Origin of the sequence: Terasakiispira papahanaumokuakeensis (assembly GCF_001709345.1) — a bacterium.
Classification (GTDB): Bacteria; Pseudomonadota; Gammaproteobacteria; order Pseudomonadales; family Halomonadaceae; genus Terasakiispira; species Terasakiispira papahanaumokuakeensis.
In genome coordinates, this window is record NZ_MDTQ01000001.1 from 3,299,307 (window position 1) to 3,356,977 (window position 57,671).

Consider the following 57,671-nt stretch of genomic DNA (forward strand, 5'->3'; position numbering starts at 1 on the left):
CCTCCCCCGACAACGAGGGCGCATTCTACACCCTTCTTCCACAAGCGCAACCCCTGTGAATAAAAAATGTCGGTTTATTTTAGACTCGATTCACAAAAGCCCCGCATGCGGGGCTTTTGAAATAGAGAGCGTCTTTAATAATAAGGGCGCTTTTGAACAAGGTTAACAGCAGAGCACTTCTTTAACGTCGCAGTAAGGCACGTAATGGGCCCGACACGCCATATCCTAAGAAGAACACTAATAGGATAGTCGCAGGATCAATCGACACAATGGCAAAAACTAAGACTAAGACCAGTAGCATAACAAAAGGCACGCGACCTTTAAGGTCCAGATCCTTAAAACTGTAATAACGAACGTTACTGACCATCAAGAGACCTGCTGCTGCGACAATAGCGCCAGCCAATACCTGGTATGCCCAGTGAGTCAGTTCATAGTCGTGTAACGTCCACACCATTCCTGCCACGATGGCCGCTGCCGACGGGCTAGGCAACCCGATAAACCACCGCTTATCGACGCTACCGATCTGGACATTAAAACGTGCCAACCGTAAAGCAGCACCGGCGACATAAATAAAGGCGGCGATCCAGCCAAATTTACCCAAGTCTTTGAGCAGCCAGCTGAACGAGACTAAAGCAGGCGCAACCCCAAAGGAGACCATATCAGCGAGACTGTCGTACTCGGCCCCAAACGCACTCTGCGTATTGGTCATCCGCGCAACACGACCATCTAGGCCGTCGAGTATCATTGAGACAAAAATCGCAATGGCTGCAACGTCGAAAGTACCGTTCATGGCGGAGACAATCGCATAAAAACCCGAGAACAGGGCGCCCGTTGTAAACAAGTTAGGCAATAAATAGATGCCACGGCGCTTCACACGCTGACCATCTTCGACGGTTTCTTCTACCACTTCATCCACCAAGTCAATATCAGATAAAGGCTCGAACCCTGATGGCTTTTTATCCTGCTCAGAAGATTTCTGGGCTCCAGAGACCTGTTCTTCATCACGTGAAGATTCTGGAAACTGTTCCTGACTCATGCACGACACCTTAGTGTAAGCAAATTGAAATCGGCATAACCGAATCCATCTATTGTACACCCAGAGTCTTCAGGACACCCAATCCAACCATCATCAGCACTTAAGCCTAACGCTATAGTGTCACTATAGCTGATGGACACAAAAGTAGGCGGAGATAAACGTTGCGATTAGTCATAATAAAAAGCGCGGCCCTTAGGCCGCGCGGTGTCCAACGTGACAGCTTTTGCTGCTCTTTTTGGCTAGCTGCGCACAAGGCGCTTTTCACCAGAAGGTGAAATCGGGTATCTGCGAATCAGTTCTTGTCTTTATCGACGAGCTTGTTCGCAGTGATCCAGGGCATCATACCGCGCAACTTCTCACCCACTTGCTCAATCGGGTGGTTCGCATTATTGCGGCGACGAGCGGTCATGGACGGATAGTTAGCATCGCCTTCGGCGATAAACATTTTGGCATATTCGCCATCTTGAATACGCTTCAGCGCGTTGCGCATGGCCTGACGCGATTCATCGTTAATCACTTCCGGCCCGGTCACGTACTCACCATACTCCGCATTATTAGAGATGGAGTAGTTCATGTTGGCGATGCCGCCTTCATACATCAGGTCGACGATCAGCTTCAGCTCGTGCAAGCACTCGAAATAGGCCATTTCAGGGGCGTAACCTGCCTCAACTAGGGTTTCGAAGCCCGCTTTAACCAGCTCAACAGTACCACCACACAGTACCGCCTGTTCGCCAAAGAGGTCTGTTTCAGTTTCGTCTTTAAAGGTGGTTTCAATAATCCCAGTACGCCCACCCCCAATAGCAGAGGCATAGGACAGCGCGAGATCTTTAGCAACACCTGAAGCATTCTGATAGATCGCGATCAAATCAGGAATACCGCCGCCACGAACAAACTCAGAGCGTACAGTATGACCCGGTGCTTTCGGGGCGATCATGATCACGTCCAGATCTTTACGCGGCTCAATCTGGTTATAGTGAATCGCAAAGCCGTGAGCAAAGGCTAACGTAGCGCCTTGCTTGATATTCGGCATGATTTCATTTTGATAAAGCGTTTTCTGGTACTCATCCGGCGTCAGCACCATAACAACATCAGCACTGGCCACGGCTTCTGCAATATTGGCAACTTTCAGACCGGCATTTTCAGCCTTGGCACGAGAAGAAGAGCCTTCACGCAGACCGACCGTGACATCAACACCTGAGTCTTTCAGGTTGCAGGCGTGAGCATGGCCTTGAGAACCATAGCCCAGCACAGAAACTTTCTTGCCCTGGATAATGGAAAGATCGCAATCCTTATCGTAAAAAACCTGCATGGGTGGCCTCCTGAAGCTCACTCAAAGTCAACGCCAAATCGGGCGCTGGATCATATTCGGTTTGCGCCGCCCTATGGCAGCGCACTGGAATCACCTTAGGCGATGACGCTCATTGCGTAAACTGATATATTTGCAACACAACATTTCATTTTTCGCAACACGCTGGTTAACTCATGGATACTCGCCATCTCAGACATTTCTTAAACTTAGCCGATACGCTTCATTTTGGGCGCGCCAGCGAAGCCAGCCATGTAAGCCCATCGACTTTAAGCCGGTTAATTCGACAGCTCGAAGATCAGTTAGGCGTCACCTTATTTGAGCGGGATAACCGGAGTGTTCGTCTGACGCGACAGGGGCAAGTTTTTCAGCAATACGCCAAGGAGGCATTAACGCGCTGGGAACACTGCCGTCATTTAATGATGGAAGAAAGTGAGCAGCTGTATGGCGAGTTGAGCCTCTACTCTTCTGTGACCGCCAGCTATAGCTTTCTCTATGCCTTGCTCAGCGAGCTTCGGCAGAAACATCCTGGAATCGGCATCAAACTGCACACAGGAGACCCGGCCCACGCCATTCGGCGAGTCATGAATGAAAATGACGACCTGACCATTGCCGCGCGCCCAGATGTGATTCCCGATGGGCTGGCATTCACTTCTCTGGGTCACTCGCCCCTAGTCTTTATTGCGCCTAATGAAATGCCCGATGGCCGAGCCGCGTTCAAGCCCCCAAGACGCCATGAAGACTGGGCTGACGTGCCTATGATTTTGTCTGAAACAGGCTTATCCCGCACGCGGACAGAAGATTGGTTCAGGCAGTGGGGCATCAAACCCACAGTGAAGGCACAAGCGGCCGGGAACGAGGCCATTGTGGCGATGGTGGGGCTCGGCATGGGCATCGGTGTTGTCCCTCGTATTGTCGTAGACAACAGCCCACTCGCTGACCGCGTACAAGTACTCAGCGTCCAACCCGAATTAACCGCTTACGATGTCGGGCTATGTGTATTACGCAAACGCTTGGATAACCCTTTAATCCGCGCCCTGTGGTCCTTGGTTGGCCAACATCGCCATAGCCAGCAAAGCACGGGGATTTAGAGCCTAAGGCGTTGCTGGCCGATGATCATGACACCAATCTGACACGAAAAAGCCGCTCCGAAGAGCGGCTCTAGGGACTCGCAAGTATTCACCCAAATCAAGTATTCTTGACTTAGTGCAGGCTCAACACCTTCTCCCCACGTGCAACCCCGGAGACCCCGGTGCGCACAACTTCGAGAATCGTGTTGTTGCCTAATGCCTGAATAAAGGCGTCCAACTTATCAGAGTCTCCGGTCAGCTGAATGGTATAAACGCTGGGCGTCACATCCACAATCTGGCCACGAAAGATGTCAGTGGTCCGCTTCACTTCATCACGTTGCGCACCGACCGCCTTCACTTTAATCAACATCAACTCACGCTCGATGTGATTACCTTCAGTGAGGTCAACCAGCTTGACCACATCAATGAGCTTATTCAGATGCTTGGTGATTTGCTCAATAATCCGATCATCGCCCACCGTGGTCACGGTCAATCGTGACAGTGTTGGGTCATCAGTTGGCGCCACATTGAGGCTTTCAATGTTGAAGTTACGCTGCGAGAAGAGCCCGACCACCCGCGACAGGGCGCCCGCCTCGTTTTCCATGAGGATCGAGATGATATGTCGCATGATCAGGTTCGCTCCGTCTTAGACAACAACATGTCACGCATAGCCCCCTGAGGCACCTGCATGGGATAAACGTGCTCGAAAGGATCGACATAAATGTCGAGGAAGACCACTCGATCCTTGATCGCAAACGCTTTATCCAGCGTTGGCTGCAAGTCTTCTGGCTTTTTCACTTCCATCGCCACATGCCCATAGGCTTCCAGCAGCTTTTTAAAATCAGGCAGAGACTTCATATAAGACTGTGCATGACGAGACTTATAGTTTAAATCCTGCCATTGGCGCACCATACCCAGAGACTGATTGTTCAAATTGACAATTTTGACCGGGATATCGTACTGCTGGCAGGTCGAAAGCTCCTGCAACATCATTTGAAAACTACCTTCCCCGGTGAACAGTACCACCTCATCCTCCGGGTAATTCAGCTTAACGCCCATGGCCGCTGGCAAACCAAACCCCATAGTGCCCAGCCCGCCGGATGTGATCCAACGATTGGGGCGGTCAAACTTATAGTACTGCGCCGCGAACATCTGGTGTTGGCCGACATCAGTCACGACATAAGCTTGGCCTTTTGTGATTTCCCAAACCGCTTCAACAACCTGCTGTGGCTTGAGTGTCGCCTCCACCTCTGCTGGCTCATACAGTTTGCCAACACGGCTGCCACGCCAATCATCAATCTGCTTCCACCAGTCATTCAGGGAATGATCAGGGTCTGCTTTATGCTGTTCCAGCAGGTGCAACATTTCGTCAATGACACTTTCTGCGGGTCCAACAATCGGAACATCAACACGCACCGTTTTACCAATCGATGACGGATCAATATCCACATGCACTATTTTCGCAGTGGGGCAGAACTTAGAGGTATTGTTGGTCGCACGGTCATCAAAGCGCGCTCCGATACAGACCACGAGGTCACTGCTGTGCATTGCCATATTGGCTTCGTAGCTGCCGTGCATCCCCAACCAGCCTAATGATTGGCGATCCGTCTGGGGATAAGCGCCAATCCCCATCAATGAGGTGGTGACGGGAAAGTCCAGCGCTTGAGCTAGCTGGGTAAACTTCTCAGCCGCTTTGCCCAGTACCAAGCCGCCGCCACCAAACAAAATCGGCCGCCGCGCTTTACGCATCAACTCCACAGCTTTGCGGATTTGCCCAGTATGGCCACGCATGACAGGCGAATATGAGCGTAGTTTGACCTTCTTCGGATAAACGTACTCGAATCGCTCGGTGGGCGAGGTCATATCTTTGGGAATATCCACGACAACCGGCCCAGGACGACCTGTCGAGGCAATATAAAAAGCCTTTTTCAGTACTTCAGGAATCTCGGAAGGATGCCGAACCGTAAAACTATGTTTTACGATCGGGCGTGTCACCCCGACAATATCAGTTTCTTGAAAGGCATCCTCGCCAATCAGATGACTCATCACCTGGCCACACAGCACCACCATCGGCACTGAGTCCATATACGCGGTCGCAATACCCGTTACAGCATTGGTCGCACCAGGCCCTGATGTCACCAGCACGACACCCGGCTTACCGGAGGCCCGGGCATAGCCGTCCGCCATATGGGTCGCGCCTTGCTCGTGGCGCACCAGCACATGTTTGACGGCGTCTTGACGGAAGAGCGCATCATAAATGTGCAGTGCTGCACCACCGGGATAACCATAAATGTACTCGACACCTTCGTCCGCCAAAAAGCGGGCGATCATGTCGGCACCGGAGAGTAATTCCACCTTGGTGAACCCCCTGAAAACATTCGAGTGCAAGTGGCTGCCACCGTTGGCAGTCACCTTCCTGTTGATGTGCCTAAACGCACATCCGGCCACGACGAACGTCGCGGCACCTGACAAGCCTTGCCTTGCCCTGGCAAACATGACCCTTGAATAGGATCGGCACTCTTCGCGCACCGGTAGGTACGTTATGGGGCGTAAGCCAGGCCAGAGGATAGGTCTTGGCCCGGAAGATCCTTGACTGGCGGGTAATTTTTCTTCTTACCCATCACACGAGTGCCGAGGGGTGGCCCCAGCCGTTTCGCGCCCGCTATCAGGATATTTAAAGCCTCCAATAATGCAGCGAGCATGTCAATACGAAATCCAATTGAAATCGCAGCTTGCAGGCATTTTTCACCTCATAAAAAAGCAGTGGCGACATCTTGTGCCAAGATGTCGCCACTTTTAAGCGTATCAGCCTTTTGTTATCGCATCAGACTAAGCGTCTTCAGACCATAGCGTGTTCGGCTCGCTCAAAAACGGGCTGCCCATTCTGTAGGCGCACCTGAATCGTATCACCTGGGCTAAAGCGGCCCGCCAGAATCGCTTGCGCCAACGGGTTTTCCAACAATTGCTGAATAGCCCGTTTGAGCGGACGAGCACCGAAGACTGGATCATATCCCTGCTCAACCAGTGCATCGTTGAACTCGCCAGACAAGGTGAGCGATAACTCGCGTTCTGCCAAACGTTGACACAGTCGGGCAAGCTGAATCTCAGCAATGCCACGAATCTGATCTTTTTGCAGCGGATGGAAGACAACCACCTCATCAATACGATTCAGCAGTTCAGGACGGAAGTGGGTGCCCACCACCTCCATCACCTGCGCCTTCATGGCCTCATAGCTCGATTCCGCTGTCAGCGTTTGGATCAGATCTGACCCTAAGTTGGACGTCATGACAATCACGGTATTACGAAAATCAACTGTGCGCCCCTGACCGTCAGTCAAACGGCCATCTTCTAACACCTGCAATAAGATGTTGAAAACATCTGGATGCGCTTTCTCCACCTCATCAAGCAGAATCACAGAATAGGGTTTGCGACGCACTGCCTCGGTCAGGTAGCCCCCTTCCTCATAACCCACATACCCCGGAGGCGCCCCGATCAAACGACTGACGGCATGTTTTTCCATGAATTCGGACATATCGATCCGCACCATGGCTTCTTCAGTATCGAAGAGAAACTTGGCCAGGGATTTACAAAGCTCAGTTTTACCGACCCCGGTCGGCCCCAAAAAGAGGAAAGACCCATTAGGACGGAAAGGATCGGATAAACCCGCTCGCGAACGGCGTACCGCATTCGCCACCGCAGTCACCGCTTCATCTTGGCCAATCACACGCTCATGGAGCGCTTCTTCCATACGTAACAACTTATCGCGCTCAGATTCCAGCATGCGATTCACTGGAATCCCCGTCCACCGTGAGACCACTTCAGCAATTTCTTCATCAGTGACACGGTTACGCAACAGGCGGTGTGAATGGGCAACGGGTTCATGCTGATCAGCCATTTGCAGGCTGCGCTCCAAGTCTGGAATAACGCCATACTGGATCTCAGACATCCGGCCCAAATCGCCTTTACGTTTTGCCGCCTCAAGCTCTATACGTGCTTGCTCCAGCTGTTGCTTAATTTGCTGGGCCCCTTGCAGATTCGATTTTTCACTTTTCCAGATCTCTTCCAGGTCGGCATACTGATGCTCATAGTCCGCGATCAGTTCATCCAAGCTATCGAGCCTTTTTTTCGAGCCGTCATCGGTTTCTTTTTTCAGGGCTTCACGTTCAATCTTTAACTGGATCATCCGACGTTCCAGCTTATCCATCTCTTCCGGCTTGGAGTCAATTTCCATGCGGATTCGGCTCGCCGCCTCATCCATTAGATCGATGGCTTTATCCGGCAACTGGCGGTCTGGAATATAACGACTGGATAAGTTCGCCGCCGCGATCACCGCACTATCAGTAATCTCCACACCATGGTGAACTTCGTAACGCTCTTTCAGCCCCCTCAAAATAGCGATCGTATCTTCTTCTGAAGGCTCATCCACGATGACTTTTTGGAAACGACGTTCAAGTGCCGCATCTTTCTCGATGTACTGGCGATACTCATCTAGCGTGGTGGCCCCGACACAGTGCAGTTCCCCCCGCGCCAGCGCAGGCTTGAGCATGTTCCCCGCATCCATAGAGCCTTCGCCTTTACCGGCGCCGACCATGGTATGCAGCTCATCGATAAAGAGGATCACCTGCCCTTCTTCTTTGGACAGATCGCTAAGCACCGCTTTGAGACGCTCCTCAAACTCACCCCGGAATTTAGCCCCAGCAATCAGAGAGCCCATATCCAGCGACAGCACTTTCTTATCTTTCAGGCCTTCGGGAACTTCACCATTTACAATCCGCTGCGCAAGCCCTTCAACAATGGCGGTTTTCCCGACGCCGGGCTCACCAATCAACACGGGGTTATTTTTGGTACGGCGCTGTAACACCTGGATGGTGCGGCGGATCTCATCATCACGCCCAATCACCGGATCAAGCTTGCCCGATAAAGCGCGCTCAGTCAGATCAATCGTATATTTACTTAGCGCCTGACGTTGATCTTCCGCATTAGGGTCATCAACTTTCTCCCCGCCGCGGACCTGTTCAATCGCTTTCTCCAATTTAGGCTGGGTCAAACCCGCCTGCTCAATGGCTTTGCTGGTGTCATCCTTTAATTCCAGGGCACACAACAACACCAGTTCGCTGGCAATATATTGATCACCCCGTTTTTGAGATTCACGGTCAGCCAGATTCAATAAACGGCCTAAAGCCTGTGACAACTGAACGTTGCCATCATATTGACCCGAAACCGTCGGTAACCGGTTCAGAACTTCATCCAAGCTTCCGCGTAGACGACCTGCATCACCGCCAGCCTGACGAATGAGGGGTTTAAGTGGACTATCCTCTTGTTCGAGCAACGCCAACAACAAGTGTGCGGGCGCTAATTCATTATGACTACGGCCAACCGCCATAGACTGGGCGTCGGCAAAGGCATTTTGCAATTTGCTGGTCAGACGGTCGATTCGCATGACACGGTCCTCATATTTCAATCCCGAAAATGCCCGGTCTCGGGCATCCAATTAATTCGATAAATGGGGGAGCTCATGACCGTCTTCAAGGGCTCAACGGAAAAAAATGACTAAAAAAATGATTTTAGTCACAAAGTATTTGACTAGACTCGAGACTGCCCATCAAGATGCGCTTGAACATGACACTTGACTCAGTGCTCAAGCCAAATCACGCTCGCCATTCGCCCGGTATTCGCCCCATCGCGCCTAAAAGAATAGAAGCGCGTCTCATCACTTGCCGTACAAAAGCCGCCTCCAAACACCTGCACGACGCCAATCGATTCCAAGCGCAGCTGAGCCAACCGATAAAGATCGATCATATAGTGCTTCAAGCGATAAGGACTCGGCACAATGGCACTTGCTGCAGCGGGATCATAGTGAACAAAAGCATCCCGCACTTCACATCCCACTTCATAGACCCGAGGGCCAATGGCAGGCCCCAACCAAGCAATCACTTCAGCCGGCTCACACTCCAGAGCCGCCACGGTGTTTTCCAGTACACCCGACGCGAGTCCGCGCCAACCGGCATGAGCAACGCCGACACGAGAGCCTTCTTGATCAGCGAAAAACACGGGTAAACAGTCTGCGGTCATGACCACACACGCATAAGCACTGTCAAAAGCGACGGCGGCATCAGCCTCCTGGCCAGGCTCAAAGGTGTGCGCTACCCGCGTACCATGCACCTGATTTAACCAGTTCAAAGGCCGCTCGTTGGTCTCCCCCATCAACCGCTGTCGACAAGCGTTCACATAGTTGGGGTCATCGCCGACATGATCTGCTGGATTAAAATGGGCGTACCCCCCCTGGCTGGGCCCTTGCTCCCGAGTCGTCACAAAGGCTTTCACATGAGGCGGTACAGGCCAGTGGGGACGAATCATATCCAGAAACTGTTCACTCATTGCGTATTGCCCCTTCGTAATGAAACAAGGATGCCAGCCCTTCACTGCGCTTTAGTTTGAGCCTTCCAATCAAGAGAAGGCAGCGGTATCTTCAGCCAGAATGCGCAGCAGTGTCTGCATATCTTCAGGGCTATCACGTCGCCAAGTCATCGTCTCGCCTGTCAGTGGATGCTGTAACGTGAGCTGACGTGCATGTAAAGCCTGGCGAGGAAAGACACGCACGATTTCTTTCAAAGCGTCACTTGAGCCGGGTGGAATGCGCATACGTCCAGCGTAAACAGGATCCCCCACTAGGGCGTGATGCAGGTGTGCCATATGGACTCGAATCTGATGGGTTCGGCCCGTTTCAAGTTTACAGCGAATATGCGAGTGACCACGAAAACGCTCCACCACGCGATAATGGGTCACGGCCGGTTTGCCACCGTGACTGACCACCGCCTGCCGCTTGCGATCCTTAGGATGACGTCCAATCGGTGCATCCACAGTGCCCCCGCTGATTAAAGCCCCCACAACCACCGCATCATACTCTCGCCCCATACTCCGATCTTGTAACTGAGTCACGAGTGAGTTCTGAGCCTCAAGTGAGCGCGCCACGACCATCAATCCGGAGGTGTCTTTGTCCAAACGATGCACAATTCCAGCACGGGGCACTTTATCCAACATCGGTTCATGATGAAGCAACGCATTCAATAAGGTACCATCCTGATGGCCAGCAGCCGGATGGACCACAAGCCCAGCCGGCTTGTTCAGCACAATGATTGCCTCATCTTCATAGACGATATCGAGGGCAATCGCTTGTGCTTGATGGTCAGTTTGAACCTCCAGTTCGACCTCCAGTACCAATTGATCTCCCAGTGCGACCTTGTCTTTCGGTTTCGCGGTGTGGCCATTGAGTGTCAGGCCGCCATCACGTACCCACTGCTGTAGTCGCGCTCGTGAAAAATCCGGGAACAGTTCGGCCGCAGCCTGATCTAATCGAAGACCAGTCAGCTTTTCTGTCACTTCGACACTTTGTTGAAGACGTTGAGGCATGTAGACTCTTGACTCGGTTATGGATCCTTAGGGATCGGTTGAATAGACCGACAATTTTAACACTGTCACTCAAATGCCGGATCATTGATATCCGGTTCAGATGGATTCCAGCATGACATCTCGATTGCTTGCTCGCACCTTAGGAGGTGCACTGCTTATCTTCAACGGCTTATGGCTGGCGGGTTGTGCCAGCGCGCCAGCTCCGGAAGACCAAAGCGAGGCCCAGCTCTATCAAGCGGCTGAAGAAGCGTTGGACGATGAGCGCTATCAAACCGCACTGCAAAACTTACAAGACTTGGAATCCCGCTTTCCTTTTGGGGACTATGCTGAACAGGTGCAGCTTGAGCTGATCTACGTGAACTACCAGAACGAGAATTACGAAGCCGCACGCGCTACAGCCAGCCGCTTCATTCGTTTACATCCGGATCACTCCAAATTGGACTATGCCTACTACGTGAAAGGCTTAGCGGCTTGGCGAGCAGGTCGCTATGCGCTAGAAAGTCTCGACTTAGTCGACTTATCCCAGCGTGACCCAGGCGCCACGAGGGAAGCCTATGATGATTTTCTGAAGCTCGTTCAACGCTTTCCCAATAGTGATTATGCCTCAGATGCCAGACAGCGCATGCGTTACTTGAAAAATCTGTTGGCTCGCCAGGAAGTCTATATCGGTCAGTTTTATTTACGCCGAGGCGCGCCGGAAGCCGCTATTGGCCGTGGCCGCACCGTCTTGCAAGGTTATCAGGATACCCCCGCCCTGCCGGACGCGATTGCGGTCATGGCAGAAGGCTATGAGCATTTAAAACTACAAGATCAAGCGGACAAAATGATCAAGTTGCTGCGACAGGTCGATCCGCAGCACCCGCAGCTTACCGCACAGGGTTTTCAAATGCGCTATCCGCCCAATCAACCGGATAAGACCTTCTGGCAGATCATCACATTTGACTTAATCGACTAGCCTGATCGGTTCACTTGTTGGGCTTACTTGAGAGTAAACCCGACAGCAAATCCGATAGTAAAGCTGATAGTAAAAAAGGCCCCAAGTGGGCCTTTTTTATATGCACCTATTCATGAATGATACGACCCATCCATGACACCGGCCATTAATGGCCCGGCTGCCAATGATTCACAATAGGATAGCGGCGGTCACGGCCAAACCCTCGCACACTGGCCCTGACGCCAGGCGCGGCCTGACGGCGCTTATACTCATTACGATCCACTAACCGAACAACTTGATAAACATCGTCCGCATGGAAACCGGATTGAATAATGGCTTCTGCTGACTGATCACCTTCGATATAGCGTTCCAAAATGGCATCGAGTACCGGATAAGCGGGCAATGAGTCTTCATCTTTCTGATCTGGCGCCAACTCGGCTGATGGCGGACGCGTGATCACACGTTCAGGAATAGCAGGACTGATCTGATTGCGATACCGGGCAAGCTCAAAGACCATCGTTTTATACACATCCTTCAGTGCATTAAAACCACCCACCATATCGCCATAGAGCGTGGCATAACCAACCGCGATCTCACTCTTATTGCCCGTGGTCTGGACCATCAATCCTTTTTTATTAGAAATCGCCATCAGCATAACACCACGACAGCGGGCCTGCAGATTCTCTTCCGTCGTGTCCCGATCAGTCCCCGCAAAGGTTTCACTCAACGTCGACATAAAGGCTTCCACCATCGGCGCAATCGGTAGCACTTCATAATCCACGCCTAGTAACTTGGCTTGAGCCTCAGCATCTTCCACACTCATAGAAGAGGTATAGTGATACGGCATCATAACGGCATGAACACGATCAGCCCCTAGCGCATCGACGGCAATGGCCAAAGATAATCCTGAATCAATACCGCCGGACAGCCCCATGACAACGCCTTTAAAGCCGCTCTTATTGACGTAATCACGCAGCCCCAACACCAGCGCTTGATAGAGGTAGGTCAAAGGTTCAGGAATCGGGGCTTGGGCCCCCGGCAGTAACACGACGCGACCTTCATAACGACTCAGATCAGCCGCCACCAACGCTTCCTTCAACACCGGGCCCTGAACCAGTACTTGGCCATCATCGGCAATCGCATAAGAGCCGCCATCAAAAACCAATTCATCCTGACCGCCGACACAATTGCAATACAGAATGGGTAGCCCAAGATGAGCAGCCCGATCGCGGGTGATCGCCCGTCGAACAGGCATTTTATTTTGATGGTAAGGAGAGGCATTCAATACCAATAGCGCTTCGGCACCGGCATTACGGGCCTGCTCTGCCGGACCGTTGACCCACACATCTTCACACACCAAAATACCCAAGCGCATGCCGTGCAAATCAAGGACTAACGGATGCTGCCCCGCTTCGAAATAGCGCTTTTCATCAAAAACCTGATAGTTTGGCAACACCTGCTTATAATATTCTGCAATCCATTGCCCATTGGACAGGATTCCGGCTGCATTATATAAATACCCCTCACGCCAAGCAGGGTAGCCCACAATCAGCGTCATATCGGGAACAGCACTCGCGAGCTGCGCACAGGCCTGATCAACTCGCTCATGAAGAGAGGGGCGCAGCAACAGATCTTCAGGAGGGTACCCGGTAATGGCCAGCTCAGGGAACATGACAATGTCTGCACCAAACCGTTGCCTCGCATCCTTGGCGGCTTCAATAATGCGGTGTGTATTTCCCTCGATATCGCCTACAACGAGGTCAAGCTGAGCCATGGTGATCTGAACGGTCATGACGGTGTCTCTTGGTAATGAGCAACAAGTAATCTGTAGTCTAATGCGCGCATAGCCGCATTAATAACGAACCTGTATTTTCAATGCCTGCTAAAATGTGCTTATTCTGGGCAATCATGGGGCAAATGGCAAAGGCTATGTCAGCAGACACAAAGGAGAAACAATGGGCTTTTTGATTATCCGCCTCATCATTTTTATTCTGGTCTTCTGGGCGGGCTATCGCATCTGGAAGATGGTTCAGCAGGCGAAGCAGCCAGCGAGTCCTCCTGCTCGACAAGAAAAAACGAACCAAGCAGGCGCTCCGATGGTGAAATGTGACTATTGCGGCCTTCACTTACCGGCCAATGAAAGCCTAACACACGGCGCTCATCTACATTTCTGCTGTCCGGAACATCGCCAACACTTTCTGGATGGCGGTCCACTTAATGATAAGCCCCAGCGCCAAGCGCCTCGCAAAGATGATCCCGATCATCATTAAGCGCCACATCACCACGAAATAACAAATCACTGCAAAACCCAAAATCACCCTGCCTGAGACGGGCCCAATGCATTGGGCTCAATCAGTGATGACTGCCACCAGTTTCAGCAAGCGCGCGCTGACGCACTGCAGGCTGATAAGGCGCCGGATCAATCTGTGTCGCCTGTCCCAAAAGCTGATCGCTCAACAACTGGGTTGCCGCAGGGGCCAATACGAGCCCATTCCGGAAATGCCCAGCGTTAATATAGAGATTCTCATATCCCGGCACAGCCCCGATCCAAGGCACACCGTCCACTGATCCAGGACGAAGTCCTGCCCAATGATGCGCCACGGGACAATCCCGCAGTTTAGGCATCAGCCGATAAGCACTTTCTTTTAACGAATCTAGCGCATCTTCACTAGTACGATCATCAAACCCCGTATATTCAAGCGTCGAGCCTGCCAAGATATGGCCATCGCTACGTGGAATTAAGTAGCGGCCATCCATGAGCACCACCCTGCCTAGCAAGCCAGGCTCAGCCTTAAAGGCAATCATTTGGCCACGCACAGGCTTAATACCACTAGCCACACCTAAATCATTCAGTAGCTCACCCGCCCAGGCGCCATTGCATAGCACTGTACGTCTAGCCGCGAACATCATCTGTCGTCCACGCACGCCCAACACTTCGCGTGAATTTTCATCCACTTCAAGCCCTGTCACTTCACTCTCTTCCAACAGCCTCACATTGCTTCGAGCGATAAGGGAAGCACGCAAAGCTTGGCACAAGCGCGGATTACGCACGCTAGCGAGGTCTGGCATCCACAATGCACGATCATGACCAGGCGCTACTTCAGGCTCTTTGTCATACAAAAAGGCCCCATCAACGACTTCAAGCGGGCGCTGCGTCTGTTCAGCCCAAGCCAAAGCATCTGCTTCATCGGCCACGCGTAAGTACAAGAGGCCTTTAGACCGTAACTCCGGATCAATTCCGGTTTCGTCCAATAAGGCTTGCGTCAGAGGTTGATAACTGGACTGAGACTGAGCGGCCAACGCAGTCACTTCTTCAGAGTAGCGCCAGGGGTACAAAGGCGAGACAATCCCACCCCCGGCCCAGGAGGCCTTCTGACCACAGTGACCCCGCTCCAACAGAGTGACATCGGCACCCGCATCGGCCAGTTGACGTGCCATCATCATGCCAATGACACCGCCACCTACAATCAGAAAATCGTTCATGATGACGCCCCTCCAGAGCGGTGACGACGAGCTATAAAGACTCTGTCGGAATACGCAATGCCTTCGGCATAGTGAACGTAATATTCTCTTCTCTTCCCGGCAATTCAGCCGGAGGCTTGCCGCCCCAAGCCACCAACTGATCAATCACCTGGCGCACTAACACCTCAGGTGCCGAAGCCCCTGCGGTAATCCCCACCGAAGCGACTTCTTTAACCCACTCAGGATTCAGGTCACTGGCGGTATCAATCAGATAAGCGGGGGTGGCCATTCGCTCAGCCAGCTCACGCAAACGATTCGAGTTCGAACTATTAGGGCTCCCTACCACCAGGACGACATCAGCACAATCAGCCAACTCACGCACGGCATCTTGTCGGTTTTGGGTGGCATAACAGATATCGTTTTTACGCGGCCCCTGAATACCAGGAAAACGGTGGCGTAATGCATCAATAACTTTGGCCGTATCATCCATGGATAGCGTCGTTTGCGTCACATACGCCAAGCGAGCAGGATCCTTAACCTCAAGCTGAGCGACATCAGCCTCACTTTCCACCAGGTAGATATCCCCGCCAGCAGAACGATCATAACGGCCCATAGTGCCTTCAACTTCCGGATGCCCATGGTGGCCGATCAGAATGCACTCCTCACCTTTTTGGCTGTAGCGCAAAACTTCCATATGCACCTTGGTGACCAGCGGACAAGTGGCATCAAACACTCTTAACCCACGACGCTCGGCTTCCAGCTGCACCGCCTGAGAGACCCCATGAGCAGAAAAAATGACGATAACATTATCGGGGACTTCATCAAGTTCATCGACAAAGACCGCCCCGCGCTCACGCAGTGATTCCACAACGAAGCGGTTATGCACGACTTCATGACGTACATAGATCGGAGCGCCAAAGACATCAAGCGCTCGGTTCACAATCTCAATAGCGCGATCCACCCCGGCACAAAAACCGCGAGGATTGGCTAACTGAATGCTGAATGACATGTTGTCTCCCATCACTGAACAGTGATCGGTTTCACCTCAAGAATATCCACCTCAAAGACCAGGGTACGCCCAGCAAGAGGATGGTTGAAATCGATATCGACCTGATCGCCTTCAATCCCTTTCACAACACCAGGCAATTCTCCACCCGCTTTATCCGCAAACGACAGCACCATCCCCGGCACCAACTCATCAACTTCAGCAAAAGCGGAACGCTTCATCCGTTGTACGTTATTCGGATTCGGCTGGCCAAACGCCTGCTCCGGCGCTACATGGAAGGTTTCATGTTGGCCAGCTTTCAGACCCAATAAATGCTGTTCGAAGCCTTCAGGCAGATTGCCATCACCAATGGTCAGCGTGGCGGGCTGCTGATTAAAAGTACTGTCGACTTCAGCGCCATCTTCCAAACGCAGGGCAAAATGCAGTGTTACCTGCATGCCCGCTTCGATCGTCAATGTTGTCTCGCTCATCATAGCGCCTCACTTATGGCCTGACTTACGGGTTGGTGATGTTGATTGTGATGATGTCGGCGAAGATTTGGCCTCAGCCGTTTTATGTCGAACATTCTGTCCCCCAAACATCAAATCCCAACCAATCAATATTGCCCCTAAGGTAATCGCTGAATCGGCCAGATTAAACGCGGGGAAGTAACGATACTGCCAATGGAAGGCCAGAAAATCGACGACATAACCCAACATGAGTCGGTCATGTAAGTTGCCAATCGCCCCGCCCAGAATCAGCGTTAACCCTAAGGCCAAGATCGTCTCATGACGTTTAAGGCGGCCTAACCAGATCAAAATACCCACTACCGCAACAACCCCAATCAAGGCAAACAGCCAGCGCTGCCAGCCATCATGGTCTGCCAAGAAACTGAATGCAGCCCCGGTATTATGCAGCAACGTTAATTGAAACACCGGTAGAACATCCCAGCGCTCACCATACTGGAAAACACTCGATACCCAGGCCTTAGACGCTAGATCAAACACCACCACCAGCACCGCTAACCATAGCCAGCGCCACTGGGGATGCCGTTGCAGGAGACCGGCCGCAGCCGGTTCTCGCTCGCTCATAACCACCTCGAATCAGGCATAACGGCGAATTTCGCCGGCCCCATCGGGCAAGTTGGACACACAACGACCACACAGATCCGGATGTTCCACATGCTGCCCGACATCTTCACGATGATGCCAGCAGCGCTCACACTTAGGTGCCTGGCTGGCTGCAACCACCACCTTCATGCCGTCGAGTTCAGTCTCACGCGCATCTGCAGGGGCTTCGTTGAGAGGCCTCAGAGTGGCGCCCGAAGTCAATAACACAAAGCGCAGCTCATCATCCAGTCGGGCCAAATCAGCCTTCAGCACATCATCGACATAGAGCGTCACTTCTGCCGACAAAGACGCTTTGATGAGCTTTTCATTACGCGCATCTTCAAGGCATTTATTCACAGCCGCTTTCGCCGCCAGCAGCCGAGGCCAGAACTCACGATTCAGAGCCGCATCATCAGCCAGCGGGAAGAGGCCGTTATACCACTGGCCAAGGAAAATACTGGGTGACCGTTGGCCCGGCAAATGCTCATTAATCTCTTCAGCGGTGAAGGATAGAATCGGAGCAATCCAATGGACCAGCGCTTCAGCCACATGATAGAGCGCAGTCTGACAGGAGCGACGAGCCTGAGAGTTGGTCTGAGTGGTGTATTGGCGGTCTTTGATGATGTCCAGATAAAAACCACCCAACTCACTGACGCAGAAATGATGCACCTGCTGGTAAACATCAAGGAAACGATATTGATCGTAGGCGCTGACCACTTTCTGCTGTAACTGCAAAGCGGCATCCACAATCCAACGATCCAACGGCAGCATCGCTTCAGGTGCCAGAGCATCCTGTGCCGGATCGAAACCATTCAAATTCGACAATAAAAAGCGTGAGGTATTACGGATGCGTCGATAAACATCAGCCGTACGTTGCAGAATCTGCTGTGAGACTGCCATTTCCCCAGAGAAATCGGTCGAGGCGACCCACAGGCGCAAAATATCAGCCCCTAACTTATCGGTCACTTCCTGAGGCACAATGGTATTGCCCAAGGATTTGGACATCTTGAAGCCTTTCTCATCGACCGTAAAACCATGGGTCAATAGGCTTCGATAAGGCGCATGGCCATCAATAGCACAGCCAGTCAACAAGGATGAGTGGAACCAACCCCGGTGTTGATCAGAGCCTTCCAGGTACAAGTCAGCGCGGGGACCATTGTCATGCCCCATCGGATGAGAGCCACGCATCACATGCCAATGCGTGGTGCCGGAATCAAACCACACATCCAGCGTATCCGTCACTTTGTCGTAATCCTTGGCTTCGTCCCCGAGCAGATCTTCGGCGCTGAGCTTGAACCAGACATCAATACCTGATTGCTCAACGTTCTGTGCCACCTGCTCCAGCAACCCCAGCGTATTCGGGTGCAGTTCGCCAGTGGCTTTATGCAGGAAGAAGGGAATCGGTACGCCCCAGTTACGTTGACGCGAGATACACCAGTCCGGACGATTCTCGATCATGCCGCGCAAACGGGCTTTACCCCAGTCAGGATAAAACTGTGTTTGCTCGATCGCATCCAAGGCACGCTGACGTAACGTCAGGCCTTCGCCATCCGGGATATCCATCCCCACAAACCACTGCGCAGTGGCGCGATAGATCACCGGCGTTTTATGGCGCCAGCAATGCATATAACTGTGAGAAATATTTTCACTGACCAACAGCTGACCGGCTTCGCTCAAAGCCTCAATGATTTTGGGATTGGCTTTCCAAATCATTAGCCCGCCGAATAGCGGCAAATCGTCAGCATAGACGCCATTAGACTGAACCGGGTTGCGGATATCATCAAACGCCATGCCATAGTGACGGCAAGTGACAAAGTCATCCTCACCATAAGCGGGTGCCGAATGGACAATGCCTGTCCCCGCACCTAACTCAACATAGTCCGCCAAATAAACGGGTGACACGCGGTCATAGCCCGGGTCGACATCCGCCAAAGGATGACGGAAGGCTAAATGCTCCAAAGCCGCCCCTTGCGCCGTCGCTAAGAGATGACCTTCACGGCCATAACGTTGCAAACAGCTTTCAACCAGCTCTTCGGCCAAAATCAAGACACGATCATCGGTCTCAACTAGCGCATACGTAAACTCAGGATGGACATTCAGTGCTTGGTTGGCCGGGATAGTCCAAGCCGTTGTCGTCCAGATCACGATCTGAATGGGCTTATCCAATGCCGCGAGACCAAAAGCGGCCGCCACTTTATCCGGATCAGCCGCTGTAAATGCGACATCGAGTGTCGCCGACTGTTTATCCTTATACTCGACCTCAGCTTCGGCCAGCGCAGAACCACAATCAAAACACCAGTTAACAGGCTTCAACCCTTTAAACACATAGCCGGCTTCAACCATCTTGCCCAATGCCCGAATTTCGTTGGCTTCATTGGCAAAATTCATGGTTAAGTAAGGGTTATCCCAGTCAGCCAGCACGCCCAAGCGAACGAACTCGCCCTTCTGGCCTTCGACTTGCTCTTGGGCATACTCACGGCATAAGCCACGCGCTTTATCCGCATCTAGAGATTTGCCGTGCAGCGTTTCAATTTTATGCTCGATCGGTAAACCATGGCAGTCCCACCCGGGGACATAAGGCGCATCGTAGCCCGACAGCGTTTTAGACTTCACGATGATGTCTTTGAGGATTTTATTCAACGCATGGCCCAGATGCAGATTGCCATTGGCATAGGGAGGGCCATCGTGAAGAATAAAGCGCTCACGCCCTTTTCCAGCCTGTCTCAGCTGGCCATAAAGATCCATTTGCGCCCATTGTTTAAGACGTTCTGGCTCGCGTTTAGGCAAGTTCCCCCGCATGGGGAAATCCGTCTCGGGAAGATTCAGCGTATGCTTATAGTCAGTCATGAGCCTGGTTCACTGTCCTGAATTCACTAATCGAACTTTGTTAATCAAACCTTGTTTATCAAACTTTGTTAATCAAAGACGAGGCTAATTAAAAACGGGATTAATCAAAACGCGGTTAATCAAAAACGGTATTGACTCAAAGCGCTCTCTCAGCGGCGACAAGGCGCACTGGCCAGAAGCGCATCCAAGGCGACATCATCAGGCCAAGCCTGCCCAGGTGACCAGCCCGTACCGGCCTGATCCTGAAACATCGATCGTGCCTGCTGGATATCCAGCGCAATCTGCGCTTTTAAGGCATCAATACTGTCAAATTTATGCTCTTCACGCAGCCGAGCGAGAAACGTCACCGGTAAACGTGTCGCATAGAGGTCGCCAGAAAAATTCAACAAATGGACTTCTAGCGCAGGAGCCACACCATCCACAGTGGGCCTGACCCCAATATTCGCCACACCGGGCCAGCGTCGACCGTCAGGGAGTGTCACCATGACCGAAAAGACGCCATTCAAAGCCGGACGGTGGACTTTCAATAGCAGGTTAGCAGTGGGAGCACCAATCGTACGCCCCAATTTTCGGCCATGTACCACTCGGCTGGCAATGGTATAAGGCCGCCCTAACAACCGCGCGGCATCGCGCAAATTGCCACTGGCCAACGTCGTTCGCACTCGCGTGCTAGAAATGCGCTCACCATCCAAACAGTAGGTATGCGTATTCTCCACTTCAAAGCCATCGTCTTGCCCCATCTGCTTGAGCAATCGGAAATCACCTCGTCGGTCGCAGCCAAACCGAAAATCATCACCCACAACCAAATGACATACACCAAGCCCATTCATCAGGACTTGTCTCACGAACGCTTCCCCCGTCAATTCACGTAAAACAGGATTGAATTGCAAGCATACAACCCGGTCTGCGCCATACTCTCTCAATGCCACAACTTTCTCACGAAACCGGTTCAAACGCGGGGGTGCCTGGTTACCAGCAAAAAACTCACGGGGCTGCGGCTCAAAAACAATCACCGTAGCAGGCAGACCATGGACGTCTGCCACTGACTTGACCTGACGCAAAATGGCCTGATGACCAAGATGCACGCCATCAAAATTGCCAATGGTCGCAACACAGCCACGATGCTGCGGACGCAGATTATGAATGCCTCGAATCAGTTGCATGTGCCCAAAACCAAAAGATGCCAGGGACAATAAGGCCTAATAGCCAATTGAGTGGACAAATGATTATATAGAAGTCAAGCCGGTGGGGATACCTGCCAAGGTATGGCTCGGTTTTGAACCTATAACAATAGGGCCAAGCAAGCATAAACAGAGAAAAAGAGAACCCGGTAATAAGAACCGAGCAAACAAGGTTTATTCACCACAACTTAAATTGCTTGGGTTAGCCGCGCGGCGAACCCGGCCATTCGCGGACACCACCAAAGCAATTGGCGGGCGGGCTGAAAACCCGGTGCAGACCAAAACAGACGCCCCCAAATTCTGCCCCCAAGGTGGTGGCATTTGGATGCGCGAGCGGGTCATGCGAACGGGATAATGGCCCTGACCAAAACGCGCCAACACCTGATCGCGCTCATCCAACAGCAACCACTGATCGACCCCCTGATTACGCGGTGCACACTGCTGATCACCAGGTGATACCACGGGACATAAACTCAAACGCAGATTACGCAAAAGTGCCTGCTGACGCGCCTGTTGCAACATGGCTTCGACCGCGGGCAATGAGGCCGACTGACGCCAACGCGCTGACACTTGCTGCCAACCGGGCATGGCCACACTCAGCAAAACCCCAACAATGAACAAAGCCACCCACAACTCTAACAGCGTCCAGCCCGCCTGAAACCGTCTCGTCTGACCTCTCATCAAGGCCACCCAGCACAACGCACGGCCACAGAAGAACAAGCCGCTTGATAGTGATAACGCATACGTGCAAAGCTCGACGACGCATCGGATGACGCTTGCAAGGGGTCAGCTAAAGGCTCCGCATAGGCAATGCGCTGCCAGTAGCGAGTTAACCCCGTCGCTTGATCTTCCAAACGTAATGACACCAGGACCCACGGTTGGGTCTCATGGGTCAACAACAGCATCTGCAAACAACCGGTCACGGCCTCATCAACACCTGACCACGTCTGAGCCGTCAAGCGCTGACCATCACAAGGGGGCATCACGCCTTCAAGCCCAGGCACCACCCCAAGCCCAGTGGCATCGCCTGCTGCCAGCCAACGCATCGCCGGGTGCTGGCGATGCTCATAAGCCTTTTGATCATAAGGCCACACAATGTCATGTAGCCCCTGGGTCAGCACCACTTGAGCAGCACTTTCTAGTTGCTGGTAACGTCCTTGCAAAACGGTCACGGGGGTGGCCTGAATGATCTGAGACCACAAAGGCAGCAACATCCATAACATCAGCAGACTCGCCACCATCACCAAGGGCATAGCCCAACCCTGCTGAGATCTTGAGCAGCTTTTCATGACTCATCTCCGGCTTCCTGCCTATCGCGCCCTCCTCGGTGGCGCGACTTCATCCCTGCCATTCTTGGGCAGATCATTATGGCCCAGATCATATCAATCTCAACGAGCCTCAATCCACACAAAACAGACCGCATCAAACGCCGCCGATGAGGCTGATACCACCGTCATCCCGAGCATGCTAAGGTAGCCGCTGAATTTTCCCTACGCAGCGGAATATCAAGCACAGAGAGATCCGGGATTCAGGATCGTTCCGCTATATCAACGCAAGGATACAATGTGGACCATCGACAACTTCGTTTTCTTGTTGCCCTGGCCCAAGAACGCCATTTCGGCCGCGCCGCCACACGGGTGCACGTCACCCAGCCCACACTATCCGCGCGTCTCAAGCAACTTGAGGAAGAATTAGGGACCCCCCTTATTCGACGGGGACGGCGCTTCGAAGGATTCACACCAGAAGGCCAACGCGTTTTACGTCACGCCCGACGTATTCTGGCAGAGTTCGATGAGCTCTACGCCGAACTGGACCCCACCTCTGGACCCAGTGGCTGGCTGCAAATTGGCCTGGTGCCTTCAGCACTGGGCGAAGTGTCATCATGGGTGCCCAAGTTACGACAAGACTATCCAGCCCTGAAACTACGTTTACGTGAGTACACCACACTCGGGCTCATGCAAGCACTGAACGATGATGAAATCGATCTCGCCGTCGGCTATCTGGATGTCCCTGCGGCCGAACCTTTCGTCGCTCAACCGCTTTATACCGAACACTATATGGCCATGGCGGATCAGCAGGTCACTCTGCCTGCCCCGTTGCAATGGGCCGATCTCGCGCACTTTCCACTGTATATGTTAACGCCTGATATGCAGCACCACGCTTATATTCGAGCCCAACTCGAAAGTGTTGGCGTAGTCAGCGAATCAGTTGTTGAGGCCGATTCATTAGCTATATTGGCAACCCTGCTTCATTGCGGCAAAGCCGTCGCTGTCATGCCTGAACGCTTAATCTCAGCGCTGCCCCTTCAGGGCGTCCACTCTCACGCCCTGCCTCCGCTTGAACAAGCGGCCCGTGTCGGGCTGCTATGGAAGCGCAATGAACGCCAATCCGCTCGCTTACGCGCAGTCCTCAAACAATTTTCAGTGTTATAAGTGGGCCTCTGCACTCAGACTATCGATTCATTTTGATAGACAGCATCTATCATAAGATTACACCTATTCATTAGCCTGCAATCTTTAGCACGATTAAACTACCCCCATTATTTGATGTAAGTCATTACGTCCGTCAGTTTTAAATGACCGAGCTCAAACTCATCGTAGTCCAGCCTGTGACGAATACCATTGAGACCCACAACCTGAATCAAGAGCCTAATTCATGCACGATGTCCTGAGTGATTATGAGTGGGCCGCTGATGACGCCATCGACACCTTTACGGCGCCTTCAGAGCTGGTCATTACGCTCTCATTGAATCATCAACATTACGCGTCTGTCCTCGCCACCCCAGAAGATCTGGACGCTTGGGCCCTAGGCTTTGCCTTAAGCGAGGGACTCATCACCCGTGTTGAGCAGATTGAAGCCATCAATCAACAACAACAACGCTTTGGCATTCAACTCGACCTCACGCTCCCGCCCCATTTGCTGCAGCCGGCCCTGGAAAAGCGTCGAGTCGGTACCGCCACCAGCAGCTGCGGGCGCTGCGGTAGTGCTGACGAGCGATTGATGTTTGAAGGATTATTGCCCCTACCTCCTGCGGACCTACCGACCGGCAAAGACTGGCAACGCTTAATGTCAGCACTGGAAACACATAGCGAACGGGGTCTTCATATCGCGCTCGGCCTAGACCAGCAACAAACGCTGAGCTGGGGGCGTGATATTGGACGTCACAATGCACTCGATAAACTCATTGGCAAAGGGCTGCGCCAGCATCAAATGCCGCAAGCAGCACTCGTCTCCAGTCGCTGCAGCCTTGAACTCATTCAAAAAAGTGTCCGTGCCGGCATCAGCTGTCTCGGCACCCTTTCTTACCCCTCGACTCTCGCGATTGAAACCGCCCGCTTATGCGGACTCAACCTCGTATGCTGCCACCGCGGACGTCGCTTGCAGCTGTTGAGTCGAGGCCGAAAAAAGACCATTGCACCTGTTGCGCCTCATGCGAACGCACAGACAGAGGACAAGTCATCATGAATACCAAAGCACGCATCTATCAGTATAAAAGTGCTGCCGGAGGCTGGGGAGCACTCAAATCTGTGGGCAAACACCTGCTTCATAGCCAAGCGTCTCTCAGCAATATTCAATCATTACTGAAGATGAACCAGCCAGATGGTTTTGACTGTCCTGGGTGCGCTTGGGGGGACCCCGAACACGGCTCATCATTTGAGTTTTGCGAAAACGGTGTAAAAGCTGTCACCTGGGAAACCACCGCCAAACGCGTTAAGCCCGAGTTTTTCGAACGCTATAGCGTGACTGAAATGAAAAGCTGGGATGACTATCGTCTGGAAGACCAAGGACGCTTAACGGCCCCCATGCGCTACAACCCCAGCACCGATCATTACGAGCAGATCACCTGGGAAACCGCCTACGATATGATCGCCGATCATCTCAAAGCACTGGCAACGCCCGATGAAGCCCTCTTCTACACCTCCGGTAAGGCAGGCAATGAGTCCGCCTACGTCTTCCAACTGTTAGCGCGCCTGTATGGCACCAATAATCTTCCAGACTGTTCCAACATGTGCCACGAGGCCAGCGGCACCGCACTGATTGAAGCACTGGGCATTGGTAAAGGCAGTGTGCTACTGGAAGATTTCGAACAAGCTGATGCCATCTTCACTTTCGGCCATAACCCAGGTACCAACCATCCGCGTATGTTGGGGACTTTGCGTGAAGCCGCTGAACGCGGCTGCCAAATCGTGGCTTTCAATACGCTAAAAGAGCGCGGACTCGAACGCTTTTCAGACCCTCAACGTAAGCTAGAAATGCTGCACAAAGGTAGCGGCAATATCAGCTCAATGTATTTGCAGCCGAAACTGGGCGGCGATATGGCGGCCATTCGAGGCATGGCTAAAGTAGTCTTTGAACGCGAAGCGCGTGATGGCGGCATTCTTGACCATGACTTTATCAATACCTATACCGACGGTATGGAAGCTTATCGTGCACTCGTTGAAGCGACCTCGTGGGCATCGATTGAGGCACAATCCGGCTTATCCCAGGACGACCTGACGCAAGCGGCAGAAGTCTATATCCGCTCTAATGCCACGATTTGCTGCTGGGCGATGGGGCTAACACAGCATGAGCATTCAGTCATCATGCTAAGAGAAGTGGTGAACTTCTTGATGCTGCGAGGCAATATCGGCAAACCTGGCGCAGGCACCTGTCCAGTCCGCGGCCACTCCAATGTGCAAGGGGACCGGACCATGGGCATCAATGAAAAGCCCAAAGCCGCTTTCCTTGATGCGCTTGAAAAGCAATACGGCGTCCCGATGCCACGCGAACACGGTTATGACACCGTCAGTGCCATTCGTGCCATGCGTGATGGTAAAGCTAAAGTCTTTATCGGCCTGGCAGGCAACTTTGCTCGTGCAACCTCAGATTCTTATGTCTGTGAGCAAGCATTAGAAAGTTGCAACCTCACGGTCCACATCAGTACAAAACTGAATCGCAGTCATCTGACAACCGGCCGAGATGCATTGATCTTACCGTGCATTGGTCGCGTCGAAGTCGATGCCAAAGCCGACGGCTCCGCCCAGCTCATTACTGTCGAAGATTCCATGAGCATGGTGCATGGCTCTGCCGGTATTCATCCACCGGCCTCGACATTATTACGCAGTGAAATTGAAATTCTGACACAGGTAGCCGAGCGCTTGATCGGAAGCGAGCACGTCGATTGGGCGGCAATGCGCGCTGATTATGATGTCATCCGGGATCATGTCGCTCAGGTCATCCCGGGCTTTGATCGCTTCAATGAGCGCGTCCGTCAGCCTCGTGGGTTTTGGTTGGTCAATCCAGGGGCGCGCCGCAAGTTTCCGACAGATAATGGCAAAGCACATTTTAGTGCCGATCCCTTGCCCGCCCAGGTACTGCATCAGCAACTGTCTCAAAAAGAGGGCTGGCTGACATTACAAACCATGCGTAGCCACGATCAGTACAACACTACTATTTATGGCTATAACGACCGTTATCGGGGTGTCGAAGGGCAGCGCCGTGTCATATTTATCAATCGTGATGATCTTCAGCGCCTGAAATTCAAGGCGGGTGACTTTGTCGATCTCATCGGCGATGAAAGTGATGGCATTAGCCGGCGGGCAGAAGCCTTTCGCATCGTAGAATATGACACCCCAACAGGGTGTGCTGCAGCTTATTACCCCGAAACCAACCCTTTAATCCCGCTGGACAGCGTTGGGGTTAAAAGCAACACGCCCAACTCTAAGTCCGTGGCGATCCGCTTAGTCCCGAGTCAACGGTTAGTCTGATGACAACAGACAGCTCACCGGCTCTCTTGGCACAAGCTCAGGCGCTGATGAATCAGCGCCCAGAGCTGACGCCTTTAGAAGCCTTGTTACTGGCGGTCCTGATGGACCGCAGTGCAATCAATGAACGTCAGGATACTGGCCGCATCTCACGCCAGCTGGATGTAGAGCACGCCTTAGTCAGACGCGCAGCAGCGAGCTTAGAAGCCAAAGGCTGGCTGACCAGTACGAGCAAAAGCGGAAAAAGCCCTGGCTTAAAACTGATGCTAAAAGACTCACCCCCCGCCTAGTCTCAAGCAGGTGTTAGCGTCAAGCGGGTTCTAATCTAGAGGATTTCTATCTAAAAAGAGCTCTTGTCTAAAGAGAGCTCTAGTCTAAAGAAGGCCCGCCGGCTAAGTTCACAGTTTGGCGAATGGTCTCGCAGTAATGGCCGGCTTCAACCTCGACTTGTCGCATCAATAACTCCTGGTGCCCGGCAGGAAAAGCAGTAGACGCGCCTTTTGCGCAAGCCGTCACCGCAAAACGAACCGCCCGAACCCTCGTACCGGTCTGCCAGTTCAGTGACTCCGCTGTTTGCCACAAAGCGCTTCCTTTCGTTTGATATTGAAACTCAAGATGCCTAATACCCGCCACTTGAGGCCGGGTCGGCAGACTCCAATGGCATTCATCTGGACGGGTACAGGATAACTTCTGATAAAGCGTCAACCGTCGCTGACTATCACGCCGCAGATACCAAGCACTTCGCACGGGCTTAACCGGAGGCTGAAAGCGTAGACCATCGGCCCCCTGGGGCCAATAATGGCGCTGATTCAATTGAGCCACACTCACAGAGGGCCCCAGACTCAGTACCGGAATCGCGAGGGAAAGCCAGTCCTCTCCTGCTTGAGGCCTAATGGCCGATGCTGCAATGCCCGGTTCAGCTTCTTGAAGGCCACCCGCACTTCGTGTTTGAGCCCACACAATCGTCGAAGCTTGTTTCAGGTCTTCACGAATAAGCCAAGCGGCAAGCTGCACATTATCATGCACCTGTTGACGAACCTGCTGAATCTGAACGCCTCGCCCCACCAACTGCCAGCTCTGCACCAGCGCTAACACTAGAAGGCTACTGATCGCCAATCCTAGCAACATGCTGATCAGCGAGAATCCTGAGTGACGCAAGCGTCTCATGGTTGTACCCAGCGTGCCGTTAATGGCGGATGAGACAAAGACCACCGCAGCTCAAGCTGCCAGTAACCCGACTGCCAATGTGCTTGTGCGTGAAATGCTGAGCCCAATTGACGGCGAGCTTGAGCACACCATTGGGCCCAGTCGCTGGAGCCCTCATCTATAGGACAAGTACCGCGATAAATCGAAGGGGTACTCGACTGCTCAAGACGCGCCAAAAGATCAGCAATCGCCCAATGTGCCTGATCATAACGTTGGAGTTGTTGTTGCTGTCGGTAAGTGGCACCGAGCTGATCGACCATCACCAGCAAGAGGCCAGACAACACCATGAGCGAGAGCATCGCTTCCAACAAACCGATGCCCGACTGTCGAGAGAGAGGCCCTGCTAGCGCTTGAGCCGAGGTGTTGGTTAGTGTAGAGGCCCGCGCAAATGGCGCAATCTGACGCCGGTCAGCAATAACAACATCAGGTAGCTGAGCAAACCGCTGCCCACTAATATTAATAAATGCACAATCCTGTGCTCTAGGGTCCAACGCGTCCATTGCGAAACCTCAGGCATCAATCCATACAAAACAGCCAGCATACCTACCAGCGCCAACAACAGCTGTAATATAAAGCGGCCCCAACCAGGCTGACGTTTCAGCACACCCTCTCGGTGTAGACCCCATGCCAATAGGCCGGCATTCATAAAGGCAGACAAGGCGGTCGCTAGTGCTAACCCAGCATGCGCCAGCGGCCCAATCAATAATAAATTTAAAACCATATTGGCGATCATCGCCTTAATCGCCACCTTAACCGGCGTGCGCGTATCTTGACGCGCAAAATAGCCCGGAGCGAGCACCTTAATCAGCATAAATGCGAGCAGTCCCAATGCATAAGCCCGCAAGCTCATCGCTGCCATGGCAGTATCATGTGCGGTCATCGCACCGTACTGAAATAAGGTCGCCAACAAAGGCTCAGCCAGCAATATCAGCGCTACGGCAGCGGGAACGCCGACCAATATTACCATTCTCAGCGCCCAGTCCATCAACACCGCAAAGCGTTCTTGATCGGCACTGGCATGCTGGCGAGATAATGTTGGCAAAATAACGGTCCCGATCGCCACCCCGATAACCCCCAAAGGCAACTCCACCAAACGATCAGAGTAGTACAGCCAACCCACACTGCCATCGACCAGAAATGACGCCAAGACCGTATCAAGTAATAAATTGATCTGACTGACTGAGACTCCAAACAAGGCCGGCGTCATCAGCGTTAAAATGCGTCGAACCCCCTCATGCTGCCACACCAACTGCGGACGAGGTAGTAACCCGACCTGGGCCAAAAAAGGCAACTGTAAACTCAGCTGTGCAACCCCCGCAATCAGCACCCCCCAGGCCAATGCTACGGCGGGTTCACTGACATAAGGGGTAAGCCCCCAAGCCGCCGCGATCAGTGAAATATTCAACAATACAGGCGTAAACGCCGGTACCGCAAAACGATCTTTGGTATTTAAGATACTGCCCGAGAAAGCAGTTAATGAGATCAATAGCAGATAAGGGAAGGTCATCCGCAATAAATCAGCAGTCAGTGCCAGCTTATCAGGCGACTGAGAAAACCCCGGCGCAAAAAGCCAGACTAATAACGGCGCTCCCAGCATTGCCAACCCCGTCACCAGCGTCAACACAAGCCCCAGACAACCGGCAACAGCATTCACCAACCGCTGCACTTCTTGCTGTGTTTTTTGCTCGACATACTCAGATAACACAGGAACGAATGCCTGATTAAATGCGCCTTCAGCAAATAGCCGACGCAAAAAATTGGGGATTTTAAACGCAATAAAGAAGGCATCCGCAGCACCACCGGCACCGACCAAGGCGGCAATCACAATATCCCGCACGAGCCCCAGTACACGCGACAATAAAGTCATGGCACTGACAATCATGCCGGAACGAAGAATACTGCGTCGGGGTGTAGATTCAGACATGGAAAGCGTTCTGCCTTAGCGCTGCTTCAAGTTAGCGGCTTATCGTGAGCACATTCCCATAAAAGCGCTCATAACAAAAGTGTCGGGATTGGCACGAAGCAATCAATAGAAAACGATCAATAGAAAGCAATCAATAAGAAACAATCGATACAAAAACATTGGCACAAAAAAAGACCGACTCAAAGCCGGTCTTTTTTCATGACTACTTTCATGATGACACAGGATGGGCCTGCGTCAGCTCAAATCAGGCGCTTTTCAGGGCCTTGATGCGAGCATTCAGACGGCTCTTAGTACGGGCAGCCATGTTTTTGCTCACAATGTCTTTATCCGCAACACGGTCAAGTACACGTTGAGCTTCGCGGAATTCCGCCATGGACTTTTCCCAGTCACCGGTTTTGATCGCTGCCAGAACGCGCTTCAGGTGAGTACGCATTTTAGAACGCATCCCAGCGTTGTGCAGACGACGTTTTTCAGACTGGATCGCACGTTTTTTGGCTGATTTGATATTGGCCACGATAACTCCTTAGAGTCGTTCAAAGATCGTAATTAACGCGCCGACAATCCGTAGACTGAATCGGCGACGCGTGCAAAGTCCAGACGATTGCCGACAGACAGATAGACTGGATAGGCGGCGCATTTTACGCGCGACTGACGTCGCTGCCAAGCCTTTCTTGACCATAGAGCCCTTAAAAGCTCAACCATTAACCTTTAAACCGAGTATAAAGCCTGCGACCATTTTGAGTTGAAGCGCTATCGAGACAAGCGGGGCGCTATCAGGCTAGATCAATACAAAATTATCCCGGTGAATCAGCTCAGGGCTTTCCACATAGCCTAACAAAGCCTCAATTTGATGACTGGGGTGGCCCATTAGCTGGCGCGTATCCTCGGCATCATAGTTACACAGCCCTTTGCCAATCCGCTCACCGCTTTCATCCAGGCACTGCACCAGTTCACCACGACGAAAGTCACCTTCAACACGCTTGACACCAACCGGCAGCAAACTCTTACCCGCATCACGCAAGGCCCGTACAGCCCCCGCATCCAGCACCAAGGTGCCTTTCACTTGCAGGTGCCCGGCCAGCCAACGTTTTCGCGCCGTAATGGGCTCATGCTCGGGTAATAATAGGGTGCCCACCGGCTCTCCGGCCAAGGCCCGAGTTAACGCCTCATCTTCTCGCCCCCCCAGCACCAGCGTTGCCGCACCGGAGCGTGCCGCCAAACGCGCCGCACGTACTTTGGTCGCCATACCACCACGCCCCAACACGCCTCCGCCGCCAGCGACGGCGCGAATTTTGGGATCTTCCGCCAACGCCTCTTCAATGAGCTGGGCGTCTGGGTGATGGCGGGGATCAGCATCAAACAACCCCAGCTGGTCAGTCAGCAGAATTAACGTATCGGCTTCCAACAGGTTCGCCGCCAAAGCACCGAGCGTGTCATTATCGCCAAACCGAATTTCATCAGTGACGACAGTGTCATTTTCATTAATCACCGGAACAACACGCAGATCAAGCAATGTCCGAAGCGCACTGCGGGCATTGAGATAACGCTTGCGGTTCGATAAGTCATCATGCGTCAGCAGAATTTGTGCCGTTCGAATGCCATGTTGCTGGAAGGCATGTTCCCAAGTCTGTACTAATTCCATTTGCCCTACTGCGGCGGCGGCCTGAAGCTCATGAACATCACTCGGACGCTGACGCCACCCGAGCTGTGCCATACCGGCCGCGACAGAACCAGAAGACACCAGCACCACCTCAACACCCGCCTTCATCAAAGCCGCCATCTGGGTCGCCCACCCTTGTATGCGGGCGACATCCAAAGCTTCACCATCATTGGTCAGCAAGGCACTGCCAATTTTGACCACAAGACGTCGCGTCTGCTGCAAACGTTGGCGATGGTGGCTCGAAGACGTCATATTCATGTTGATATCCTTTAGGGCGCGTATTCCACTTCAACATCGTCGTCATCATCATCGTCAAAGTCATCTTCTTCGACCTGATGTTGACGCGCCTCACGGCGAGCCAGCCAAGCTTCTACTCGAGCGACTTCTTCCGCTTCAATTTGTTCGCGGATCTCACGCTCCGCTTCTGCCGCATCCGGGTTTTCGGCTTCTTCAAGACGCTGGGTTTCTAGCCAAGCCTGAATGTCTTGGCATAACTTCTGGGTACCTTCACCGGCAACCGCTGAAACTTGATAGACAGGCCCTTGCCAGCCCAGACGCTCAACAATATCCGCACAACGGGCTTCACGCTCATCATCCGGCAACATATCCAACTTATTCAAAACCAACCAACGCGGGCGTTGAGCCAATGCCATGCTGTATTGCGCCAGCTCGTGCTCAATCGACTCAACAACATCGACCGGATCACTCTCATCAAAGGGGGCGATATCGACGACCTGCAACAACAGGCGACAACGAGACAGATGACGCAAAAAGCGTAACCCAAGCCCTGCGCCCTCAGAAGCCCCTTCGATCAAGCCCGGAATATCCGCCATAACAAAATGCTGATACTCCCCGACTTTCACAACACCCAGGTTGGGCACCAATGTCGTAAAGGGGTAATTCGCCACTTTAGGTTTAGCGGCAGAAACAGAACGAATCATGGTCGACTTACCGGCATTGGGCATACCCAAGAGCCCAACATCCGCCATGACTTTCATTTCCAGATGCAAGCGGCGCTCTTCGCCTTCAGTCCCTGGCGTAGTGCGGCGCGGCGCACGGTTGGTTGAAGATTTGAAGTGTACATTACCCAGGCCACGACGCCCGCCTTGAGCAACACATAAACGCTGCCCCACTTCGGTAATATCACCCAACACTTCTAAGGTGTCTTCATCCATGACCGTTGTCCCCACCGGTACTTTCACTTCTAGGTCATCGGCCGCCTTGCCATAACACTGCTTACCCCGTCCAGGCTCACCATTTTGAGCCTGATACCGACGCTGGTAGCGGAAGTCGATCAGGGTGTTGAGTGATTCATCACCCACCAGCCAGACGCTGCCGCCATCGCCACCATCGCCGCCATCCGGGCCGCCTTTGGGAATATATTTTTCGCGGCGAAAACTGAGGCAACCATTGCCGCCTTTACCCGCGACTACGGTGATGCGTGCTTCATCAACGAACTGCATGATCTTCCGCTCCAGATACAAAAAGCCCCGCCGAGTGAGGCGGGGCCGGGGATCCTCAAAGCCTTGAATTAGGCCTCGACCACGCTCACAAAGCGACGGTTTTTTGGACCCTTGGTTTCGAACTTGATCACACCATCTTTCTTAGCGAAAAGCGTGTAATCTTTGCCTACACCAACGTTAGTGCCCGCATGAAACTTAGTGCCACGCTGACGAACGATGATGCTGCCGGCGCTGGCGGCTTGGCCACCAAACAGTTTCACGCCCAGGCGTTTACTTTCGGAATCGCGACCGTTACGCGTACTACCCGCTGCCTTTTTATGTGCCATGATGCATTACCTCTATAGCGTACTTTCCGGTAAAACAAAAACGTCAAAGAGTGACGTCTTAACCAGAAATACCAGTGATTTTGACTTCAGTGAACCACTGACGGTGGCCCTGACGCTTCATGTGGTGCTTACGACGACGGAACTTGATGATGTTCACTTTCTTCGCGCGACCGTGCTCAACCACTTCGGCGGTCACTTTAGCACCTTCAACAACCGGCGTACCGATCTTGACGGATTCACCTTCACCGACCAACAGGACTTCGTCGAAGTTGATCGTTTCGCCAGTCGCCACTTCCAGCTTCTCTAGCTTCAGTGTCTGGCCTTCTTCTACACGGTACTGCTTACCGCCACTTTTGATGACTGCGTACATCGTTCTCTCCGCTTGGACAACATTCGCCGTGATTGGACTGCTGCGTTCCTGGGCTACTTCAGCTCCGGCAAGGCCGGATGCAACCTGTGTTGAGAGGAGGCACTTTGGCAACCTTCGTGACAGGGAGCCACCTCGAACGCAGGAGGCGAAAGGACGTGCGATTTTACGTGATTGGCCTGACAGACTCAAGCCTTATGAGGCAAACTTTCCGGTGCGGCTTCCAACAAACTCATGATCTGCTTTTGCGCTGCCTCCAACAAGCCCTGGCGCTCATCATCATCAGCCATCAAACGGGCCATGGTCACCGCCCCGACCAATGATGCCAAAATGATGCGGGATCTTGCTCGTACCACCGATGCCGGCACTTCTGAATATTTACGCAATCGGTGTAATGCAATCAGCCGTGTTTCGACCATTTTTTGCAGCTGGTCATAAGCACTTTGAAACAGCCGCCGAACTCGATCGTTATCATTGCCGATCTCATTGAACAATACGTTCTCAGGCCCGGGTAGGTTCGGCGCTTCCCCTTGGCGTAAATTCCAGCAACTGGAGGCCAGCGCGATCAAATGCTGAACAGACAAAGGCCCCTTCACCAACCGGGGACGCTGGCGATCCTGCAATGTATCCAAGAAACACGCTGAATAAAGCGCCTCTTTTGACTCAAAATGGGCATAAAAAGCCCCATGGGTCATTTGCGCTTCACGCATCACCTGAGTAATTGACACACGTTCGAAGCCATGGCGAAAAAACAGCCGGCGTGCAGCACTGAGAATCCGAGCTCGAGATCGAGCCTTCCGGGTAGTTGGATAAGACATATGACTCTGCGTCTCCCTGGTTACGACGCGTTTTTATTGTATAACGCTCAAACCTCACACTCACAATATTATCTTGATCATATCGTTTCCAGCGCTAGGGTGGGCGGATATCAACCTGAGTCTGGAGACACAGCAATGACTTCGTCTGCAATGGACCCCACCACGATGAACCCTGACACCATTGTCATCACAGGTATGGGCATGGTCAGCCCCCTGGCGGCAGGCGTCAAGCCCAGCTGGGATCGCCTCATCAACGGAGTCTCAGGGATTCGCTTGATTGATCGATTCGACACCACCGAAGCCCCTATTGCCATTGCTGGACAAGTGCCCTCCATTGAAGAAGACCCCGAAGCCGGGTTCAACCCTGAAGACGTGATCAATAGCAAGGAACGCAAAAAACTCGATCTTTTCACATTATACGCGTTAGCGGCTGCACAAGAAGCCCTTCAGCAAGCAGGTTGGCACCCCACGACTCAGGCTGAGCAAGAAGCCACCGCCACGTTAATCGGCACGGGCATTGGCGGTTTTCCGACCATTACGCAAGCTCAGAAAACATTGGACAGTCGCGGGCACCGGCGCTTATCACCCTTTACCGTTCCGGCGTTCCTGGCCAATCTAGCGGCAGGCCAAGTGTCAATTCGCTATGGCTTCAAAGGCCCGATGGGATGCCCGGTGACCGCCTGCGCAGCGGGCGTTCAAGCCATTGGTGACGGTATGCGCATGATTCGTTCAGGCGAGGCTGATGTCGCCTTGGTCGGCGGAACAGAGGGCTGCATTGATCCCCTTTCACTGGCCAGCTTCAATGCCATGAAGGCCCTCTCTCCTGAGCGCGAGCACCCCGAAGCAGCTTCAAGGCCTTTTGATACGCAACGCAATGGCTTTGTGATGGGTGAAGGCGCAGGCCTACTGGTGATTGAAACCCTGGCCCACGCACAAGCACGCGGCGCTCGACCACTCGCGGTATTAAGTGGCTACGGCACCAGTGCGGATGCCCATCATATTACCGCCGGCCCAGAAGATGGCGCTGGAGCCGCCGCGGCGATTCGCCGAGCACTAAAAATGGCCCAGCTGACGCCAGCCGACATTGATCACATTAATGCTCACGCAACGTCAACGCCAGTCGGCGATAATGCAGAAGTGGCCTCATTGCGTAATGCACTGGGTGATGATCTGAAGCACATTCCGATCAGCGCCACCAAAGGATCAACCGGCCACCTACTCGGTGCCGCTGGCGGCATCGAAAGCATTTTTTCCGCTTTAAGCGTGATGGAAGGCTGTATGCCGCCGAATCGTAACTTGGTTCAAGCCGATGACCACTTACAAGACCTGACGTTTGTTGGGCAACAATCTGAACACAAACCGCTACAACATGTATTGTGTAATGGGTTTGGGTTTGGCGGGGTTAATGCTGCTCTGATTATCAGCCGATTAAGCTAAGCCCTCTCAGGGGCCCATTCATTCGGCAAGAGCGACCTGATACGGCTGAGCCACAAGTGGGGCTCAGCCGCCGACCCGCCTTGACCCCGTCCCGTCAAGGCACATAAAACGCATATAAAAGGAAAGTAAGCCGACAGCATCGTGGAACTTCGCATCGCGAATAGCGTCATGATCAAGTTAGCATAGGCAGGTTGCACGCTCGATCGCCGCACGACGGCCCCATCAGCTCAACTCGCTTATTTCACGCAGATCGACCCGCCGGAGCTTTCATGAAAGTTGTTATTCGCTACTTCTTCCGCACGTTACGCCTGATCCTAACTCCGTTCATGCTTATCAGTGAACGCCTAACGCGCCCCACGGCCATGACCCGAGAGGCCAACGCTCAAGCCCAGGTGGATCAGCAATGTCAGCAGCTGGCGCTGTATCAATTTAAAAGCTGCCCTTTCTGCATCAAGGTGCGCAAACAAATCCATCGCCTTGCACTACCCATTGAACTCAGAGATGCCCAACACAACAGCGAACACAGGCAAACACTGGCGCAAGAAGGCGGCAAGGTAAAAGTCCCCTGCCTACGCATTCAACACGATGATGGCCATACGCAATGGCTCTATGAGTCAGATCAGATCAACGCTTGGCTAGAACAGCGCTTTGCCTGATCTCATATGTTAGCGAGTTCACCCTTTGCTGACGGGACTTCATGCCGTCAGCAAAGATCAGCCCCTCTTCAACGGCTGAGCAAGCTCAGATAGCTGATATACACCATCAAACAACCAATCGGTAATGCATGCCACCAGTAAACAGCGCCACTAAACTGATGCCGATAACCATAAATTAAGATCAAAATCACCAGCGCGCTGAGTACAGGAAAAGCAAAAATCGCGGCGCTGAATAAACGATCTTGAAAAGGCGAAAGCGTTGTCGCATTGGCCACCCCAGCCCCCGCAAAAACAGCCAACATCGCCCCCCAGAACCCCCAACCAATTTGGAACAAAATACTCAGTATCAACCCGGTCAACGACATCATAGGTCTCGCCCTTTATCCTCTATCATCGTGAACTCATCAATAGCGCATGGCGCGCTTCATCAGAAAACATCCGGCCATGAATTAGCCCGGCAATACACCGCCGAGCCAGGCGATGTAAAAGACATAAGCGGCAATCGCCACGACCGGCAAAGCATGCCAGCTGTATGCGCGCCTAGAATGCTGACGCTGATAGCTTAAAATCAAACCACCTAGCGCAATAAAACTAAACAAAGGCAACAAAAACGCGATTTTGATCAGGGGCGCCGTTTGCGACTCCAGCAAATGCCCTGAGCGCGCCAACCGAGAAACAAAAAACACCGCGCCTGCGGTACCGAAGTAACTCAATACAATCTGTATTGCGATACCAAACACTGTCGCCGCTCGCGTCACGCTCTGCTTCAACATATTTACTCACACCCTATGGATATACCGCTTGTATTCTCTAGAGGCCCTTCAACACAACCAACGCCTCACGGATAACCGGTCCGCATTATAAAGAGATTGTCATTCAGATGATGCCTTTTTGGGTCCGCCGATAAAAAACTGACATTTATCTCCCTCGATCAGTGCTTCGTTGCTTGACACCCCGGCAGCGCCTCCCTAGCATGCTGTAGCCCGCCATTTGCCTGATTTGTGAGTGCATGCAGTGACCTCGACTTCAGTTCACGATGTAGTAAAAGATGATTTTCTCGCCGTTGATCGTGTCATCCGCGATGAACTCAGCTCCAATGTCCCTTTGGTTGAAAAAATCGGGGATTACATCATCAGTAGTGGGGGCAAGCGCCTACGCCCACTGCTCACCCTGCTGGCCGCTCGTAGCCTCGGCTACTCAGGGGAACGCCATCATCGGCTTGCAGCACTGATCGAGTTCATGCACACCTCCACACTGCTGCACGATGACGTCGTGGATGAATCGACCCTGCGACGAGGACGACCCACCGCCAACACTCAATGGAGCAATGCCTCCTGTGTCCTGGTCGGTGACTTTCTCTACTCCCGATCATTTGAAATGATGGTCAAAGTCGGTTCCATGCGCATTATGGAAGTGCTCTCCCATGCGACCTGTGTCATTGCTGAAGGCGAGGTCATGCAACTGACCAACGTCCGCAACCCTCGCGTGACCGAGACGCAGTACATGGACGTCATCCATGGTAAAACCGCCATGCTATTTGAAGCCGCCTCTCACAGTGGCGCTATTCTGGCAGAAGCAAGCCCCGAAGCCGAAGAAGCATTGCGTGAGTACGGTTGCCAGCTGGGGCTCGCTTTTCAATTGATTGACGACCTGCTGGACTATGAAGGTGATGCTGAGACTATGGGGAAAAATGTGGGCGATGACCTTGCTGAAGGCAAACCCACACTACCGCTGATTCAAGCCATGGCGGTCGGCACCGAAGCCCAGGCCAAAGTGATCCGCCAAGCCATCCGTCAAGGTGGGCTGGATCAACTGAGTGAGGTGATGACAATCATTCAAGAAACACAAGCCTTGAGCTACACCCGAAACAAGGCCATCGCCTGTGCTCGCCAGGCTCAGGCACAACTGCACCATTTGCCATCAGGCCCTTGCCGACAAGCCCTTCACGACCTGGCCGAGCTGGCGATATCACGGCGAACATGAGATACCTGGCCGCCGACCGGCCCAATATTATAAAATATTAATATTCAACAAAAAGTGATGTCAGCAAACGCCAGGATGCTAGAGAAAAGCATGCAATCCGTGTATAACTTAAAAGCATGACTACCGCGTCTTAAGTCATTAGCTTGATGAATTCAGCCTGCGAGATCCGATGCACCCTGTGACTACTGTGCTGCCCCTCGACAGTTCCGTCCTTGCCAGTCTCGTTGAACAAACGACCGACATGGTGATGATTACGGACCTCGATGGCTATATCGTTTACGTCAACCACGCCTGGGAAGTCGGTACTGGCCACCGACAGAATCAGGTTTTGGGTAAAACCCCCGCATTGCTCCGCTCTGACCAGCATGATCAGCACTTTTACCGTCGACTCTGGAACAGCCTAAACCAGGGCCGTGATTTTCATGATATTTTTATCAATCGACGCGCTGACGGCACTTTATTCTACGAAGAGAAAACGCTGATTGCTCTGCGTGACTCAGAGAACAACATCACTCACTACGCCAGCATCGGTAATAGCATTACTCAGGATCAAAGCACGCAAGAACGCTTGGTCTGGTTAATGCATCATGACCCAGTCACCGGCTTACCCAATCGCACCATGATGTTGAGCCAGCTCGATGAAGAAGTGGCAAGGGCCAAACACCATCAACATCAATTGGCCGTCATCTGTTTAGACCTGGACCGCTTCAAAACACTGAATGATAGCCTTGGCCCCAAATTGGGTGATGAGCTACTCCATCAAGTCGCCTGTCGCTTGCAAGAAATGTTGCCAGAGAATGCCATGCTGGCCCGTAATAGCAGTGACGAATTTATCGCCATCTTTCCCTCGATTCGCAACACTCGAACACTGGCCTATACCGCCCATAAGTTACTCCACGAACTGGAGCGCCCTTTTCTCCTGGGTGATCGAGAGAGCTATATCAGCGCCAGCATGGGGATTTCGATTTACCCAGATGATGGCCATAAAGCAGACCAAATTCTGCGCAATGTTGATGCCGCAATGCATCGCGCTAAAAAATCAGGCGGTCAGCAATATCATTTCTATACCGAAGACATGATGTATGCGGCCCATGACCGCTTTAAACTAGAGAACCAGCTTCGCCAGGCCTTACTCCATAAAGAGTTTTATCTTGAGTACCAGCCCCGTATTGCGATGAGTGATGGCAGTTTGCGGAGTGTTGAAGCCCTCTTGAGATGGAAAAACCCTGAAGGCATTCCGGTCTCACCCGCAGAATTTATTCCCATGCTGGAAGACATGGGGCTCATTACGTCGGTCGGCGAATGGGTCTTACTCACCGCCTGTCGTCAACTGACCCAATGGCATAGCATGGACCTGCCGCCGTTCAGAGTCTCCGTTAATTTATCGGCCAAACAGTTTCAGCAAAGCAACCTGACGGAAGTAGTCGCGAAAAGTCTCAGCCATGCCAAGTTAGAGGCTCAATGGCTTGAGCTTGAGATTACCGAAAGTCTCATGATTGAAAACTTCCATCAAAGCCTGGAAGCCTTGCAAGAGCTACGCGAAATGGGCGTCAGCCTCGCGCTGGATGACTTTGGTGCAGGTTACTCCTCATTAGGCTATCTCAAACACTTGCCAATCCAAACGCTCAAAATTGATCGAGGCTTTATCACTGACTTGGTCTATGACCCTGCGGATGTCGCCATTGTGCAGGCGGTCACCGGCATGGCACACCGAATGGGCATTTCAGTGACAGCCGAAGGGGTCGAAACCTCAGAACAACTCGCCCTGCTCGCAGAACTGGGCTGTGAAGAAGGCCAAGGCTTTTATATGGGGCGGCCAATGGCGGCTGAAGCCTTGGTTGAGTGGCTCACCCAGCCACAAACATTCCGCCAACAATTAACGTCTAAAGCGATATAACGTAGGGTTTTAAATACAAAAAGCTTGCATAAAACCAAAACGCCTATATAATACGCGCCACATATACGGAGTATAGCTCAGCTTGGTAGAGCGCTGTCTTCGGGAGGCAGAGGTCGCAGGTTCGAATCCTGCTACTCCGACCAAAGAATAATCAATCAGGAAGTCATCGCGCTAGCGAGGGCTTCCTGATTGCGTCTTATGCTCTTATCCCTTCCTTTTTTGCATAGACGCCACTCTCATCAAATTGCCCTCTGGGCACGCCTATCCCCTGCAAATGTAGTTGCTGTTGCGCACCCGCTTGAGTGCCGGGATGCTATTGTCGTTTGACCAAGGATTTGAGGGCAAACGACAAGCGCTGGTTGCCAGAAGTTGCCAGAACCAGTCATCAAGCTTCAGTCGTCTTGTCTATTAGAGCCACCGTCCATTTGATCAATACTCAGATGAGCCAACGCTCAACGGGATCTCCCTATCGGAGATCCCGTTTTTTTATGGGATAGGCCGTGTCCATCAGGCCACGAGTCGATCAAGCCACTAAACGCAGACACTGGCCGGTATGATACAAGGCAAAGGCGCTATCGTAAGCGAGCCCACGCAAACGCGGTATGCTGACCTCATGGGCCTGCCGAATCGGCAGCGGTAACCCACTATCATCACCAGAAACGAGGTACTGAGCAAACCCTCGACCCACGACAGTCCCTGTCGTCACGCCCCGCCCGTTATAACCGGTCACGCCCAAAAGGCCCGGTGCAGGTTCAAACAGTCGCAGCATATGATCTGGGGTAAACCCAATGCTACCCGTCCAACAATATTGCCATTGGCGATGTTTAAATGAAGGGAAGTAATGTTCAGCAATGCGATCAGCCCAGCATCGAATAAACGCTTCCGGCTTAGCGTCACCAGAACCCAAACTCCCCAGAATCAAACGCCCCTCATGATCCAACCTCAGACTACTCAGGACCGTGCGAGTATCCCAGCACCCTTGGCGCTCAGGCAAGATATCCGCCAATAACGCTTCAGGTAAAGGGTTGGACGCGACCTGGAAGAAATGGCCTCGGAAAAAATGATCTTTGACCTGATTCCAATGGTCCTCGGTGTAAGCATTGGTGGCCAGCACCACACGGTCCGCCTTGATTTCACCATGCGTCGTTTGTACGCACCAACGATCGCCCTCTTGCTTTAACCCAGTCGCCGGTGTCTGGGTGAACAACTGCGCTCCAGCCGCCTGGGCGGCACGGGCTAACCCGCGTGTATAAGCCGCAGGGTTGATAGTACCGGCACGCCGATCGAGCAACGCTGCTGGAACTTGTCGGCTCCCGACGCGCTGCCAGCAATCTTCGCCTTCTAACAGTTCAACCGGTGCTTCAAGCTTCTGCCACTGATCGAAGCGGCGTCTGAGGTCATCAACACCCTTCCCATTATGGGCCAAATGGAGCGTTCCTGTGCGCGTATGGTGGCACTCGATGTGGTGGCGCTCAATCAAATCGAAAACAGCTGCGGGGGCTTGGCTGAGCAGCTGAGTGGCTCTTTCACCATCGGCGGCCCCCAGCACCTGCTTGATATCATCGGGGGGAATCCAAAGCCCCGCATTCACCAGCCCCACATTACGCCCCGAACCGCCAGTGGGGATATCACCCGCTTCCACCAGCACCACCGAGATCTGCTGTTCTGCCAGATGCAACGCCGTGGATAATCCCGTAATGCCACCACCAATAACGGCAACTTGAGCACTGATCTCTCCCTGAAAGGGCGCACACTGGGGCTCCGCCTCAACCGAAGTGGCATGCCATAAACATCTCGTTTGCATAGAACCTCCCGACGTCGAACCTTTCGACTGAACTGACTTGAGCTTTCATTCACCAGAACCGCAAGCCTATTCACCAAGCTTTCAAACCGATTTACCAAGCTCTCAAACCGATTCACCAAGCTCTCAAACCGATTCACCAAGCCCTTAAATTCAGGTGCCACAACCTCAATAAAACCGTTGCGGATAGGCCTTCATCGCCTCTTCTTGTTGCTGAAGCAATGCCTCCACTTCGGCAATATTGGCGTGATCCGAATGTTGATCACACCACTGCTGAAGATCTTGAAAAGCTCTCGGTGAGAAAGGCTCGAAGCCTCCTTGTGACTGAATCAGTGCCAGCTTTCGCTCCTGCCGTCGCATCGAAACAATCAGGGCACTATTGGCAACGCCCCAGAGCACCACCATCGAACCCAACATGACAATAATCGCAGATAAACTCATCACGAACGCTCCTCAACCCAATGCGTGGATATCGATGTGGATGACTCATGTCGCCTCATCCACCACATACAACCAGGGATCAATAAAGTCAGTACCACAAGGCCACTGAGTGTTTTGAACGGTGTCGTAGAAAGATTGCTATAAAGGAAGTAAGCCATGATGCCGAGCATAATCAGCGGAATTTGGTAGCGCACCACCGGCTCCCAACGCCATGAGACATACATATCTGCACCACGATTCAGACTCACCAGGCGCAAGCGACGGGCGTCAAACTTCCACCCAATACTCAGCATGATGATAAAAGTGGCCAGCGGTAGACCCCAGTTGCCAACAACGAAGTCCAAATAGCCGAGAATTGAGCTGTCTAATGCACTTGGGATACCGAGTACCCAAATAATGGCACACATGACTAACACTGCTTTTTGGCGAGGAACTTGACGCTCCTCCTGGTAGGTGGTGACCCCCACCTCAGTAATCGCAATCGCCGTTGTCAGGTTGGCAAATAAGAACCCCATAAAAAACAGCAGCGACCAAAGATAACCGGCACTCATCCCGCCAAAGGCTTTGGCCAGCGCCACAAACGCTAATTCAGCCCCAGAAGTCGGAGAAATACCAAAAGCAAAGACAATCGGAAAAACAGCAAAGACGGCTAACAAGCCAAAGCTTGTGTTGCCAACTGCGGTGAAAATACCGCCTCCTAGCGGAATATCGTCATTACGTCCTAAATAGCTGCCATAGGTCAGCGCAATGCCCCAGCCCAGCCCGGTCGAAAACAATGCTTGGCCCAAAGCGGCCAGCCAAGTTTCCCCCCGCATCAAGTACTCCCAATTCGGGGAAAAGCTAAACTCTAAACCAGCAACGGCTCCAGGCAGCGTCAGCCCACGAATAGCAATCGCAACTAATGCAATGGTCAAGACGGGCATCATCCATTTGGCCATCCGCTCGATGCCCCCTTTGATGCCAAACAGCAGGATCACTGACACGATCCCCATCGCCAAGGTATGCATCCCGACATTCAACAGTTTGTTCTGGTTGAATGCCGACCACAGCGCGGCCGTATCAAAGTCTTGCTGGCTGAAAGTCCCGATCAGCGCATGAAAGGCGTAGTAAAGCGACCAGCCCACAATCGAGGAATAGTAGGACATCAAGACGATGTTAAAAATGAGGATCACAAGCCCCAGGCCGACCATTCGGTTACGACCAAACAGCTGTCGGAAAGTCCCTAACAATCCTTGACGGGTATAACGGCCGAGGCTGGTCTCACCCATCAACCCCGGTACCGCGATCAGATAAAGCAATAAAAAATAAGCGATCAGGAAAGCACCGCCGCCATTTTCTCCTGTCACATAGGGCATGCGCCAAATATTACCGGCACCGACCATGGCACCGACCACAGCCATTAAATAACCAAACCGACTCCCCCATTGCTCACGGGCAATAGTGGGCTCAGCCGAGCTTCCCGGCCCGCCTTGCGATTTTATAGTCATTGTTCATCTCCCGGGCGATATAAAGCCCTTGTGCTTATTGTTTTTATCAACCGCAGAACAAATCAAAATGGCTGCCAGCGACAGCCATATATCAGCTTCAATCGAACTGAATACCCTGTGCTAAAGGCAGTTCTCTGGAGTAATTCACAGTATTGGTCTGACGGCGCATATAGCTTTTCCACACATCGGAGCCTGACTCACGGCCACCACCGGTGTCTTTTTCACCGCCAAAGGCCCCGCCAATCTCAGCACCACTCGGACCAATATTGACGTTCGCAATCCCACAGTCGCTGCCCACATCGGACACGAAAGCTTCGGCTTCACGAAGATCAGTAGTGAAAATGCAGGAGGACAAGCCTTGCGGTACGTCGTTATTCATCGCCAGTGCTTGCTCAAAATCCTGATAGCCCATGACGTAGAGAATGGGCGCAAAGGTTTCATCCCGAACCAACTCATTTTGCGACGCCATTTCAACGATCGCTGGCGCGACATAAAACGCCTGTGGATATTGCTCAGCCAATTGGCGCTCACCACCGTGAACCACCGCCCCTTGTTCTTGTGCACTCGCCAATACCGATTGCATCTGATCAAAGGCCTGGGCATCAATCAGAGGCCCAGCCAAGGCGCCACTCATCGGATCGCCAATTCGAATATTGTGATAGGCTTTTTTTAACCGAGCCAAGACTTCGTCACGAATCGAATCATGCACAATCAGGCGTCGCAACGTGGTGCAGCGCTGGCCAGCCGTTCCGACCGCCGAGAACAAAATAGCGCGCACCGCCATATCCAGATCAGCACTCGGCGTCAAAATCATGGCGTTATTACCACCGAGCTCTAGAATGCTGCGCCCAAAGCGTGACGCGACGCGAGGTCCGACTTCACGCCCCATTCGGGTACTGCCCGTTGCACTGATCAAAGGTACCTGTGGTGCATCGACAAGCACTTCACCTGCCTCACGTTCACCCAGAATCACTTGGCTTAGATCAGCCGGTGCCTCATCACCAAATTCAGCCATCGCTTTTTCTAGCAGTCCCTGGCAAGCCAGTGCACATAAAGGCGTTTTCTCGGAGGGTTTCCAAAGCAGGCTATTACCACAGACCAAAGCCAAAGCCGCGTTCCAGGCCCAAGGCGCGACAGGGAAATTAAAAGCGGTGATCAAGCCAATAGGGCCCAGAGGATGCCAGCTTTCGCGCATGTGGTGGCCCGGCCGTTCAGAGGCAATGGTTAAACCATAGAGCTGACGAGATTGGCCCACCGCCAGATCACAGATATCGATCATCTCTTGAACTTCACCCAGGCCTTCCTGGTAAATCTTGCCGCACTCCAAGGTCACCAGCGTGCCCAAATCTTCTTTATGAGCCCGCAGCTGCTCACCAAACAGGCGGACTAACTCACCACGGCGAGGCGCAGGCACCTGACGCCATTGCTCAAACGCTGCCTGAGCCCGGTCGATACGCTGCGTCACATCGGCCTGAGATTCCATCTGCACTCGGCCCAAGACAGCACCATCGGTGGGCGAGTAAACAGGGAAATCTCCGGTTTCAAAGAGTGCGGGGTCAACCCCCATCCGCTGCATCATCTCTTGAATCATATGGCCTCCTGCGGCTCTTGTTTGATCAAAAACTTCACTCGCAGTATCTCCACCAGATTTGACCTTGCTCAAACGATGTTTTATACGGAGATCATTCCTTTTTTTCTTATTACGACTTTGATGTACGACGATCCAAGGCAGGAGCCCCTCATGCGACGCCCGACACTGACAGCGATGCAATGTTTTGAAGCCTCGGTACGCCACCTCAGTTTTACCCGTGCGGCCGAAGAGCTGAATCTGACACAAAGCGCGGTCAGCAAGCAGGTCGCTCAACTGGAGGAGATTCTGCAACACCCTCTGTTTAGGCGAGTCCGAAAACGGCTTCAGGTCACACCAGAAGGCGCACTCTATTTAACGGAGGTGCGTAAAATCCTCTCTCAGGTCGACATGTCGACCCGTTATATGCAGTCTTACGGTGGGCAAAGTGAGGTCTTGAATGTCACGACACTACCGACTTTCGGGGCTCGCTGGCTGGTGCCACGACTCAATGGGTTTCGCTTTCACCATCCCAATACCTATCTGAATATCAGCAATCGGGTCGATCCTTTTGATCTGGAGGAAGCCCGTGTGGATGTGGCCTTCTTCTTCGGCAATGGCGTCTGGCCTAAAGCCGAGTGCATAAAACTACTGGATGAAGACGTCGTCCCCGTCTGCAGCCCTCATCTCATGCCCCCAGCAGGGTTCCAGCATCCCCTTGATCTGACCCGACTGGTACTGCTACAAAATACGACTCGACCCGAGGCCTGGCATGACTGGTTTGATGCCCAAGGGAGCTACACTACACACAGCTATCACGGCCCTCGCTTTGATACGTTTTATATGAGCCTCCAAGCCGCCCGCGCAGGTTGTGGAGTCGCTCTGGTACCGGGGTTTCTAGCCGAAGAAGAGTTAACATCCGGACAGCTGGTCATTCCTTGGGAATTCGCATTGCGTAGCCGCAACGCCTACTACCTGGCCTATCCGGAGCACAAAGGAGAAGTGGATAAAGTCAAAGGCTTTGTTCAATGGGTTGAAGAGCATCTCGACCATCCCGGAGGTGCTCCCGATCGAGCAGCAGTGAATCAAGCCGCGAGTTAATCGATCAGCATCCATCCAGGGATTTTCAATATCGTGAACATCCGGCGCTTGAATTCAAGCATCCTTGATAGCCGACTATCCTGAATGCGACATCATTCTTTTTTGGAAGGTATCAGCGACTTTATTTCGCTTGTCCCGCTCTCTGGGTTTTGCTTTGATCAAGAACGTCTGGTCAACAGCCACTGATCAAAAACGGCCATCATGGCCGCGCCTAAACCCGAGAATGATTACAAGAGGTTGCCTGTCATGTCATTTGTATCCAGCGATACGATTCGAGATCGCTTCTCTCAAGCCATGTCGACCATGTACCAACAAGAAGTGCCGCAATACGGCACCTTGCTGACGCTGGTGGCGGAAGTCAACGAGGCAACACTTGCAGCGCAGCCCGCACTCAAAACCGAGCTGGAAAACCGTGGAGAGCTGGAGCGCCTGAATGTAGAGCGCCATGGCGCCATTCGATTAGGCACCGCGGCCGAGCTTCATATGATGGGGCGTCTTTTTGCGGTAATGGGCATGGAGCCGGTCGGCTATTATGACCTTTCAGCAGCAGCGGTACCGGTACATTCCACCGCGTTTCGCCCGGTCAGTACTCAGGCGCTAAACCGCAACCCTTTCCGTATTTTTACCTCATGGTTGCGCTTGGAGCTGATCGAAGATCCTGCACTGCGTGAGCACGCAGCTCAAATTCTGGCCGCACGTGATATTTTCACCCCGGGCGTCAAAACACTCATTGAACAATGCGAGCAGCAAGGCGGGCTGACCGATGAGGAAGCTCACCACTTTGTGACCGAAGCCCTGGAGACTTTCCGTTGGCATCAAACAGCCACGGTTGATTTACCCACCTACCAGGCGCTGCACGATGAGCATCGCCTCATCGCTGATGTCGTCTGTTTCAAGGGCCCTCATATTAATCATTTGACGCCACGCACTTTGGATATTGACGAGGTTCAACGCTTAATGCCCGCTCATGGCATCCAACCGAAAGCGATCATTGAAGGCCCGCCCCGCCGCCAACACCCTATTCTGCTACGTCAAACGAGCTTCCAGGCACTGCAAGAATCGATTGAGTTTAAAGGCCACCAACAAGGCGCACATACCGCCCGCTTTGGTGAGATCGAACAAAGAGGCATGGCGCTCACAGGTAAAGGGCGTGAACTTTATGATCAACTGCTCGGCCAAGCCCGTCAGCAGGCGCCACACAATGACAACGTCGCCCATCAAAAAATATTAGCGGACGTCTTCCGGGACTTTCCTGATGATCTGGACACCTTACGTCGACAAGGGCTGGCCTTTTTCGAATATCAGTTAACCGATAAAGGCCTGGCACAGGCGGCCGCTTCGACCGCAACACCTGCGACCACAGAAGTCTCGATGGAGGCATTCATTGAAGCCGGCTGGGTTAAAGCCTCTCCGTTAATTTATGAAGATTTCCTACCGGTGAGTGCCGCGGGGATTTTCCAATCTAATTTAAGTGATCAACAGCACAACCGTGATCAACAACACGACAGCGATCAACCCCGCGCAGGCCATCACGGCAATGCCAGTCGTGATGTTTTCGAGGCGGCATTGGGGCGCCCGATCATTGATGAGCTCTCACTTTATGCCAAACGACAGGCTCATTCGGCTCAGGCCGTCATAGAGGCGTTGACTGAAGGCCGCTAACACGAGTCGGCTATACCACCACAGCATCAAGCCTGCAGATTAACGCGAGGCTTGATGCTGACGGCGCAGCTCACGGCGCTGCCGCCAACGCCGTAACCCCGCGATAACCAGTGCAGCACTCAGCATGCCAGCGAGAACCCACGCCTGAAGGCCGCGCGCTTCTCCATGCCCCGCCCAGGTATCAATACTGATAATCAGCACAAACCCAATCAGCTGAGTCGCAATCGCCCAGACCCGTAGAGGATCTTTCATCGCCATCATGCTGCCCTTTTCTCTCGTCTATTTCACGTTCATGGCAATACGCCACATCATCCGTGTCATCACGATCATTCGCTAGACATACTCACCAACGCATTTGACCACGAATTCACCAACAAGCCGCCCCGGCATAGCAGCAAAACCATCCGACAGATGACAGTCACGGCACGAGCCTTTAAGCTGTCCTCCAGTCAATAGCGCCTTCAGAGGCAAAGCCGCTTGATCGCTTGTCATCAGTGGGGAACTTGTTGACTTGAATGACGCCTAAGCCTGCAACTCAGGCGCAGTATTCATGCGTTCTACCTTAAAGATATCCACACGGTGTTGTCGATGCGCAATTTAATCCATTCCGCCATGGCTATGGTCTTTTGTTCTTTATTCTTGGTTCAACCCGCTTCGGCGGCTGAGCCGACCTCCAGCATCGCGTCACCGCCTGCCGACTACCCAGAACCGATTCAGCACCTGATCAACCAAGGGCTGGAAGTCATCCGTCAATTCGATGTGAATGACAGCCTCGACGGCTGGGTGGTCAGCAATAAGAATGAGCAGGAAATCATCGTTTATACCACCGCCGATGGCGAAAATTTAATCAGCGGTGTGGTGATGGATGCCCAAGGTCAGGATCTCACCCAGCAACATCAACGCGAATACCTGTCCAAACCTTCTTGGGAAGACCTAGCCGCGAGTCATTATATTACCAGCGAGCCTAAGGCACTGGACGAAGGGGATAAAATTCCTGAATCCGATCAGATGATTTATGTCTTCTTCGATCCCAACTGCCCATACTGTCATATGGCTTGGAAAGCACTGCAACCCTACCGAGCAGCAGGCCTGACCATTCGCTGGATTCCGGTCGCCTACCTCAAACCGGACAGCCGCAATAAAGCGGCTGCCCTATTGGACAGCGACCAGCCCGATGCGCTGCTGAGCTTGAATATGACACAATTCGGCACCTTACCCAAAGCCCTCGACGGCACCATGACAGACAGCAGCCGTGACCAACTGCAGGATAATATGTCACTCATGCAAGGGCTTGAAATCAATGGCACACCAGGGATTGTCTGGCAGGATCGCAAAGGGCATTTACAAGTCAGCACGGGCATGCCCCGCCTGGAGCAGTTTGCTCAGATTACTGGGCTACCTGAACAGCCGCAAAGCGACCCCGACTTGGCTCGTTTTCGTTAACCTCCTGACCGGGACACCTGCTCATGGATGCGATTGCCCTAGGTCCTTTACTACTGGCACTGGACAGACTGCCCGGCCTATTAGCGATCGTCGTTTTAGTAATCTTGGCAGAGCGCCTTGATCGACGTTTTCCTGGGCTTGGACGCTGGGGCTGGCAGACAGTCGTCATCGCCGTACTCGCAGGGCGCTTGGGCCATGCCTTGCCTCATTTCGAAGCTTATGCACAAGCGCCTTGGACAGTCCTCTACTTCTGGCAACCGGGTTATACGCCCTGGTCAGCCCTGATCGCCGCCATCGGCTGGACCGCTTGGCGTTGGCGTCAACGGCCACACGCCGAGGACACCACTGCGCCGGCGCCAACGATGACAGGCGCCCGACGTCGGGCTTGGCTCTGCTTGACCGTTGCCACTTGCACTGCGGGGGTCACGTGGGGGCTACTGCCTACACCGCCACAAGGTGAACCGTTGCCCGCCCTCTCCTTGAAAACCCTTGAAGGGGCGCCGGTTCAACTGACCGACCTGCACCAAGACAAACCCATGGTTGTGAATCTATGGGCCACCTGGTGTCCACCCTGTCGACGTGAAATGCCGCTATTAGCGCAATATGATCAGCGTGATGATGTCACTTTAGTTTTAATTAATCAGGGCGAGTCCCTTGTCGCCATTGAGCACTACCTGCAACATGAAGAGCTCCAATTTCGCCACCTGTTGCAAGATCCGCAGCAACAAGGGCTGGCCACGTTCAATACACCAGGCCTTCCGACAACCTTGTTCTACAATAGTCAAGGCACCTTGGTAGACCGGCAGATTGGTGAGCTCACACCCGCTCGTTTGGCACAATTCCTACAGGAATATCGCGTTACCGACTAGGCATGGCTTGGGCCAGCGCGCTGAATCCGCTAACATAGCGCGCCCCAAGTCTCAGATGTTCGATCGAATCGCGCCCAAGAGGTTCTTGATGTCCCCGCAATTTGTTCCCGGCCAACGCTGGATCAGTGATGCAGAAGTCGAGTTAGGTCTAGGCACTATCCTGCAATGTGACAATCGTGCCGTCACCGTACTCTTTCCCTCCAATGGCGACACACGCGTCTACAGCACGCGCAGTGCCCCACTGACGCGAGTCATGTTCAGTGAGGGAGATGTCATCACCCACCACGAAGGCTGGCAGCTGACCGTCGACGACAACAAAGATCTTGATGGGTTGACGGTCTATATCGGCGAAGATGAACACGGTGAATGGCGTGAATTGCCAGAGACGCAACTGAGTCATGAGCTCAGCTTTCAAGGCCCGAGAGAGCGCCTACTGACAGGACAGTTAGACCGCAATAACCATTTTTACTTGCGCATGCTGACCCGCCAGCAACAAGCACAACAGGTCGCCGATCCCTTACGCGGCTTACGTGGTCCGCGAGTGGGCTTGATCCCGCATCAGTTATATATTGCCCATGAAGTCGGTAAACGCCTCTCTCCTCGCGTATTACTGGCCGACGAAGTAGGGCTAGGTAAGACCATTGAAGCCGGGATGATTTTGCACCAGCAATTGCTGACCGGGCGCGCCAAACGCGCCTTGATTCTGGTGCCTGAAAGCCTCACCCATCAATGGTTAGTCGAGTTACTGCGCCGCTTTGGCCTACCTGTCACGCTCATTGATGAAGCCTATCTCAAAAATACGCCCCTTCCTTTTGAGGATACCCAGATTGCTTTGGCCAGTATCGACTGGTTGGCGAATAGTCCTGGACATCAGCTATTGGCGGGCGAAGAAGCCTGGGACTTGCTCATTATTGACGAAGCTCACCACCTAAAATGGTCGCCCGAATCCAGCTCAACGACTTATCAGTGCGTTGAAGCATTAGCCCACCAAATCCCTGGGCTCTTACTGCTCACCGCGACGCCGGAACAAGCCGGAGATGCGGGCTTTTTCGGACAGCTTCGTCTGCTCGACCCGCAACGTTACCCGAGCCTGGAAGCATTCCGCGAAGAAGAAAGCCACTATCGCGACATTGCCACTATTCTGGCCCAACTGGAACAGGGCGAACTGCCCGACGCCGACCAACAGGCCACTTTAGCCCCCTTACTCGACAGTGATACCCAGGCATTGCTGACGCTGCTGGCCAACCCCGAGAGCGACGAAGAGCAAAAAGCCAGTGCCCGTCAGCAGCTGATGGAACAATTGATTGACCGTTATGGTACCGGCCGTGTGCTATTCCGTAACCGTCGAGCCAGTGTTGCCGGCTTTCCCGAACGCTTGCCGCACACCTATGCACTGCCCATGCCGGATCTCTATGACGAAGCGCTGGAACACTTTGCCGAACCGGAACACCAAGATCAGGCCGAAATCTTGACCGGGCAAACCTGGCCCTGGCCAGCACTGACCCCTGAGCGCCTGTTCAGCCAGCACTTGCCAGAAGCTGAGCGCTGGTGGCAACTCGACCCCCGTGTTGAATGGCTGCAAAAAACACTGAAATCAGCGCCGCAGGACAAGTTCCTAGTGATTTGCCAGCATGCCGAAACCGCGCTGGAACTGGCCGAGGGGCTACGGGTACGCTCGGGCCTACTCGCAGCCGTCTTCCATGAAGACATGGCGCTGATCGAACGAGATCGAGCCGCAGCCTGGTTTGCCGATGATGAAGATGGTGCCCAACTGTTGATCTGCTCTGAAATTGGCAGCGAAGGCCGCAACTTCCAGTTTGCTCACCATCTGGTACTGTTCGACTTACCGCCACACCCCGATCTACTGGAACAGCGAATCGGCCGACTGGATCGTATTGGCCAACAACACACCATTGAGATTCACGTTCCTTATCTGGAAGACAGCGCTCAAAGCGCTTGGCTTGAGTTTTGCCATGCGGGACTCGATCAACTCCGTGCACCTCGACCAGTCGGCGGCCCGTTGTTTGAGCAGTTTGAAGATGATCTCGAAGGCTGGCTCAACGGAGAACTTTCTGGTGAAGAGGTCCTGGCTGAACTGATCCCAGCGCGCCAAGAGGCTGAAGACGCCTTGGAAGCTGGCCGTCACCGCTTACTCGAATTGGCCTCACATCGCCCCGAAGTCAGTGAGTCCCTGGTCGCACAGCTGGAAGCCGAAGACGCTGACGATAGCGCATTACAGGACTACCTAGAACGCGCACTGGATGTGTACCGTTTAAACAATGAAAACCTGGACGAGCACACCTGGCATCTACGCCCCAGCAATGAAACAGAAGGCACCTTGCTGACTGACGTTCACATTGACTATGAAGAAGGCAGCAGCGGCACCTTCCTGCGTGATAAAGCACTGGTCCGTGATGATTTAATGTACCTGACCTGGGAACATCCGTTGGTGCGCAATTGCATGGATGCCGTCACCGGTTCGGGGCGTGGCAACAGCTGTGTCGCACTGCTGAAGAACAAAGCGCTCCCGGCAGGGACTTTGCTGCTGGAACTCCTCTTTGTGCTGGAAGGCGCTCCACAGGAAGGCCTGGATTTACCCCGCCACCTGCCGCCACAAACACTGCGTTTATTGCTGGATGCCAATGGCAACAACCTGGGACCCAAAGTCAGTTTTAAAGGCTTGTCCAAACAAGTTGTCAAAATGAAAAAAGGCATGGCACGTCAAGTGGTTAAGCTGCGCCAAGATTCACTGCGTCAACTGTTTGATCAAGCGGAACAGCAAGCACAAGCTTATCTGCCCTCAATGATCGAGCAAGCACAGGAACGGATGCAGAACACACTCGACCCTGAACTGACACGTCTGAGAGCACTGGCGAAGCGTAATCCAGCCGTACGTGAGGCGGAAATTGAACAACTGGCGTCACTACGCGAGCGTTTAGGCGATGCTCTGAATCATGCCCAACTTCGACTCGATGCTGCCCGTTTATTAGTCTCAACCAGCGATGATGTGCGCTAAGTATTAGCCTTGCGGATCATTCAACGAGCCCTCAAGCGGTGTCGGCTAATCGGCACCGCTACATGCTCAAGCCACCCATAGACCACATCCCGTCGCTCGACTGACCACCGTCTCAAACATTAAGCCGCCAGAATATCGGCCAACGCTTTATCCAACGTCGCATAGCGGAACTGAAAGCCTTCCTCTTGCAAACGCCGCGGAACTAAACGAGCACTCCCGAGCAATAATGACGCCATTTCTCCCAGCGCTAACGACAACATGCAGCTAGGCACAGGCAAGAGTGTCGGTTTATGTAAAGCCCGCCCCATCGCTTGAGTAAATTCGGCATTGGTCACAGGCTCTGGGGCCGTCGTATTGTAAGGCCCTGAACACTCTGAATGCGCCAATAAGAACTGTACCACCCGCACCACATCTTGTCGGTGAATCCAGGGCATCCACTGCTGGCCATCGCCGAGGCGTCCGCCGAGCCCTAACTTAAAGGCAGGCAACATCTTAGCCAAGGAACCGCCGCCTTGACCCAACACCACCCCTAAGCGGATACGACACACCCGGACACCCAGGGCTTCAGCCTGCTGTGCCGCTTGCTCCCAGGCTTCACATAACTCATGGGTAAACCCCGGCACCGGTAACGTCGATTCATCAATTACAGCGTTGCCCTGCTCACCATACCAGCCCACCGCAGAGGCTGAAATCATCACCGTCGGCGGCACAGGCAGGGTCGACATCCACTCAATCACCGCCTGAGTTGTCTCTAAACGTGAAGCGCGCAACACCTGCTTTCGTGCCTCAGTCCAACGTTTATCGGCAATCCCTGCCCCAGCCAAGTTGATCACCGCCTCGCAAGGCTCGATTGAATTCAAATCTGCATAGCATTGCACGCCTTCAGGCAGTTTCTTTCGTGTTTTTTGAGGTGATCGCGTCAATACCACGACTTCATGCCCTGAGCTTTGCAGCTCGGGACACAACAAGCGCCCAATAAAACCACTGCCACCCGTCACCAAAATACGCATCACATCTCCTTTGTGCATGAACCTAACACTTATGCCACAAGGGTAACTTATACAAAATCTTATACAAAAACGATACACCAAAACCGTTTCAATGTATCGCTTGTGTATAGTTCATAAAGTGTCTCTAATGCGAATTTTTCTAGCAGACTAGATAAAAAAAGCGCCACCCTAGGGGGCAGCGCGAAGACCACAACAGACGATACACCCACAAGACCCGGCATCAATAAGGCCATTCGCTTATAAAACCGGACGTTCATAAGACCATGCGGTTCAATCTCTCTGAACCGTGCGTTGAGTTTGCTCACCTAGACCTTCAATACCTAAGCGCATGGTTTGACCCGCGCGTAGGAAAACCGGCTCAGGTTTAACGCCTAGCCCAACCCCAGGCGGCGTACCGGTAGAGATCACATCACCAGGCTGTAAGCTCATGCATCGGCTCAGGTAGGCGATCAACTGAGGGATTTTAAAAATCAGTGTTTCCGTATTACCGTTCTGATAGCGATGACCATTGACTTCAAGCCACATCGCTAAATGGTGGGGGTCTGGAATCTCATCAGTCGTCACTAACCAAGGGCCCATCGGGCCAAAAGTGTCAAAGCCCTTCCCTTTATCCCAGCTACCACCGCGCTCCAACTGCCACTCTCGCTCGGACACATCGTTAATCACGCAATAGCCCGCAACATGTGACATCGCATCGGCTTCGTCGATATCGCGTCCACCTTGACCAATCACCACACCCAACTCAACTTCCCAGTCGGTCTTGAGCGATCCGGGTGGAATCTCAACATCATCATTGGGGCCACAAATCGCACTGGTCCACTTATTGAAAATAATCGGCTCTGCCGGCACGGGCATATTGGACTCAGCGGCATGATCCGCATAGTTCAGTCCAATACAGACAAACTTGCCGACCTGTCCCACACAAGCGCCGAGCCGGGGTGTCCCTGAGACCAGCGGTAGCGATTCAGGATCAATGGCCGCCAAGCGCGCCAGTGTTTGCGGCTGCAACGCCTCAGCGGCAATATCGGATACCTGCCCAGAAAGATCACGAATCTGCCCTTGGGCATCCAATAGTCCGGGTTTTTCTGCGCCGGGCGCCCCATAACGTAATAACTTCATAATGCCTCCTGCTCAGCATTGACCGATTCAATATGGACTGGTTTAAGCACCGCCACGATTTAACTCTGAGATCACATTCAACCCGACTTACAGCGTCATCCCGCCATCAGCAGCATAGGCCACGCCAGTCGTAAACGAGGCCGCATCAGACGCCAGATAGAGTGCCAAACGGGCAATTTCTTCAGGCTGCCCCAAGCGTTTCATCGGCTGGCGATCAACGAATTGTTGATAAACGGCGGCTTCATCCGCCCCGGCTTGAGCGGCTTGTGCTGCAATACGCTGACGCAGCGACGGCGACTCCACCGTACCCGGACAGATCGCATTACAGCGAACCCCTTGGGTAATAAAATCAGCCGCAACGGATTTCGTCAGCCCGATCACAGCCGCTTTACTGGCCGCATAAGCACAACGATTAGGGACGCCTTTCACACTAGAAGCCACAGAGGCCATATTGAGAATGACCCCTTCGCCACGGGCTAACATATCGGGAATAAATGTTTGGATGGTGTGGAACATCGCGGTGACGTTCACCGCCATCGCTTGTTCCCAGTCTTGGTCGCTACAGACCGTCACATCCCCTGCGTGAACATAACCGGCACAATTAAACAACACATCAACCGGCCCCACTTCCGCCTTAAGCGCTCGGATCGCTTCTGCGGAAGTCACATCCAGGGGATAAACCGTTAACCCCGGTTCATCGGCCAAAGGGGCCACATCAATATCGGTGGCAATGACATGCGCCCCTGCATCGCGGAAAAGCTGCGCGCTAGCGCGCCCAATGCCCTGTGCCGCAGCGGTAATCAATACCGTTTTACCTTTCATCGACAGCCACTCAAGCGCAGCTGACGCCATACCTTGGTGATCCATGATCAGGCCCCTTTAGCTCGAATCTGTGAGCTCAATCTAGAGAGGCTTTTGATCACTGAATAATGGCTTTTTTCGATTAACCGATAACCTGGAGAAATCACATAGTGGTTAAGATCTGCTTTTGTGCATGACGCTGAAGAATATCGGAGAACTCCTGAGCAGGCCCGACTAAAGGTTCATCCTTACGCGTCAAAATACCGTAATACTGCGGCACCAGCGTCAACTGGGTCTCCAGCATCGTCAGTACGCCGCGTTCGATATATTCACCGACCATGGCGATCGGTAACATCGCAATCATTTGGCTACGCTCCAGCACTTTCAGGCAAGTATGCATAGAAATCGTCACGAGGATATTAGCGGGCACTTGAACACCCGCCTCGGCAAAAGCCGATTCCATACGATCGCGAATGGGGGTGCCTTTAGGGTAGAGAATCCACGGCCAGGCTAACAAGGTGTCCAGACTGAGG

52 protein-coding genes and 1 tRNA gene (1 of these 53 only partly in view) are annotated in these 57,671 nt (G+C 53.0%); 17 read left to right on the plus strand and 36 right to left on the minus strand.

From position 1 onward, the window contains the following. Positions 1-181: 181 nt before the first annotated feature. Both pssA and ilvC read right to left on the minus strand, forming a co-directional pair. Positions 182-1,036, minus strand: a complete 855-nt coding sequence (gene pssA, locus BFW38_RS14330; RefSeq protein WP_068999513.1) for a CDP-diacylglycerol--serine O-phosphatidyltransferase — start codon at positions 1,034-1,036, stop codon at positions 182-184. Positions 1,037-1,328: 292 nt separating this feature from the next. Continuing rightward, positions 1,329-2,345 carry a ketol-acid reductoisomerase gene (ilvC, locus tag BFW38_RS14335; protein WP_068999514.1) on the minus strand — a complete coding sequence of 339 codons (1,017 nt, stop codon included), beginning with the start codon at positions 2,343-2,345 and terminating at the stop codon, positions 1,329-1,331. 173 nt (positions 2,346-2,518) lie between these two features. Here ilvC and ilvY point away from each other — a divergent pair, with 173 nt between their 5' ends. Continuing rightward, on the plus strand, positions 2,519-3,433 hold the full coding sequence (gene ilvY, locus BFW38_RS14340; RefSeq protein WP_068999515.1) for an HTH-type transcriptional activator IlvY: 915 nt from the start codon (positions 2,519-2,521) through the stop codon (positions 3,431-3,433). A gap of 112 nt (positions 3,434-3,545) precedes the next feature. Here ilvY and ilvN read toward each other — a convergent pair whose 3' ends face one another. The 5 genes from ilvN to rluD form a co-directional block, all read right to left on the minus strand. After that, positions 3,546-4,040 carry an acetolactate synthase small subunit gene (ilvN, locus tag BFW38_RS14345; RefSeq protein ID WP_068999516.1) on the minus strand — a complete coding sequence of 165 codons (495 nt, stop codon included), beginning with the start codon at positions 4,038-4,040 and terminating at the stop codon, positions 3,546-3,548. 2 nt (positions 4,041-4,042) lie between these two features. Next, positions 4,043-5,767 (minus strand): acetolactate synthase 3 large subunit, encoded by a 1,725-nt coding sequence (locus BFW38_RS14350; RefSeq protein WP_068999517.1) that lies wholly within the window; start codon positions 5,765-5,767, stop codon positions 4,043-4,045. 484 nt (positions 5,768-6,251) lie between these two features. After that, positions 6,252-8,852, minus strand: coding sequence for an ATP-dependent chaperone ClpB (clpB, locus tag BFW38_RS14355; RefSeq protein WP_068999518.1), 2,601 nt, complete (start codon positions 8,850-8,852; stop codon positions 6,252-6,254). A gap of 191 nt (positions 8,853-9,043) precedes the next feature. Beyond that, positions 9,044-9,790: a peptidoglycan editing factor PgeF gene (pgeF, locus tag BFW38_RS14360; protein ID WP_068999519.1), complete on the minus strand. Its 747-nt coding sequence runs from the start codon at positions 9,788-9,790 to the stop codon at positions 9,044-9,046. 69 nt (positions 9,791-9,859) lie between these two features. Further along, positions 9,860-10,822, minus strand: a complete 963-nt coding sequence (gene rluD / locus BFW38_RS14365) for a 23S rRNA pseudouridine(1911/1915/1917) synthase RluD (RefSeq protein WP_068999520.1) — start codon at positions 10,820-10,822, stop codon at positions 9,860-9,862. A gap of 112 nt (positions 10,823-10,934) precedes the next feature. Here rluD and BFW38_RS14370 point away from each other — a divergent pair, with 112 nt between their 5' ends. Continuing rightward, the gene (locus tag BFW38_RS14370; RefSeq protein ID WP_084004677.1) at positions 10,935-11,777 is read left to right on the plus strand and encodes an outer membrane protein assembly factor BamD; all 843 of its coding nucleotides are present in this window, start codon (positions 10,935-10,937) and stop codon (positions 11,775-11,777) included. A gap of 145 nt (positions 11,778-11,922) precedes the next feature. Here BFW38_RS14370 and BFW38_RS14375 read toward each other — a convergent pair whose 3' ends face one another. Continuing rightward, a complete protein-coding gene (locus BFW38_RS14375) occupies positions 11,923-13,548 on the minus strand; it encodes an NAD+ synthase (protein WP_068999521.1) in 1,626 nt (541 codons plus the stop codon). A gap of 163 nt (positions 13,549-13,711) precedes the next feature. On the opposite strand from BFW38_RS14375, the gene BFW38_RS14380 reads away from it, so the two are divergent. After that, entirely contained in the window at positions 13,712-14,026 is a 315-nt protein-coding gene (locus tag BFW38_RS14380; protein ID WP_068999522.1) for a PP0621 family protein, read from the plus strand. Between the two features lie 82 nt (positions 14,027-14,108). Here the strand turns inward: BFW38_RS14380 and thiO are convergent, their stop codons facing one another. The 8 genes from thiO to BFW38_RS14420 form a co-directional block, all read right to left on the minus strand. After that, positions 14,109-15,239, minus strand: a complete 1,131-nt coding sequence (thiO, locus tag BFW38_RS14385) for a glycine oxidase ThiO (RefSeq protein WP_068999523.1) — start codon at positions 15,237-15,239, stop codon at positions 14,109-14,111. Between the two features lie 31 nt (positions 15,240-15,270). Beyond that, a complete protein-coding gene (ispH, locus tag BFW38_RS14390) occupies positions 15,271-16,227 on the minus strand; it encodes a 4-hydroxy-3-methylbut-2-enyl diphosphate reductase (RefSeq protein WP_068999524.1) in 957 nt (318 codons plus the stop codon). A gap of 11 nt (positions 16,228-16,238) precedes the next feature. Beyond that, positions 16,239-16,697 carry an FKBP-type peptidyl-prolyl cis-trans isomerase gene (gene fkpB / locus BFW38_RS14395; RefSeq protein WP_425427919.1) on the minus strand — a complete coding sequence of 153 codons (459 nt, stop codon included), beginning with the start codon at positions 16,695-16,697 and terminating at the stop codon, positions 16,239-16,241. Positions 16,698-16,703: 6 nt separating this feature from the next. Beyond that, positions 16,704-17,294, minus strand: a complete 591-nt coding sequence (lspA, locus tag BFW38_RS14400) for a signal peptidase II (protein ID WP_084004679.1) — start codon at positions 17,292-17,294, stop codon at positions 16,704-16,706. A 12-nt stretch (positions 17,295-17,306) separates the two neighbouring features. Further along, positions 17,307-20,159 carry an isoleucine--tRNA ligase gene (gene ileS / locus BFW38_RS14405; RefSeq protein WP_068999525.1) on the minus strand — a complete coding sequence of 951 codons (2,853 nt, stop codon included), beginning with the start codon at positions 20,157-20,159 and terminating at the stop codon, positions 17,307-17,309. A gap of 149 nt (positions 20,160-20,308) precedes the next feature. Then, positions 20,309-21,322, minus strand: a complete 1,014-nt coding sequence (ribF, locus tag BFW38_RS14410) for a bifunctional riboflavin kinase/FAD synthetase (protein ID WP_068999526.1) — start codon at positions 21,320-21,322, stop codon at positions 20,309-20,311. Between the two features lie 192 nt (positions 21,323-21,514). Next, a complete protein-coding gene (locus BFW38_RS14415) occupies positions 21,515-22,021 on the minus strand; it encodes a pilus assembly FimT family protein (protein ID WP_068999527.1) in 507 nt (168 codons plus the stop codon). Then, positions 22,021-22,629, minus strand: coding sequence for a hypothetical protein (locus BFW38_RS14420; RefSeq protein WP_139116639.1), 609 nt, complete (start codon positions 22,627-22,629; stop codon positions 22,021-22,023). Before BFW38_RS14420 ends, BFW38_RS14415 begins: the two co-directional genes overlap by 1 nt. A 276-nt stretch (positions 22,630-22,905) precedes the next feature. On the opposite strand from BFW38_RS14420, the gene BFW38_RS14425 reads away from it, so the two are divergent. From BFW38_RS14425 to BFW38_RS14440, 4 genes are all read left to right on the plus strand, one after another. Next, a complete protein-coding gene (locus BFW38_RS14425) occupies positions 22,906-23,772 on the plus strand; it encodes a LysR family transcriptional regulator (RefSeq protein WP_068999529.1) in 867 nt (288 codons plus the stop codon). Between the two features lie 223 nt (positions 23,773-23,995). Further along, positions 23,996-24,805 (plus strand): formate dehydrogenase accessory sulfurtransferase FdhD, encoded by an 810-nt coding sequence (locus tag BFW38_RS14430; RefSeq protein ID WP_068999530.1) that lies wholly within the window; start codon positions 23,996-23,998, stop codon positions 24,803-24,805. Next, positions 24,802-27,087, plus strand: coding sequence for an FdhF/YdeP family oxidoreductase (locus BFW38_RS14435; protein ID WP_068999531.1), 2,286 nt, complete (start codon positions 24,802-24,804; stop codon positions 27,085-27,087). Before BFW38_RS14430 ends, BFW38_RS14435 begins: the two co-directional genes overlap by 4 nt. After that, on the plus strand, positions 27,087-27,374 hold the full coding sequence (locus BFW38_RS14440; RefSeq protein WP_068999532.1) for a MarR family transcriptional regulator: 288 nt from the start codon (positions 27,087-27,089) through the stop codon (positions 27,372-27,374). Before BFW38_RS14435 ends, BFW38_RS14440 begins: the two co-directional genes overlap by 1 nt. Positions 27,375-27,453: 79 nt before the next feature. Here the strand turns inward: BFW38_RS14440 and BFW38_RS14445 are convergent, their stop codons facing one another. The 9 genes from BFW38_RS14445 to BFW38_RS14485 all read right to left on the minus strand — a co-directional run bounded on the left by BFW38_RS14445 (position 27,454) and on the right by BFW38_RS14485 (position 34,848). Next, positions 27,454-28,251 (minus strand): PilW family protein, encoded by a 798-nt coding sequence (locus BFW38_RS14445; protein WP_139116640.1) that lies wholly within the window; start codon positions 28,249-28,251, stop codon positions 27,454-27,456. Beyond that, entirely contained in the window at positions 28,248-28,601 is a 354-nt protein-coding gene (locus BFW38_RS17990; protein ID WP_175400990.1) for a hypothetical protein, read from the minus strand. Before BFW38_RS17990 ends, BFW38_RS14445 begins: the two co-directional genes overlap by 4 nt. Before the next feature lie 56 nt (positions 28,602-28,657). After that, positions 28,658-30,214, minus strand: a complete 1,557-nt coding sequence (gene murJ, locus BFW38_RS14455) for a murein biosynthesis integral membrane protein MurJ (protein WP_068999535.1) — start codon at positions 30,212-30,214, stop codon at positions 28,658-28,660. Between the two features lie 244 nt (positions 30,215-30,458). Beyond that, the gene (rpsT, locus tag BFW38_RS14460; protein WP_068999536.1) at positions 30,459-30,728 is read right to left on the minus strand and encodes a 30S ribosomal protein S20; all 270 of its coding nucleotides are present in this window, start codon (positions 30,726-30,728) and stop codon (positions 30,459-30,461) included. A gap of 264 nt (positions 30,729-30,992) precedes the next feature. Continuing rightward, a complete protein-coding gene (proB, locus tag BFW38_RS14465; RefSeq protein WP_068999537.1) occupies positions 30,993-32,132 on the minus strand; it encodes a glutamate 5-kinase in 1,140 nt (379 codons plus the stop codon). Positions 32,133-32,143: 11 nt separating this feature from the next. Further along, on the minus strand, positions 32,144-33,337 hold the full coding sequence (gene cgtA / locus BFW38_RS14470; RefSeq protein WP_068999538.1) for an Obg family GTPase CgtA: 1,194 nt from the start codon (positions 33,335-33,337) through the stop codon (positions 32,144-32,146). Positions 33,338-33,405: 68 nt separating this feature from the next. Further along, positions 33,406-33,663: a 50S ribosomal protein L27 gene (rpmA, locus tag BFW38_RS14475; RefSeq protein ID WP_068999539.1), complete on the minus strand. Its 258-nt coding sequence runs from the start codon at positions 33,661-33,663 to the stop codon at positions 33,406-33,408. A 58-nt stretch (positions 33,664-33,721) separates the two neighbouring features. After that, positions 33,722-34,033: a 50S ribosomal protein L21 gene (gene rplU, locus BFW38_RS14480; protein ID WP_068999540.1), complete on the minus strand. Its 312-nt coding sequence runs from the start codon at positions 34,031-34,033 to the stop codon at positions 33,722-33,724. Positions 34,034-34,218: 185 nt separating this feature from the next. After that, positions 34,219-34,848 carry a TetR/AcrR family transcriptional regulator gene (locus tag BFW38_RS14485; RefSeq protein WP_068999541.1) on the minus strand — a complete coding sequence of 210 codons (630 nt, stop codon included), beginning with the start codon at positions 34,846-34,848 and terminating at the stop codon, positions 34,219-34,221. A 135-nt stretch (positions 34,849-34,983) separates the two neighbouring features. Here BFW38_RS14485 and fabF point away from each other — a divergent pair, with 135 nt between their 5' ends. Together fabF and BFW38_RS14495 are read left to right on the plus strand one after the other, a co-directional pair. Next, entirely contained in the window at positions 34,984-36,285 is a 1,302-nt protein-coding gene (gene fabF / locus BFW38_RS14490; protein ID WP_245686171.1) for a beta-ketoacyl-ACP synthase II, read from the plus strand. A gap of 269 nt (positions 36,286-36,554) precedes the next feature. Beyond that, the gene (locus BFW38_RS14495) at positions 36,555-36,941 is read left to right on the plus strand and encodes a glutaredoxin family protein (protein WP_068999542.1); all 387 of its coding nucleotides are present in this window, start codon (positions 36,555-36,557) and stop codon (positions 36,939-36,941) included. 68 nt (positions 36,942-37,009) lie between these two features. Here BFW38_RS14495 and BFW38_RS14500 read toward each other — a convergent pair whose 3' ends face one another. Together BFW38_RS14500 and BFW38_RS14505 are read right to left on the minus strand one after the other, a co-directional pair. Next, positions 37,010-37,309 (minus strand): hypothetical protein, encoded by a 300-nt coding sequence (locus BFW38_RS14500; protein WP_068999543.1) that lies wholly within the window; start codon positions 37,307-37,309, stop codon positions 37,010-37,012. Between the two features lie 81 nt (positions 37,310-37,390). Continuing rightward, complete coding sequence (locus BFW38_RS14505) at positions 37,391-37,714, minus strand: hypothetical protein (RefSeq protein WP_068999544.1); 324 nt, start codon at positions 37,712-37,714, stop codon at positions 37,391-37,393. A 241-nt stretch (positions 37,715-37,955) separates the two neighbouring features. Between BFW38_RS14505 and BFW38_RS14510 the strand changes: the two genes are divergently transcribed. From BFW38_RS14510 to BFW38_RS14520, 3 genes are all read left to right on the plus strand, one after another. Then, on the plus strand, positions 37,956-38,924 hold the full coding sequence (locus tag BFW38_RS14510) for a polyprenyl synthetase family protein (RefSeq protein ID WP_245686172.1): 969 nt from the start codon (positions 37,956-37,958) through the stop codon (positions 38,922-38,924). A gap of 169 nt (positions 38,925-39,093) precedes the next feature. Continuing rightward, positions 39,094-40,821: a putative bifunctional diguanylate cyclase/phosphodiesterase gene (locus tag BFW38_RS14515; RefSeq protein ID WP_068999546.1), complete on the plus strand. Its 1,728-nt coding sequence runs from the start codon at positions 39,094-39,096 to the stop codon at positions 40,819-40,821. A gap of 66 nt (positions 40,822-40,887) precedes the next feature. Then, a tRNA-Pro gene (locus tag BFW38_RS14520) sits at positions 40,888-40,964 on the plus strand. Positions 40,965-41,344: 380 nt separating this feature from the next. Here the strand turns inward: BFW38_RS14520 and amaA are convergent. The 4 genes from amaA to amaB form a co-directional block, all read right to left on the minus strand. Next, positions 41,345-42,625 carry an L-pipecolate oxidase gene (amaA, locus tag BFW38_RS14525; protein ID WP_068999547.1) on the minus strand — a complete coding sequence of 427 codons (1,281 nt, stop codon included), beginning with the start codon at positions 42,623-42,625 and terminating at the stop codon, positions 41,345-41,347. A gap of 165 nt (positions 42,626-42,790) precedes the next feature. Beyond that, entirely contained in the window at positions 42,791-43,063 is a 273-nt protein-coding gene (locus tag BFW38_RS14530) for a DUF8026 family protein (protein ID WP_068999548.1), read from the minus strand. Then, positions 43,063-44,550 (minus strand): sodium-dependent transporter, encoded by a 1,488-nt coding sequence (locus tag BFW38_RS14535; RefSeq protein ID WP_068999549.1) that lies wholly within the window; start codon positions 44,548-44,550, stop codon positions 43,063-43,065. The genes BFW38_RS14530 and BFW38_RS14535 overlap by 1 nt, the downstream gene beginning before the upstream one ends. A 97-nt stretch (positions 44,551-44,647) precedes the next feature. After that, positions 44,648-46,141, minus strand: coding sequence for an L-piperidine-6-carboxylate dehydrogenase (amaB, locus tag BFW38_RS14540; RefSeq protein ID WP_068999550.1), 1,494 nt, complete (start codon positions 46,139-46,141; stop codon positions 44,648-44,650). 150 nt (positions 46,142-46,291) lie between these two features. Here amaB and BFW38_RS14545 point away from each other — a divergent pair, with 150 nt between their 5' ends. Both BFW38_RS14545 and hglS read left to right on the plus strand, forming a co-directional pair. Further along, entirely contained in the window at positions 46,292-47,218 is a 927-nt protein-coding gene (locus tag BFW38_RS14545) for a LysR family transcriptional regulator (RefSeq protein WP_068999551.1), read from the plus strand. A 246-nt stretch (positions 47,219-47,464) separates the two neighbouring features. After that, entirely contained in the window at positions 47,465-48,880 is a 1,416-nt protein-coding gene (hglS, locus tag BFW38_RS14550) for a 2-oxoadipate dioxygenase/decarboxylase HglS (protein ID WP_068999552.1), read from the plus strand. Between the two features lie 39 nt (positions 48,881-48,919). On the opposite strand, the gene BFW38_RS14555 is transcribed toward hglS, so the two are convergent. Then, entirely contained in the window at positions 48,920-49,141 is a 222-nt protein-coding gene (locus BFW38_RS14555; protein ID WP_068999553.1) for a hypothetical protein, read from the minus strand. A 327-nt stretch (positions 49,142-49,468) separates the two neighbouring features. Here BFW38_RS14555 and dsbG point away from each other — a divergent pair, with 327 nt between their 5' ends. The 3 genes from dsbG (at position 49,469) to rapA (ending at position 54,208) form a co-directional block, all read left to right on the plus strand. Then, positions 49,469-50,323 (plus strand): thiol:disulfide interchange protein DsbG, encoded by an 855-nt coding sequence (dsbG, locus tag BFW38_RS14560; protein WP_068999554.1) that lies wholly within the window; start codon positions 49,469-49,471, stop codon positions 50,321-50,323. A gap of 23 nt (positions 50,324-50,346) precedes the next feature. Beyond that, positions 50,347-51,192, plus strand: a complete 846-nt coding sequence (locus tag BFW38_RS14565; protein WP_068999555.1) for a TlpA disulfide reductase family protein — start codon at positions 50,347-50,349, stop codon at positions 51,190-51,192. Positions 51,193-51,280: 88 nt separating this feature from the next. Continuing rightward, positions 51,281-54,208 carry an RNA polymerase-associated protein RapA gene (gene rapA / locus BFW38_RS14570; protein WP_068999556.1) on the plus strand — a complete coding sequence of 976 codons (2,928 nt, stop codon included), beginning with the start codon at positions 51,281-51,283 and terminating at the stop codon, positions 54,206-54,208. A 119-nt stretch (positions 54,209-54,327) separates the two neighbouring features. Here the strand turns inward: rapA and BFW38_RS14575 are convergent, their stop codons facing one another. From BFW38_RS14575 to BFW38_RS14590, 4 genes are all read right to left on the minus strand, one after another. After that, entirely contained in the window at positions 54,328-55,218 is an 891-nt protein-coding gene (locus tag BFW38_RS14575; RefSeq protein ID WP_068999557.1) for a TIGR01777 family oxidoreductase, read from the minus strand. Positions 55,219-55,488: 270 nt separating this feature from the next. Then, positions 55,489-56,337, minus strand: a complete 849-nt coding sequence (locus tag BFW38_RS14580; RefSeq protein WP_068999558.1) for an ureidoglycolate lyase — start codon at positions 56,335-56,337, stop codon at positions 55,489-55,491. 87 nt (positions 56,338-56,424) lie between these two features. Beyond that, complete coding sequence (locus BFW38_RS14585) at positions 56,425-57,204, minus strand: SDR family oxidoreductase (protein WP_245686173.1); 780 nt, start codon at positions 57,202-57,204, stop codon at positions 56,425-56,427. A 97-nt stretch (positions 57,205-57,301) separates the two neighbouring features. Beyond that, positions 57,302-57,671 carry the end of a LysR family transcriptional regulator gene (locus tag BFW38_RS14590; protein ID WP_068999559.1) on the minus strand. 584 nt of this gene lie beyond the right edge of the window, so only the last 370 of its 954 coding nucleotides appear in the window; the start codon falls outside the window, past its right edge; its stop codon occupies positions 57,302-57,304.

What these genes read in the sequence shown, in the direction of transcription:
- pssA (WP_068999513.1), bottom strand. Translation starts at nt 1,036, where the DNA reads ATGAGTCAGGAACAGTTTCCAGAATCTTCACGTGATGAAGAACAGGTC.
- ilvC (WP_068999514.1), bottom strand. Translation starts at nt 2,345, where the DNA reads ATGCAGGTTTTTTACGATAAGGATTGCGATCTTTCCATTATCCAGGGC.
- ilvY (WP_068999515.1), top strand. Translation starts at nt 2,519, where the DNA reads ATGGATACTCGCCATCTCAGACATTTCTTAAACTTAGCCGATACGCTT.
- ilvN (WP_068999516.1), bottom strand. Translation starts at nt 4,040, where the DNA reads ATGCGACATATCATCTCGATCCTCATGGAAAACGAGGCGGGCGCCCTG.
- clpB (WP_068999518.1), bottom strand. Translation starts at nt 8,852, where the DNA reads ATGCGAATCGACCGTCTGACCAGCAAATTGCAAAATGCCTTTGCCGAC.
- pgeF (WP_068999519.1), bottom strand. Translation starts at nt 9,790, where the DNA reads ATGAGTGAACAGTTTCTGGATATGATTCGTCCCCACTGGCCTGTACCG.
- rluD (WP_068999520.1), bottom strand. Translation starts at nt 10,822, where the DNA reads ATGCCTCAACGTCTTCAACAAAGTGTCGAAGTGACAGAAAAGCTGACT.
- BFW38_RS14370 (WP_084004677.1), top strand. Translation starts at nt 10,935, where the DNA reads ATGACATCTCGATTGCTTGCTCGCACCTTAGGAGGTGCACTGCTTATC.
- BFW38_RS14375 (WP_068999521.1), bottom strand. Translation starts at nt 13,548, where the DNA reads ATGACCGTTCAGATCACCATGGCTCAGCTTGACCTCGTTGTAGGCGAT.
- BFW38_RS14380 (WP_068999522.1), top strand. Translation starts at nt 13,712, where the DNA reads ATGGGCTTTTTGATTATCCGCCTCATCATTTTTATTCTGGTCTTCTGG.
- thiO (WP_068999523.1), bottom strand. Translation starts at nt 15,239, where the DNA reads ATGAACGATTTTCTGATTGTAGGTGGCGGTGTCATTGGCATGATGATG.
- ispH (WP_068999524.1), bottom strand. Translation starts at nt 16,227, where the DNA reads ATGTCATTCAGCATTCAGTTAGCCAATCCTCGCGGTTTTTGTGCCGGG.
- fkpB (WP_425427919.1), bottom strand. Translation starts at nt 16,697, where the DNA reads ATGATGAGCGAGACAACATTGACGATCGAAGCGGGCATGCAGGTAACA.
- lspA (WP_084004679.1), bottom strand. Translation starts at nt 17,294, where the DNA reads ATGAGCGAGCGAGAACCGGCTGCGGCCGGTCTCCTGCAACGGCATCCC.
- ileS (WP_068999525.1), bottom strand. Translation starts at nt 20,159, where the DNA reads ATGACTGACTATAAGCATACGCTGAATCTTCCCGAGACGGATTTCCCC.
- ribF (WP_068999526.1), bottom strand. Translation starts at nt 21,322, where the DNA reads ATGCAACTGATTCGAGGCATTCATAATCTGCGTCCGCAGCATCGTGGC.
- BFW38_RS14415 (WP_068999527.1), bottom strand. Translation starts at nt 22,021, where the DNA reads ATGAGAGGTCAGACGAGACGGTTTCAGGCGGGCTGGACGCTGTTAGAG.
- BFW38_RS14420 (WP_139116639.1), bottom strand. Translation starts at nt 22,629, where the DNA reads ATGAAAAGCTGCTCAAGATCTCAGCAGGGTTGGGCTATGCCCTTGGTG.
- BFW38_RS14430 (WP_068999530.1), top strand. Translation starts at nt 23,996, where the DNA reads ATGCACGATGTCCTGAGTGATTATGAGTGGGCCGCTGATGACGCCATC.
- BFW38_RS14435 (WP_068999531.1), top strand. Translation starts at nt 24,802, where the DNA reads ATGAATACCAAAGCACGCATCTATCAGTATAAAAGTGCTGCCGGAGGC.
- BFW38_RS14440 (WP_068999532.1), top strand. Translation starts at nt 27,087, where the DNA reads ATGACAACAGACAGCTCACCGGCTCTCTTGGCACAAGCTCAGGCGCTG.
- BFW38_RS14445 (WP_139116640.1), bottom strand. Translation starts at nt 28,251, where the DNA reads ATGAGACGCTTGCGTCACTCAGGATTCTCGCTGATCAGCATGTTGCTA.
- murJ (WP_068999535.1), bottom strand. Translation starts at nt 30,214, where the DNA reads ATGTCTGAATCTACACCCCGACGCAGTATTCTTCGTTCCGGCATGATT.
- proB (WP_068999537.1), bottom strand. Translation starts at nt 32,132, where the DNA reads ATGAATATGACGTCTTCGAGCCACCATCGCCAACGTTTGCAGCAGACG.
- cgtA (WP_068999538.1), bottom strand. Translation starts at nt 33,337, where the DNA reads ATGCAGTTCGTTGATGAAGCACGCATCACCGTAGTCGCGGGTAAAGGC.
- rpmA (WP_068999539.1), bottom strand. Translation starts at nt 33,663, where the DNA reads ATGGCACATAAAAAGGCAGCGGGTAGTACGCGTAACGGTCGCGATTCC.
- rplU (WP_068999540.1), bottom strand. Translation starts at nt 34,033, where the DNA reads ATGTACGCAGTCATCAAAAGTGGCGGTAAGCAGTACCGTGTAGAAGAA.
- BFW38_RS14485 (WP_068999541.1), bottom strand. Translation starts at nt 34,848, where the DNA reads ATGTCTTATCCAACTACCCGGAAGGCTCGATCTCGAGCTCGGATTCTC.
- fabF (WP_245686171.1), top strand. Translation starts at nt 34,984, where the DNA reads ATGACTTCGTCTGCAATGGACCCCACCACGATGAACCCTGACACCATT.
- BFW38_RS14495 (WP_068999542.1), top strand. Translation starts at nt 36,555, where the DNA reads ATGAAAGTTGTTATTCGCTACTTCTTCCGCACGTTACGCCTGATCCTA.
- BFW38_RS14500 (WP_068999543.1), bottom strand. Translation starts at nt 37,309, where the DNA reads ATGATGTCGTTGACCGGGTTGATACTGAGTATTTTGTTCCAAATTGGT.
- BFW38_RS14505 (WP_068999544.1), bottom strand. Translation starts at nt 37,714, where the DNA reads ATGTTGAAGCAGAGCGTGACGCGAGCGGCGACAGTGTTTGGTATCGCA.
- BFW38_RS14515 (WP_068999546.1), top strand. Translation starts at nt 39,094, where the DNA reads ATGCACCCTGTGACTACTGTGCTGCCCCTCGACAGTTCCGTCCTTGCC.
- amaA (WP_068999547.1), bottom strand. Translation starts at nt 42,625, where the DNA reads ATGCAAACGAGATGTTTATGGCATGCCACTTCGGTTGAGGCGGAGCCC.
- BFW38_RS14530 (WP_068999548.1), bottom strand. Translation starts at nt 43,063, where the DNA reads ATGAGTTTATCTGCGATTATTGTCATGTTGGGTTCGATGGTGGTGCTC.
- BFW38_RS14535 (WP_068999549.1), bottom strand. Translation starts at nt 44,550, where the DNA reads ATGACTATAAAATCGCAAGGCGGGCCGGGAAGCTCGGCTGAGCCCACT.
- amaB (WP_068999550.1), bottom strand. Translation starts at nt 46,141, where the DNA reads ATGATTCAAGAGATGATGCAGCGGATGGGGGTTGACCCCGCACTCTTT.
- BFW38_RS14545 (WP_068999551.1), top strand. Translation starts at nt 46,292, where the DNA reads ATGCGACGCCCGACACTGACAGCGATGCAATGTTTTGAAGCCTCGGTA.
- hglS (WP_068999552.1), top strand. Translation starts at nt 47,465, where the DNA reads ATGTCATTTGTATCCAGCGATACGATTCGAGATCGCTTCTCTCAAGCC.
- BFW38_RS14555 (WP_068999553.1), bottom strand. Translation starts at nt 49,141, where the DNA reads ATGATGGCGATGAAAGATCCTCTACGGGTCTGGGCGATTGCGACTCAG.
- dsbG (WP_068999554.1), top strand. Translation starts at nt 49,469, where the DNA reads ATGCGCAATTTAATCCATTCCGCCATGGCTATGGTCTTTTGTTCTTTA.
- BFW38_RS14565 (WP_068999555.1), top strand. Translation starts at nt 50,347, where the DNA reads ATGGATGCGATTGCCCTAGGTCCTTTACTACTGGCACTGGACAGACTG.
- rapA (WP_068999556.1), top strand. Translation starts at nt 51,281, where the DNA reads ATGTCCCCGCAATTTGTTCCCGGCCAACGCTGGATCAGTGATGCAGAA.
- BFW38_RS14575 (WP_068999557.1), bottom strand. Translation starts at nt 55,218, where the DNA reads ATGCGTATTTTGGTGACGGGTGGCAGTGGTTTTATTGGGCGCTTGTTG.
- BFW38_RS14580 (WP_068999558.1), bottom strand. Translation starts at nt 56,337, where the DNA reads ATGAAGTTATTACGTTATGGGGCGCCCGGCGCAGAAAAACCCGGACTA.
- BFW38_RS14585 (WP_245686173.1), bottom strand. Translation starts at nt 57,204, where the DNA reads ATGGATCACCAAGGTATGGCGTCAGCTGCGCTTGAGTGGCTGTCGATG.